At 46.0% G+C, this 57,671-nt stretch carries 49 protein-coding genes, 1 tRNA gene and 1 pseudogene (1 of these 51 running past the window's edge); 31 read left to right on the top strand and 20 right to left on the bottom strand.

Annotation, left to right across the window (positions count from 1 at the left end; all coding sequences use genetic code 11):
* Positions 1–504 carry the 5' portion of a Bax inhibitor-1/YccA family protein gene (locus KJA68_RS06835; RefSeq protein WP_213036197.1) on the bottom strand. 180 nt of this gene lie to the left of the window's left edge, so only the first 504 of its 684 coding nucleotides appear in the window; it begins with the start codon at positions 502–504; the stop codon falls past the left edge of the window.
* 22 nt (positions 505–526) lie between these two features.
* Between KJA68_RS06835 and KJA68_RS06830 the strand changes: the two genes are divergently transcribed.
* The 3 genes from KJA68_RS06830 to KJA68_RS06820 all read left to right on the top strand — a co-directional run bounded on the left by KJA68_RS06830 (position 527) and on the right by KJA68_RS06820 (position 1,894).
* The gene (locus tag KJA68_RS06830; protein ID WP_213036196.1) at positions 527–808 is read left to right on the top strand and encodes a hypothetical protein; all 282 of its coding nucleotides are present in this window, start codon (positions 527–529) and stop codon (positions 806–808) included.
* A gap of 78 nt (positions 809–886) precedes the next feature.
* Positions 887–976, top strand: a tRNA-Ser gene (locus tag KJA68_RS06825).
* A 54-nt stretch (positions 977–1,030) separates the two neighbouring features.
* The gene (locus KJA68_RS06820) at positions 1,031–1,894 is read left to right on the top strand and encodes a hypothetical protein (RefSeq protein WP_213036195.1); all 864 of its coding nucleotides are present in this window, start codon (positions 1,031–1,033) and stop codon (positions 1,892–1,894) included.
* Between the two features lie 113 nt (positions 1,895–2,007).
* Here the strand turns inward: KJA68_RS06820 and KJA68_RS06815 are convergent, their stop codons facing one another.
* From KJA68_RS06815 to KJA68_RS06795, 5 genes are all read right to left on the bottom strand, one after another.
* Positions 2,008–2,172 (bottom strand): hypothetical protein, encoded by a 165-nt coding sequence (locus KJA68_RS06815; protein WP_213036194.1) that lies wholly within the window; start codon positions 2,170–2,172, stop codon positions 2,008–2,010.
* A 37-nt stretch (positions 2,173–2,209) separates the two neighbouring features.
* Positions 2,210–3,907, bottom strand: coding sequence for a single-stranded-DNA-specific exonuclease RecJ (recJ, locus tag KJA68_RS06810; RefSeq protein ID WP_213036193.1), 1,698 nt, complete (start codon positions 3,905–3,907; stop codon positions 2,210–2,212).
* A 147-nt stretch (positions 3,908–4,054) separates the two neighbouring features.
* Positions 4,055–4,831 carry an elongation factor-1 alpha gene (locus tag KJA68_RS06805; protein WP_213036192.1) on the bottom strand — a complete coding sequence of 259 codons (777 nt, stop codon included), beginning with the start codon at positions 4,829–4,831 and terminating at the stop codon, positions 4,055–4,057.
* Positions 4,832–5,227: 396 nt separating this feature from the next.
* Positions 5,228–5,716, bottom strand: a complete 489-nt coding sequence (locus KJA68_RS06800) for a GNAT family N-acetyltransferase (protein WP_213036191.1) — start codon at positions 5,714–5,716, stop codon at positions 5,228–5,230.
* 116 nt (positions 5,717–5,832) lie between these two features.
* Positions 5,833–6,693 carry a LysR family transcriptional regulator gene (locus KJA68_RS06795; RefSeq protein WP_213036190.1) on the bottom strand — a complete coding sequence of 287 codons (861 nt, stop codon included), beginning with the start codon at positions 6,691–6,693 and terminating at the stop codon, positions 5,833–5,835.
* Positions 6,694–6,809: 116 nt separating this feature from the next.
* Here KJA68_RS06795 and KJA68_RS06790 point away from each other — a divergent pair, with 116 nt between their 5' ends.
* The 8 genes from KJA68_RS06790 to KJA68_RS06755 all read left to right on the top strand — a co-directional run bounded on the left by KJA68_RS06790 (position 6,810) and on the right by KJA68_RS06755 (position 19,035).
* Positions 6,810–9,344 (top strand): YbcC family protein, encoded by a 2,535-nt coding sequence (locus tag KJA68_RS06790; RefSeq protein ID WP_213036189.1) that lies wholly within the window; start codon positions 6,810–6,812, stop codon positions 9,342–9,344.
* A gap of 9 nt (positions 9,345–9,353) precedes the next feature.
* Positions 9,354–11,234, top strand: coding sequence for a proton-conducting transporter transmembrane domain-containing protein (locus KJA68_RS06785; RefSeq protein ID WP_213036188.1), 1,881 nt, complete (start codon positions 9,354–9,356; stop codon positions 11,232–11,234).
* Between the two features lie 258 nt (positions 11,235–11,492).
* Positions 11,493–13,655, top strand: coding sequence for a SulP family inorganic anion transporter (locus KJA68_RS06780; protein ID WP_213036187.1), 2,163 nt, complete (start codon positions 11,493–11,495; stop codon positions 13,653–13,655).
* Between the two features lie 718 nt (positions 13,656–14,373).
* The gene (locus KJA68_RS06775) at positions 14,374–14,895 is read left to right on the top strand and encodes a Cache 3/Cache 2 fusion domain-containing protein (protein WP_213036186.1); all 522 of its coding nucleotides are present in this window, start codon (positions 14,374–14,376) and stop codon (positions 14,893–14,895) included.
* Positions 14,896–15,516: 621 nt separating this feature from the next.
* The gene (purE, locus tag KJA68_RS06770) at positions 15,517–16,017 is read left to right on the top strand and encodes a 5-(carboxyamino)imidazole ribonucleotide mutase (RefSeq protein ID WP_213036185.1); all 501 of its coding nucleotides are present in this window, start codon (positions 15,517–15,519) and stop codon (positions 16,015–16,017) included.
* A gap of 9 nt (positions 16,018–16,026) precedes the next feature.
* Positions 16,027–16,911: a phosphoribosylaminoimidazolesuccinocarboxamide synthase gene (locus KJA68_RS06765; RefSeq protein WP_213036184.1), complete on the top strand. Its 885-nt coding sequence runs from the start codon at positions 16,027–16,029 to the stop codon at positions 16,909–16,911.
* 609 nt (positions 16,912–17,520) lie between these two features.
* On the top strand, positions 17,521–17,967 hold the full coding sequence (locus KJA68_RS06760; RefSeq protein ID WP_246487097.1) for a phosphate-starvation-inducible protein PsiE: 447 nt from the start codon (positions 17,521–17,523) through the stop codon (positions 17,965–17,967).
* Between the two features lie 15 nt (positions 17,968–17,982).
* Complete coding sequence (locus tag KJA68_RS06755; protein ID WP_246487096.1) at positions 17,983–19,035, top strand: L-threonylcarbamoyladenylate synthase; 1,053 nt, start codon at positions 17,983–17,985, stop codon at positions 19,033–19,035.
* Between the two features lie 186 nt (positions 19,036–19,221).
* On the opposite strand, the gene KJA68_RS06750 is transcribed toward KJA68_RS06755, so the two are convergent.
* The 3 genes from KJA68_RS06750 to KJA68_RS06740 form a co-directional block, all read right to left on the bottom strand.
* On the bottom strand, positions 19,222–20,862 hold the full coding sequence (locus KJA68_RS06750) for a SulP family inorganic anion transporter (protein WP_213036183.1): 1,641 nt from the start codon (positions 20,860–20,862) through the stop codon (positions 19,222–19,224).
* A gap of 177 nt (positions 20,863–21,039) precedes the next feature.
* Complete coding sequence (locus KJA68_RS06745; protein WP_213036182.1) at positions 21,040–21,669, bottom strand: carbonic anhydrase family protein; 630 nt, start codon at positions 21,667–21,669, stop codon at positions 21,040–21,042.
* Between the two features lie 716 nt (positions 21,670–22,385).
* Positions 22,386–22,835, bottom strand: coding sequence for a universal stress protein (locus KJA68_RS06740; RefSeq protein ID WP_213036181.1), 450 nt, complete (start codon positions 22,833–22,835; stop codon positions 22,386–22,388).
* Between the two features lie 376 nt (positions 22,836–23,211).
* On the opposite strand from KJA68_RS06740, the gene ppsA reads away from it, so the two are divergent.
* Positions 23,212–25,602, top strand: a complete 2,391-nt coding sequence (gene ppsA / locus KJA68_RS06735) for a phosphoenolpyruvate synthase (RefSeq protein ID WP_213036180.1) — start codon at positions 23,212–23,214, stop codon at positions 25,600–25,602.
* A gap of 228 nt (positions 25,603–25,830) precedes the next feature.
* On the opposite strand, the gene KJA68_RS06730 is transcribed toward ppsA, so the two are convergent.
* Positions 25,831–26,586 carry a fused MFS/spermidine synthase gene (locus tag KJA68_RS06730; RefSeq protein ID WP_213036179.1) on the bottom strand — a complete coding sequence of 252 codons (756 nt, stop codon included), beginning with the start codon at positions 26,584–26,586 and terminating at the stop codon, positions 25,831–25,833.
* Positions 26,587–26,649: 63 nt separating this feature from the next.
* Positions 26,650–27,513, bottom strand: a complete 864-nt coding sequence (locus KJA68_RS06725; RefSeq protein ID WP_213036178.1) for an NAD(P)H-hydrate dehydratase — start codon at positions 27,511–27,513, stop codon at positions 26,650–26,652.
* A gap of 80 nt (positions 27,514–27,593) precedes the next feature.
* Here KJA68_RS06725 and purL point away from each other — a divergent pair, with 80 nt between their 5' ends.
* A complete protein-coding gene (gene purL / locus KJA68_RS06720) occupies positions 27,594–31,553 on the top strand; it encodes a phosphoribosylformylglycinamidine synthase (protein WP_213036177.1) in 3,960 nt (1,319 codons plus the stop codon).
* A 102-nt stretch (positions 31,554–31,655) separates the two neighbouring features.
* Here the strand turns inward: purL and KJA68_RS06715 are convergent, their stop codons facing one another.
* From KJA68_RS06715 to KJA68_RS06685, 7 genes are all read right to left on the bottom strand, one after another.
* Entirely contained in the window at positions 31,656–32,468 is an 813-nt protein-coding gene (locus KJA68_RS06715; RefSeq protein WP_213036176.1) for a peptidylprolyl isomerase, read from the bottom strand.
* A gap of 39 nt (positions 32,469–32,507) precedes the next feature.
* Positions 32,508–32,795, bottom strand: a complete 288-nt coding sequence (locus KJA68_RS06710; protein ID WP_213036175.1) for a BolA family protein — start codon at positions 32,793–32,795, stop codon at positions 32,508–32,510.
* Entirely contained in the window at positions 32,792–33,094 is a 303-nt protein-coding gene (locus KJA68_RS06705; protein ID WP_213036174.1) for a YciI family protein, read from the bottom strand. Before KJA68_RS06705 ends, KJA68_RS06710 begins: the two co-directional genes overlap by 4 nt.
* Positions 33,095–33,637, bottom strand: coding sequence for a septation protein A (locus tag KJA68_RS06700; RefSeq protein ID WP_213036173.1), 543 nt, complete (start codon positions 33,635–33,637; stop codon positions 33,095–33,097). It abuts the gene before it with no gap.
* 23 nt (positions 33,638–33,660) lie between these two features.
* Positions 33,661–34,056: a peptide-methionine (R)-S-oxide reductase MsrB gene (gene msrB, locus KJA68_RS06695; RefSeq protein WP_213036172.1), complete on the bottom strand. Its 396-nt coding sequence runs from the start codon at positions 34,054–34,056 to the stop codon at positions 33,661–33,663.
* Between the two features lie 87 nt (positions 34,057–34,143).
* On the bottom strand, positions 34,144–35,559 hold the full coding sequence (locus tag KJA68_RS06690; protein WP_213036171.1) for a PhoH family protein: 1,416 nt from the start codon (positions 35,557–35,559) through the stop codon (positions 34,144–34,146).
* 8 nt (positions 35,560–35,567) lie between these two features.
* On the bottom strand, positions 35,568–36,035 hold the full coding sequence (locus KJA68_RS06685; RefSeq protein WP_213036170.1) for a peroxiredoxin: 468 nt from the start codon (positions 36,033–36,035) through the stop codon (positions 35,568–35,570).
* 608 nt (positions 36,036–36,643) lie between these two features.
* On the opposite strand from KJA68_RS06685, the gene lepA reads away from it, so the two are divergent.
* The 11 genes from lepA to KJA68_RS06630 all read left to right on the top strand — a co-directional run bounded on the left by lepA (position 36,644) and on the right by KJA68_RS06630 (position 47,010).
* A complete protein-coding gene (gene lepA, locus KJA68_RS06680) occupies positions 36,644–38,437 on the top strand; it encodes a translation elongation factor 4 (protein WP_213036169.1) in 1,794 nt (597 codons plus the stop codon).
* 19 nt (positions 38,438–38,456) lie between these two features.
* Positions 38,457–39,260, top strand: coding sequence for a signal peptidase I (gene lepB, locus KJA68_RS06675; protein WP_213036168.1), 804 nt, complete (start codon positions 38,457–38,459; stop codon positions 39,258–39,260).
* Positions 39,261–39,655: 395 nt separating this feature from the next.
* A complete protein-coding gene (gene rnc, locus KJA68_RS06670) occupies positions 39,656–40,330 on the top strand; it encodes a ribonuclease III (RefSeq protein WP_213036167.1) in 675 nt (224 codons plus the stop codon).
* On the top strand, positions 40,327–41,217 hold the full coding sequence (gene era / locus KJA68_RS06665; RefSeq protein ID WP_213036166.1) for a GTPase Era: 891 nt from the start codon (positions 40,327–40,329) through the stop codon (positions 41,215–41,217). Before rnc ends, era begins: the two co-directional genes overlap by 4 nt.
* A gap of 148 nt (positions 41,218–41,365) precedes the next feature.
* Positions 41,366–42,109 carry a DNA repair protein RecO gene (gene recO / locus KJA68_RS06660; RefSeq protein ID WP_213036165.1) on the top strand — a complete coding sequence of 248 codons (744 nt, stop codon included), beginning with the start codon at positions 41,366–41,368 and terminating at the stop codon, positions 42,107–42,109.
* A complete protein-coding gene (pdxJ, locus tag KJA68_RS06655) occupies positions 42,106–42,831 on the top strand; it encodes a pyridoxine 5'-phosphate synthase (protein ID WP_213036164.1) in 726 nt (241 codons plus the stop codon). Before recO ends, pdxJ begins: the two co-directional genes overlap by 4 nt.
* 10 nt (positions 42,832–42,841) lie before the next feature.
* A complete protein-coding gene (acpS, locus tag KJA68_RS06650) occupies positions 42,842–43,231 on the top strand; it encodes a holo-ACP synthase (protein WP_420887630.1) in 390 nt (129 codons plus the stop codon).
* A 209-nt stretch (positions 43,232–43,440) separates the two neighbouring features.
* Positions 43,441–44,490, top strand: a complete 1,050-nt coding sequence (gene nagZ / locus KJA68_RS06645) for a beta-N-acetylhexosaminidase (RefSeq protein ID WP_213036163.1) — start codon at positions 43,441–43,443, stop codon at positions 44,488–44,490.
* A 320-nt stretch (positions 44,491–44,810) separates the two neighbouring features.
* Positions 44,811–45,197 carry a phage holin family protein gene (locus tag KJA68_RS06640; protein ID WP_246487095.1) on the top strand — a complete coding sequence of 129 codons (387 nt, stop codon included), beginning with the start codon at positions 44,811–44,813 and terminating at the stop codon, positions 45,195–45,197.
* A 107-nt stretch (positions 45,198–45,304) separates the two neighbouring features.
* Positions 45,305–46,252: an ABC transporter ATP-binding protein gene (locus KJA68_RS06635; RefSeq protein WP_213036161.1), complete on the top strand. Its 948-nt coding sequence runs from the start codon at positions 45,305–45,307 to the stop codon at positions 46,250–46,252.
* Positions 46,249–47,010, top strand: coding sequence for an ABC transporter permease (locus KJA68_RS06630; protein ID WP_213036160.1), 762 nt, complete (start codon positions 46,249–46,251; stop codon positions 47,008–47,010). The genes KJA68_RS06635 and KJA68_RS06630 overlap by 4 nt, the downstream gene beginning before the upstream one ends.
* Before the next feature lie 319 nt (positions 47,011–47,329).
* Here the strand turns inward: KJA68_RS06630 and KJA68_RS06625 are convergent, their stop codons facing one another.
* Positions 47,330–47,506: a hypothetical protein gene (locus KJA68_RS06625; protein WP_213036159.1), complete on the bottom strand. Its 177-nt coding sequence runs from the start codon at positions 47,504–47,506 to the stop codon at positions 47,330–47,332.
* A 358-nt stretch (positions 47,507–47,864) separates the two neighbouring features.
* Here KJA68_RS06625 and KJA68_RS06620 point away from each other — a divergent pair, with 358 nt between their 5' ends.
* The 3 genes and pseudogenes from KJA68_RS06620 to KJA68_RS06610 all read left to right on the top strand — a co-directional run.
* A complete protein-coding gene (locus tag KJA68_RS06620) occupies positions 47,865–49,352 on the top strand; it encodes an alkaline phosphatase PhoX (protein ID WP_213036158.1) in 1,488 nt (495 codons plus the stop codon).
* 109 nt (positions 49,353–49,461) lie between these two features.
* Positions 49,462–50,151, top strand: a complete 690-nt coding sequence (locus KJA68_RS06615) for a carbonic anhydrase family protein (protein ID WP_213036157.1) — start codon at positions 49,462–49,464, stop codon at positions 50,149–50,151.
* 116 nt (positions 50,152–50,267) lie between these two features.
* Positions 50,268–50,405 (top strand): annotated as a pseudogene (locus KJA68_RS06610) (IS5/IS1182 family transposase); the annotation flags it as partial.
* A gap of 463 nt (positions 50,406–50,868) precedes the next feature.
* Here KJA68_RS06610 and KJA68_RS06605 read toward each other — a convergent pair.
* On the bottom strand, positions 50,869–52,080 hold the full coding sequence (locus KJA68_RS06605) for an MFS transporter (protein ID WP_213036156.1): 1,212 nt from the start codon (positions 52,078–52,080) through the stop codon (positions 50,869–50,871).
* 379 nt (positions 52,081–52,459) lie between these two features.
* Between KJA68_RS06605 and KJA68_RS06600 the strand changes: the two genes are divergently transcribed.
* The 4 genes from KJA68_RS06600 to KJA68_RS06585 all read left to right on the top strand — a co-directional run bounded on the left by KJA68_RS06600 (position 52,460) and on the right by KJA68_RS06585 (position 57,592).
* On the top strand, positions 52,460–53,977 hold the full coding sequence (locus tag KJA68_RS06600; protein WP_213036155.1) for an alkaline phosphatase PhoX: 1,518 nt from the start codon (positions 52,460–52,462) through the stop codon (positions 53,975–53,977).
* 559 nt (positions 53,978–54,536) lie between these two features.
* On the top strand, positions 54,537–56,030 hold the full coding sequence (locus KJA68_RS06595) for an OprO/OprP family phosphate-selective porin (protein WP_213036154.1): 1,494 nt from the start codon (positions 54,537–54,539) through the stop codon (positions 56,028–56,030).
* A 560-nt stretch (positions 56,031–56,590) separates the two neighbouring features.
* A complete protein-coding gene (locus tag KJA68_RS06590; RefSeq protein WP_213036153.1) occupies positions 56,591–56,821 on the top strand; it encodes a hypothetical protein in 231 nt (76 codons plus the stop codon).
* 21 nt (positions 56,822–56,842) lie between these two features.
* Positions 56,843–57,592: a GNAT family N-acetyltransferase gene (locus tag KJA68_RS06585; protein WP_213036152.1), complete on the top strand. Its 750-nt coding sequence runs from the start codon at positions 56,843–56,845 to the stop codon at positions 57,590–57,592.
* The last annotated feature ends 79 nt before the right edge of the window (positions 57,593–57,671 follow it).

Below are 57,671 nucleotides of genomic sequence, written 5' to 3'. Positions count from 1 at the left end.
CAGCGATAAAGCCGGAATCGCAAAAAAGAGGTTCGCCAGCGAAGCCAGGACCAGCAGAATCAGGCCGATGAACAGGAATTTTCCCATGAAGCTGAAATCTTTTTTGGAAACCGTTGCGATGGTTGCCAGGCTGAAGAAAATCGCTCCGGTGCCACCGGCAGCCAGGCCAACCAGCTGGGCGCCATTGCGCAGGTGCAGCGCGTGCTGCAATATCGGTCCCAGAAATACGCCGGCGACAAAGGTAAAACCCAGTAGAATGGCAATGCCCCACGTGCTGTTTCGCAACGCAGAAACCGCAAACAGCATCCCCATCATCACTGCGAACATCAGCAACGGAGCCATGATCGGACTTTGTGCCATGAACGAGAAATTCATGGAAAGACCGACAAAAGCACCCATGATGGTAGGAATCATGGTGAGAGCAAGCATCATGTAGGTGTTGCGCAGCACCCTGTTTTGGGCCAGCCCAAGCGTACCCGGGTGCGAAATGGTTTGGTATTGCATTGGTTTCCTCCAGTGGATCGGGTTGAACAACAACCGTAAGAGTATCGAAGCACGGGAAAAGTTGCAACCTTGTGTGGTATCCGGGATGCATTTCCTGCAAAGCGACTTAAATCCGCGCCGGATTTCGGGTATCATGTATGCCCTTGCAAGATTCGGGTTGCATGCATGGTTCATGCGTAAAAGGATTCCAGTAATGGCCTGGACCAGTAGTCTTGAAGCAGTCAACAGGAAGCGTGGCCGAGCGGTTGAAGGCACCGGTCTTGAAAACTTATATTCAGGCGGCACGATAGCAGTAAAAATATAATCAAAACAACGTGTTAGTATGTTCAACCTGGCGCTGTAGCTTGCGCTATTTAGCGGATTACTAGCACATCACAGAAACGGTGGGTTGGCCGAGCGGTTGAAGGCACTAGTCTTGAAAACTAGCAAGGGGGTAACCTCTTCCAGGGTTCGAATCCCTGACCCACCGCCACATTCTCAGTACATCCGGCTTGTCACGGTTCTGAAAGCAGCTATGGGAGTTCAGTTGGACAAGCAGGCACTCATCGATGCGATAGGCCGGTCAGGCGGTAAGCAGAGCGCGCTGGACGAAGCCGATGCTCTGTGGGCGAAGCTAGATTGCTTGAAAAAAACGGGGCGATATGGATTGCTGTTGAAGCAGCTCTTCAAAGCCAACGACAAGAGCAACTTCCTCGCGCTAGTGCTTGAGGCCAACTTCGCCTATCAATTCGAGGCACAAGGTCTCGAATTGACATACGAGGTCAAGCAGTACGCACAGCACAAAAGTTCTATCGACTTTCTGCGTGAGGTATCGGGCGGTGACAAAGTCTACTTCGAGCTTCGCCTCCTACAGCAAACGCTGTCCATCACAGACTCAATCAAGGCACAGTTGCAGAAGTGTCAGATGTACCGTGTCGTTATGGGGGGACAGGGCGAACAAGATGAGGTCGTCCGCATTCAGAACACGGTGCTGAGCAAGGTTCAAGACAAGCACGGCAACCCGACTAAGTTCTTCTCGACTGCCCTCAATGCGGTAAACGTGGTCGTCGTAGATGCCACGGACAGCATCTTAGGCACAATTGACGTTCATGACTGCATGCTTGCAACCCTCGGTGACCCTAGCGTTGAAGAGGTCTATCGCAGGCAGGTCTTGGGCTTGTTCCAAGCAGACAAGGCAGAGTACCCGCAACGCGTCCACGACCTAGCGACCAAGTATGCGCACATTCGGAATACGCTTCACGGTGTGCTGTTCCTATTCAAAAAGCCTGGCACGGGCATTCTTGCCTACCAGCTTGAGCAGTATCTGATGTGGAATCCGGCGCGCATTGATGAGGCAAGAGCACATCCGATCTGCGTCGATGTCGCGAGCGCAGTACCGACTCGGCAGTAGCTGCGACAGGTTATGTGCAGCGCAGCCTATTACCTACCGTTCCGCTGCCCTGCTCGCAATGGGCTAAAGCGCAGCCAGCAGCACCGGACCTAACCGCATTTGCAGTAAGCCTTTCAGCGGTCATGATCGACTAATTCAGGGTTTGACGTTCCATGCTCGCAGGCATGTGCGCCGCTACAAGCCGTGCATAACGTTTGTCTGTAGTCTAGCAGCAGTGCTGCGGTGACCGCGGCTCTTTGTTCCACGCTGTGCTCGCGCAGTCGCACGAACGAAAACATGCACCGCCATATCAAGCCGAAATTCGTAACAACCGGATTACAGGGCGGCTTGTTGCCAGTGTCGGACAATCAGCTGCAAGCTGGCATTGCCATTGTATTCGTTGACTGCCAGGTTGAAAACCGCCTGTATGCTGGGTGGCATCGGTTCGGCACGGAAAAAGCAGATGGCGCTGTATGTGGCGTCTGAGCTGGCGAGTTGCAGTTTCAGATGTTTTTCGCCGATGATGCGCTGGCTCCTGACGGTAAAGTCTCCTTCAAATAACGGCTGGGGGAAGCCTTGCCCCCATACCTGCTGATCCAGTTTCCGGGCGGTGTTGAGGGAGAATTCCGGCGGTGCGAGTTGACCATCCGTTTCAATGATTTGTGTCAGATCAGCAGGGGAGAGCAGGCTTTGCGTAACCGCTTCGAAAGCGGCCTTGAACTCATCGAAATGTTCTTCACGCAGGCTCAGGCCTGCAGCCATCGCATGGCCACCAAATTTTTGCAGCAGGTGGGGGTGGCGTTTGGAAACCAGATCCAGCGCATCACGCAAATGCAGTGCGTGGATGCTGCGTCCGGAGCCTTTTAGTTCTCCGTCCGGTGACCGGGCAAAAACAATGACGGGACGATGGTAGAGGTCTTTGAGGCGAGAGGCGAGAATCCCGATTACCCCCTGGTGCCAGGATTCATCGAAGAGCGTGAGACTGAAGGCATCGGCTGGCGTGATGTGTTCCAGCGAGGCCAGCGCTGTCTGCTGCATTTCAGTTTCGATGTTTTTTCGCGCGTCGTTCAGCGTATTGAGCCTTGCCGCGATTTCCGCCGCTTCGGAAGCATCATCGGTAATCAGGCAGGTAATCCCCAGGCTCATGTCTTCCATTCTTCCGGCGGCATTGAGCCGTGGTCCTACGATAAACCCCAGTTCAAAAGTAGAGACGCTCGCCGGATGCTTCCCCGCTACCTGCAACAAGGCGTGGATGCCGCAGCAGGTTCGCGCGGCGCGGATGCGCAACAGCCCTTGATGTACTAGAATGCGGTTGTTGTCATCCAGCTTGACTACGTCTGCAACCGTTCCGAGCGCGACCAGGTCGAGCAGGTTGCCCAGATTGGGTTCCGCCTGATCCGTGTATGCGCCGCGAGCCCGTAATTCGGCACGCAGCGCGAGTAATACATAGAAAATGACACCCACCCCGGCCAGGTTCTTGCTTGGAAAACTGCAACCCGGCTGGTTGGGATTAACGATGCAGAGTGCATCCGGCAAAGCGTCTCCGGGCAAATGGTGATCCGTGATCAATACCTGCATGCCAAGCCGGTTGGCCTCGGCCACCCCTTCCACGCTGGAAATGCCGTTATCCACCGTAATCAGAATGTCAGGCGCATGTTGCGCAGCCAAGCGGACAATTTCCGGGGTCAATCCATAGCCGTATTCAAACCGGTTGGGGACGATGAAATCGACTTTTGCCCCCAGCATGCGCAGGCCACGCATGCCTACCGCGCATGCAGTGGCGCCATCCGCATCGTAATCCGCCACAATCAGAATCTTGCGCTGTGCGGCGATGGCATCCGCCAGAATGCTTGCCATCTGCTGCACGTTTTTTAGCTGGGTGAAGGGGAGAAGATGCTGCAGGCCGGATTGTAGCTGTGCTGGACTGTGTATGCCCCGGGCTGCGTATATTCGCGCGAGAAGCGGTTCTATGCCCATTTCTGCAAGTTGTCGCGCAGATTCGGCGGCATAAGGGCGCTGGCTTGTTTTGATCATGCAGTCTGTAATGGTGCCGGAAAAATTAAAAGAAATTCACCCGAATAGGGGTCAGAGCCCGTAGGCGAAGGTGTACCATATCATGAAAGCGTGCCGGATTGGGGACTGGTTCCGCATGCCATGGGTCTGTGCCGGCGCAGGTGGGGGTTACGGTTCCAGGTCTGCCTGCCAGGCATTGCCGTACAGTTTTTTATTGCGTGACAGAATCAGCATCTGATACATGCAAATGATCCACATGATGCCTGCGACAATGCTGTAGCCGATGCCTCCGATCAGGGTGAGCCAAGCAAACCCCGGGCTCCATTTGGTAAGCCACCATGACAGAATATCTGCGATCAGGAAGCAGAATGGGGTAAGGATGGCTGAAATTTTCAACCATCCGGGTACGCCAACGGCAAAACTGAAAATGAACCCCAGAAAAAAGAAAATAAAGCTGATCCCGAATAAATGAATATGCGATGACCGGATAAGCGCCTGGATGCTGGCGCCTTCGTTAGTTTCAGCGAGCCTTTTGACGTTGTCGAACCGGGAAAAATCTCCCATTGCAGATTCAGGACCATGACAATGTGTGCATTCCTGTTGGAAGATCTTGTTCAGTTGTTGATCCCACTCTGTTCTGGAGGATCCGTTGCGCACCCATTGAATGATCTGCATTCTGGATTCTGGCGTGCTCATGGTTTTCATGGATCCGTTAAGCTTGCTTTCCAGTTTGCTCCCGCTCCGGTTTCCGTAGTAACTGTAAATAATGTCATTCAGGGAAAGCCCCGCCTTGCCGTCTGCCTTGCCGTGGGTTTGCATGATCTGCAGGCCGGCCATGCACAGGCCAAGGCCGATGGCAAGAAGATATCCGACAAAAAGCGCTTTGACGGGCGTTGGCAAATTAGGCAGGTTGAACCACGCCTGATCAAAATGGGTTGTGTTCATTTAAAGCCCCTCTTTTGATGCCTGGACAGGGAAAAAATGCTTCCTGAATTCTGGATGGGCAAGCCGGTTTTTCCCGATGGTTGTTTCCTATGGATGACATGCCGGGATATGCTGACTGGCCAAGGGTTTTTCAAAATGATTGTACAACAGCTTTTATTTCCGGGCAGGATTTGTTATGCCCGGAATATTGGAATGCAGGGTGCACCGGGTGAATGCGGAGTGACGGGATTAAAATTGTATTATTTTTTAAAGTATATATGGATCATTCCAATTGATTTGTCGGATTGAATGGATGGCTGTTCGTTCAATGGTGAAGAACCCGGCGTACCCTGAAAACCGTGTGGGTGTGGTCATCAGAAATTGGCAGGGAAGACGTGGTGGGCGATTTGCGGTGAATCAGGATCTGCCAGTGCAGAAACGGGTTCCCGGTTTTAAATGTTCGTAGATCTCATATTGAGTCGGGTTCATTCCAAGCGCGCTGTAGGCATTTTTGGCCAGCAGGTTGTTTTTTTCCACATACAGACGAAAACCGCAAATATCCGGATTGTTACTGGCGGATTCCTGGATGAATTGATAAAGTCGGGTGTAGATGCCTTTGCGGCGTTCGTCCGGAAGCACATAAACGCTTTGAATCCACCAGAACATACGGTTTCTCCAGTCGCTCCACTCCGTGGTGATCATGAGTGATCCGACAATTTGTTTGCTGCATTCGGCAACTACATAAAAACCGAGTTCCGGGCTGGTGAAAAGTCTTTCCACCCCCTTCGAGATCACTTCGGGTAGCAGTTCTTTTTGTTCTGTTTCCAGCGCCATGGCCCGATTGAAATGAATAAGAACAGGCGCATCCTGTTTTTCCGCAAAACGGATGGTTATTTTGGTAGGCATGCTGCGGCAGGTTCCATTTTTAAAATTTCATTCCGGCCAAAAAGTATTTCAGGTACAGGCCGGAATGATGGAGGGATTGTCCTGGAATGCATCTGGATTTGTGGTAAGGATGCAGTTCAATTCTGGGATTTTTGCCGTTCCATTTCAGCCAGGGAACGCAAGCTCTCCAGTACCTGTTTCAGGACGACAGAATCGCTATCGCGCGGGAAAACCATATATGCAGGCAATTTGAACAACGGGCTGTCCGGTACCAGGAATAGTTTTTTTTCCTGGATCATGGGTTCGGCTATGCGCATGGGCAGGAAACATGAACCACCGTTGCTGATAATTAACTGGACTCCCAGCCAGCCGATATTTACGACCTGGGGTGGGCGATCCATTTCAGGAAAATACTTGTTATGCATTTCGTAGAATGAAGGCCCCCAGTCTACATAGATGTAATCCTCATTGGGCCAGGCTTTGTTTTTATCGGTAGTCACCAGCACCAGGGTTTCATCAAACAAATATTCAATCTGCAGGCCGGGGCTTTGCTGCGGGGTGTACATCATGCTTACGTCCATCCTGCCTTCAATCAGCCCCCGGATCAAGTCTTCTTCAAAACCGATTTCGCTACGAATGGAAATATCCGGTACCAGAACGCGCATCGCGCCAACCCAGCGGGGCAACAGCTCTTCCCACAATGCGATTCGGGCGCCAACGGTGATGCTGGCGTGGAACCGGCTGGGCAGCCGGATATCATGGCGCGCCTGTTCAAGCGTTAATAAAAGAGATTTTGCATGGCGGAAAAAACGTTGTCCGGCGAGCGTGAGCGTGGCTCCGGAGCGATTGCGCACAAACAGGGTTACGCCAAAATAGTCTTCCAGCCGCTGAATACGCGTACTGACAGTGGATTGGGTTACATGCAGCCTGTTGGCTGCTTCAAGAAAGCTGCCATTGGCAACCACCCCCAGGAAAGTCCTGATTTGATCAATGTCCATAAAACAAGTATCGGATAAATCGATATTAATGTCCAATAAAAATCGTTTGTCTTTGGTTCAGATAACAATTTATATTCGCAACCACTGTAATTCACTTTTTGTCGGGAAAATGGCTAATGCATTCAAATAATTCAATTTTTAATGAGCAGGAAGTGTTAAAGGAATTGAAACATTATTTACCCAGTCAGGCTCCCCTCAAGGATTTTGTTCACCATAATACATTGCATGCATTTCAGGATCAGAAATTTTACGATGGAATTCGCAGTGCATCCAAGATTTTTGGTTATTTTGTTTCCCTCCAGCTGGAAGATTACAGGGCACTATATATTTCCAAGCGTATCCGGGAAAACATCCTTAAAAGGATTATTGCCGAGAGAAAGGGGGTGGAGCATTTAAATGAGTGGATGAAAAAGGCAATCGGTAAGAAATATGATACTTCCGTATCGCCCAGAATCGGTCTTTTAAGATCTGTCTGGGAAAGAAAATACCATTTGAATCTGGATTCGCTGGTTCATCCTTATCTTTTCAGAATTTTATGCAGTTACCTGGATCAGGGAATTTCGATATGGTCTTTCCCCGTCGGGCATGAGGGATTTCTTGCATCCGTAAAAGAGATTGAAAAAAACAGCTTTACAAGCTTTTTCAAGGGGAAGCGGGCCAGGAACCTGCTGTTGGGTGGAAACTGCAAAGTTGAAGATTTGCTGAAGATCGTGGTTGGAGACGAAGCTCTGTATAAGCAATATTTGTTTGACCAGCAGTTTGCTCACCAGGGTTGGTCAGGCATGGTTTCGACGATTGAGGATCATCCACAGTCTCTGCTGAATCAGAAAAAAATTTCTATTCATGACTTGATTGTTCTGGAACTCTTGCTGGAGATTGACACTCTGGATTCCCAGTTCGGGCAGAAATGGCTGCCCGTTGGAAGTAAATTAAAAGGCAGGCCTGACGGTCTCTTTGACGAGGTTCCGCAAACAGAACTGGATGAGGTCCTCTCTATTTGGCAGGACGCTTTTGAATGGTCCTATTACGATCAAGTGCTGGCAGCGATTCAGTTGCAGGGGGAGATTGACCCCGTTCCCCCATTCCATAAAAGCTTTCAGGTCGTCACCTGTATAGACGATCGTGAACTGTCTTTCCGCCGTTATCTGGAACGAATTGACCCTGAGTGCGAGACGTTTGCCACGCCGGGGTTTTTTGGGGTTGAATTTTTCTTTCAGCCCGAGCACGGGAAATTTTATACAAAATGCTGCCCCGCTCCAGTTACACCCAATTATTTGATCAAAGAGACAGGAAGCAGAAGAAAGCAAAATAAAGAGGCCTATTTTTCAAAGTTGTCGCATTCTCTTTTTCGGGGGTGGTTTATCACCCAGACACTCGGGTTGTTGTCCGGGTTCAAGCTGGCGTTGAACGTATTCAGGCCTTCAGCCATGCCTGCCATGGCCTCGTCCAGTGCGCATATGGACAAAACATCCAGGCTGACCATTGAAAACAAGAATCTCAATCACAGGGAACGCAATCTTCAAATCGGATTTACGATTGAAGAAATGGTTCAACGAGTCGATGCGATATTAAAAAGCATCGGGTTGGTAAAAGATTTTGCATCTATTGTGTATATCGTCGGGCATGGTGCAACCAGTATCAATAACCCTCACTATTGCGCTTATGACTGTGGAGCGTGCGGCGGCCGGCCCGGTTCAGTCAATGCAAAAGTATTCTGTTTCATGGCAAATCATCCTTTGGTCCGGGAGGAGCTGGGCAGGAGAGGACTGGTTATCCCGGAGGAGACGCAGTTTCTTGCCTGCCTTCATGATACGACGCGTGATGAAATCACGTATTTTGATGAAAATTTTCTTTCTCCGGTAAATTCGGCAAATCATCAGAAAAACAAACCAGTATTCATACAGGCACTGGATTTTAATGCAAAAGAGAGATCCAGAAGACTGGTATCGATCGATACGACCTTGAGCGCCGAGAAGATTCATAAGGAAATTCTCAGAAGATCCGTTTCCCTGTTTGAACCCAGGCAGGAGCTGAATCATTCAACCAATGCAATCTGTTTTGTAGGCAGGCGCGATTTATCGAAGAATATTTATCTGGACAGGCGATCGTCCATGAATTCCTACGATTATCAGCTGGATCCGGATGGAAAATATCTGGCGAATGTGATGAAACCGATCGCTCCGGTTATGGGCGGGATCAATCTGGAGTATTTCTTTTCGCGAGTTGATAACTACAGACTCGGAGCAGGTACCAAGCTTCCCCACAATGTGATGGGGCTGATCGGGGTCGCCAATGGGAGCGATGGAGACCTGAGGCCGGGCCTGCCAAGCCAGATGATTGAAGTGCATGATCCGGTGCGTCTTCTGGTCATTGTTGAACAACTTCCTGAAATTGTTCTGGGTGCGATCAGTCAGCAAGCTGCGACTTATGAATTTTATATCCACGAGTGGGTCCGGCTGGTTGCAGTTCATCCCGAGACGCGTGAGTTATCAGTATTCAGGGATGGTCGTTTTACCCTATACCGGCCTTTGACCCGATCCCTGGATTCGATATCGGATGTGGTTAGCCTGATAGAGACTGTGAAAGCCGCAGAATCGATCCAGATCGTGGAAGCCACCAAAGAAAATCTGCCTGTCTACCTGATGCATTAGCATAAAAAAATGATTCCTTACCTTACTTCAATGCTGCAATTCTTTATATTGATTCCTTTGGCAGGGTTTCTGTTAAGTCTGTGTATTCCGGAAAAAATGGAGAATGCCGTTTCACGGACAGTTTTTTGCACGATTGGCAGCCATTTACTGATTGTTCTGGTTTTTTTGGCCATATGGTTGTCCCATGGTCATCCAGTGCTGGAGAAAACCGGCATCGTTCTGTTTAATACAAAAGATTACCAGTTTCTGGTTTCATTTTACTTTGACCGGATCAGCGCGGTATATCTGTTTGTGGGTGCAGTCCTGACATTCCTGATCGCGCAATATTGCCGCTGGTATCTTCACCGTGAAAGTGGTTACAAGCGTTTCTTTAACATCATCCTCTTCTTTTATGTTGGTTATAACATCATTATATTTTCAGGGAACTTTGAAACCCTTTTCGTCGGATGGGAAATACTGGGCCTCTCTTCCTTCCTGCTGATCGGGTTTTACCGGGACAGATATTTACCTGTCAAGAATGCGCTCAAGGTTTTCACGGTATTTCGCATAGCGGACATGAGTTTGCTTATCGTGATGTGGATGAATCATTATCTGTGGCACAAAAATATTACTTTTACAGAGCTGGCGGATAAACAGTTTATTAGTGAGCATCTTCAGAACCATCCGCTTTTTGGAGTGTTGATTTCACTGTTGATACTGCTTGCGGCTGCGGTGAAATCAGGTCAGCTTCCCTTTTCTTCATGGGTGCCGAGAGCAATGGAAGGACCCACGCCATCCAGTGCAATTTTTTATGGCTCACTTTCCGTCCATTTGGGTGTGTTTCTTTTATTAAGGACGTATCCATTCTGGGAAAATATTTCTTCAATGGTAACGACGGTGGTAATCGTAGGGCTGCTTACCAGTATCGTGGCAACAGGGATTGCCCGGGTCCAGTCTTCCATTAAAACGCAAATCGCCTATGCTTCGATTGCGCAAATCGGGATTATTTTCATTGAAATTGCTTTGGGCTACCACGCGCTTGCGCTGATTCATTTTGCTGGAAACGCTTTTTTAAGGACCTATCAGCTGCTGGTTTCCCCTTCTGCTGTCAGTTACATGATCCGAGAACAGTTTTTCAATTTTGTTCCGCTTCACTATGTCGATAAAAAATCGGTATTCAAGAAGCTCGAGTACTCGATCTATTTGTTATGTCTGAAAGAATTTCATCTGGATAATTTCGTCTACCGTTTTTTCTGGAATCCCCTTAAGTGGTGTGGAAGAAAGCTGAATGTATTATCGGGGAAAAGCGTTATTGTCCTGTCAGCCGTGATTTTTTCGGTTGGTCTGATGTGTCTTTTCAATCAGAGCCTGATTCATCCGGAAATATGCAAATATCTGCCCGTATTGTTCGCATTTGCAGGCTTGGCAATGCTGTTGAAATCTTTTTCAGAAAGAAAGGATGTTCTCTTAAGCTGGGTTCTGGTCATTGTGATGCATCTCTATAGAACCCTTGCCATCTCGCTGAACGGGGATATCAATACCAATGAAATTATCCTTTATCTCAGCGGAGTAATCATTTCGGGTGTGCTGGGCTATGCCTGCCTGAATGAACTTAAATCTCGTGAACAGGATATAAGTTTGAGTCGCTTTCAGGGGCATTCCTACGAATATCCGAAATTGGCATTTATTTTCATGCTGGCTTGTCTGGGTCTTATGGCGTTCCCGATGACCCCAACGTTTATTGGGGTGGAATTGATATTGACCCATATTCATAAGGATCAGGCCAGTCTGATTATCTTCACTGCTTTAAGTTATGTCATGTCTGGGATTTCATTGATCAGGATATACGCCAGAATTTTCCTGGGGCCTCATGTGAAGACGTATCACGCAACCCCGAATAAATCTGCCTAATGGGCAATGAACAATCGTTGAAGTGGACGGTTAAGAAATTTCTGTGGATTAAACGTTGTGTAGAAAATTGATTTATATAACAAATTAAGAATTATCGGTAGCTGGGCTTCAGATGCATGGACGGACAACCCGGATTTTCTATCGGCGCTTGATTATCCGGCCGTCTGAGTATGGGTTACCGATGATGATTTTTAATCATGACAACCAGGTTTTTATAAAACAGGAAATTTTCTGTCCATTCGATAGGAGCGTCAAATTATGAGTGTCAGTCAATCATTTATACCCAAAGACGGTATTGCCGGATTAAAAGAAAATTTTCGATCCGATTTTATAGCAGGCTTCCTTGTGTTCCTACTGGCCTTGCCACTCAGTCTGGGTATTGCAAAGGCCAGCGAATTTCCGCCTGCGATGGGGGTGTTAACCGCCATGATTGGCGGGATTTTTGTCAGTTTTTTTGCCGGGTCGCGATTGACCATTAAAGGCCCTGCGGCTGGTCTGATAACAATCTGTGCCGGCTGTGTGACTGAATTGGGTGGGGGAATAGAAGGATGGCACCTGGCTTTGGGTGCAATTGTAGTGGCTTCTTGGATTCAAATTGTTCTGGGGTTTCTGAAAGCAGGCTCGCTGAGTGATTTTATTCCGCACTCAGCCGTGCATGGAATGCTGGCTGCAATCGGGATCATTATTTTCTCCAAGCAAATCCATATTTTGCTGGGTATTGATCCTGCCACACTAAAAGGGCTGGATCCGGTGGGTCTTTTAGGGCGTATTCCGGATTCTGTCATGCAGGCCAACCAGCCGGTTGCACTGATTGGTATGGCTAGTTTGATCATTTTGTTCAGCATGCCAAAAATAAGAAGCGATCTTCTGAAGAAAATTCCGGCGCCAATGCTTGTATTGCTGCTGGCAATTCCGGCGTCACTGATCATGGACTTTAAGACAACTCAACCGGGACATATACTGGTTCATATCGGTGATTTCTGGAGTTCAATAGGATATAACGCAGATTTTTCCGCAATTAACAGCTTTGTTTTCTGGAAGTATGTGTTCATGTTCCTGGTGGTTGGCAGTCTGGAGTCGATACTAACGGTAAAGGCCATAGATGGTTTGGATCCATGGAAACGCCAGTCGGATTTCAATAAGGATTTAACTGCGGTAGGCGCAGGAAATGCAATTTCTGGATTGCTGGGCGGGCTTCCGATGATAGCCGAGGTAGCGCGTAGCACAGCCAATACCCGTTTTGGGGGTCGAACTGCCTGGGCTAATTTCTTTCATGGTTTCTTTTTGCTGCTCGCAATGCTTTTGATTATCCCCGTGATTGAAATGATCCCGAATGCTGCACTGGCTGCCATGTTGATATTTGTCGGTTATGTCCTTGCATCTCCTTCCTTGTTTTATAAAACTTATAAAATCGGTAGTGAGCAACTGGTAATTTTTCTGGTTACGATTGCTGCAACGATCGCTACGGACTTGTTGATCGGAGTGGCTTCAGGCATTCTTGTTAAATTTTTCTTCCATTTAGTAAACGGAGCCTCCCTGCGCGGCATGTTCAAGGCACGGTATGCATTAAAAGAAAATAATGATGGATATAAATTATCTATCCAAGATGCTGCGATTTTTTCCAATCTGATGGGTTTTAAAAAGGCATTTAACCAATTCAAATCCGGGAAAAAAGTGGAACTGGATTTTTCCAGGGCCAGGCTGGTTGATCATTCTTTCATGGAGTTTCTCAAGCATTTTGAAGAGGAGTATGCTCATTCAGGCGGTACAGTGATCATAAATGGCTTTGATAAATTCCAGCCTTTTTCCAATCATCCGCTGGCAGGGCGTAAAATAAGCAAGGAATATAAACCCTTTATAGAGGATTCTGTTTCGGTTGTCCGCGGCCCTTTAATAGTAAATGGTTTCGGACGCGCTCAGTTGATGGTTTTGTTTGGGATGCTGTGTACCTTACCGTTGCTGATCGTCGGGATGAGTAAAGCGGATCAGGAAATTGTTCAGCAGGATTCGGCAATTCCACTTGAACAGGTAGCGCATATTGAAGTGTTATTACTGGAAAACCGCCTTGCCCTTGCTGCAACATTGGTTACTCCAACGCCCGAAATTATCAGCCATAATGTGTCTCAGGTTGAAGAGAATATTATGGAGATAGAGAAAACTTGGAATGCGTATCTCGCAAACCATCTTACGCCTGCTGAAAGAAATCTTGCTGAAAAATTTGCTTATAACCGGAATCGTTTTGTCAACGAGGGTCTGAAGCCAGCATTAGCCGCGTTGCGAATGGAGGATGTTAAAGAGGCGAACAGCATAGTTGTGAAAAAAGTTCGGCCGCTATACCAGCCTGTTGGGGAAGATATTCATGCGCTTGTGAAATTGCAGCAGGCGGATTTCATGAAGCATCATCAAAAAAGCAAATCGTGATCCAGTAGTACATAAATTCAGAAAATTATTAAGTTCTGGGTTTTTCAAAACCCCGGGTTAATCCAAATAAGCATATTGCTTTCAGGCATACTGCAAATTTTGGAAAAATACCCGGAAGTTGTAGATTTCTGCAAACCGATTCTGAATGAAATCATTATGACACTTTGATATTTACAGAAGTGTTGCTTGATGTCGGCATGCTTCAAAATGATTTTCGGGTTATTTTGATTGACAACAAATAGTTGTCTTGCGTGCCGTATTCTTTTAAAGAGTTTCCCGTTTTTGCTTGGGTAGTCTGGTTTGCTGCTTTATATATTCTTTGCCAGGGCTGTTGTTTGATGGATCGAATAGTTATGTGGTGCATGTATTTTAAGGGGTTTACAAGCTATAGGGATGCTGAGGTAAGAAATGTGGTTTTTAAAATTTACTGGATGCAATAAAATTGTTACCGCATTCGATCAGAAATTAGTGTGGTTTTTTGAGGTGTACATCTCGGCATTCTAAAAATTTTTTGTCATGCTTGAATGTATAACCTATTGATATTAATATATAATCATTAAGAAATAGCAATTTCTGGCAAGGTTGAATTGATAGAATAACGTTAAAGTGCAGTCGCTACCCAGGGTACTTTTGTAGAAGAATATTTGTTAATATGCTCTCTAGAGAGACTTGAAATTTGGAATCTGATCAGGATGGATGTTGATAACTGGATATTTGGATGTTTCAAAAAGGACACATATTTATGAATAAAATTATAGTGTTAATTGCATCATTGTTATTTATTGGTACAGCGAGCGCAAATGATTCGGGTAAGAATGATCCCAGGAAAACGGTCGAGGAGCTCAAGCAAAAATTTGTTAAGATGGGGGAGCCCAGGATTCAGGGAGTTGAAAAATCTGGGAATGTGATGGCCCCGGTTATCTATTTCGGGAATCAGAAAATCAATAACAATTTCACGGTCGTAGATGAAATTAAAAGGGTTTCCGGTGCTTATGCGACCGTTTTCGTAAAAGAAAATACTGATTTCATTCGTGTTAGTACTAATGTTCTAACGCCCAAGGGGGTACGTGGGGTTGGAACGAAGCTGGCTCATAATAAAGCCTATGAAGCCGTAATGAATGGTGAGGTTTACTGTGGGGATATCGATATCCTGGGTAAATCTTATTATACGTGCTACGACCCGATTATAGAAAAAGGTGGCAGGGTCATTGGGATCTATCTGATAGGATTTAAAAAATAACACAAATCATCAGGGTGCCTGGGATTGCAGTAATGTTCAGGCTGATCCCCGTAGCATGTTCTGGATCTGGTGCCGCAGAATCCGTGAGGTATATTGGATGTTGCTTACATAAAGCGAATTTTTAATATTTTAAGAGATGGCTGACGTGTGAAACATGGTGATGATTTTCATGCGACATTGAACTAAGTCTTGGTTTAATTCATTGGAAAATATTTTTACTGACAGCATGCCTAACTTATAAGTACCTCGGATATGAGCGCGCATTTTGCTGCACCGGTATATTTGAGGCATTAATTTTATATTTGTTAAGTGGATCCGGAGTGATTTCTGGCAAATATGCGTCATTGCTGTGGTCATGAATCCTCTGTTTTTATCCTGTGATCCCATGTTTAAACCGGTCAACCCCAGAAGCGGTCCACGTCAGGTGCCATGCAAATGGTGAATGCTAGTCAGGCCGGGCGGGTCTATGCTGACTAGAAATTTGAGTGGACGAATTCGTTGGAAATTTTGCGATTTTTGCTGATAAATCGCAGTTCCTGATGTGGAAAATTAATTATTTTTTAGTCACTGCGATTGTACAGGTAGTAAACCGATTAACTGTTTTTTAAAAGAAGGAAACACATGGATAAGCCGCTGGTTGCCATTTTGATGGGCAGTGCAAATGACTGGGAAATCATGCAGCATGCTGCACGTTCCTTGCAGGATTTTGGAATTTCGTATGATGCACGGGTAATTTCTGCACATCGTTCACCAGACCTTCTGGTAAATTACGTTCGGGAAATGTGCGAACAGGGGGTACGGTGTTTCATTGCGGGTGCAGGAGGGGCTGCGCATCTTGCAGGAGTGATTGCCTCCCAAACGACCTTGCCTGTACTGGGTATTCCCATTCCTTCCAAATATCTCAAGGGTATAGATTCATTGCTATCCATTGTGCAAATGCCCAAGGGTATCCCGGTGGCTACGTTTGCAATTGGTGAAGCCGGTGCTGCCAATGCCGGTTTGTTTGCCGTTTCCATGCTTGCAATGAATGATGTGCAACTGGCTGACCGACTGGATGAATTTCGTAAACAACAGGCGGAAGCGATTGCTGCGGCTAAGCTTCCATCATTAAAGTCAGAATAGGAAAATGCCATGTCCGTATTATTTGAATCAAACCTGACCAGTTTGCCATTACTGCACCGAGGCAAGGTTCGTGATATTTACGAAGTGGATGAAGATCGTCTGCTCATAGTGCAAACTGACCGCCTGTCGGCTTTTGATGTTATTTTGCCTACTCCAGTGCCAGGGAAGGGAGAAATACTCACTGCGCTGTCTGATTTTTGGTTTGATAAGCTTGGTCGGGTTCTCCCGAATCATCTTACTGGTATCAGACCGGAATCAGTGGTTGCTTCTGATGAAGAACGGGCACAGATAGCTGGCCGGTCTTTTGTGGTAAGACGATTGAGGCCAGTTCCCATTGAAGCGATTGTTCGTGGATATCTGTCCGGTTCGGCATGGAAGGAGTACCAGAATACAGGCATGGTATGCGGTATTAAACTGCCTGCTGATTTACAGGAAGCACAAAAACTTCCGCAACCGATTTTCACGCCATCAACCAAGGCAGCGGTCGGGGAACATGATGAAAACATTACCTTTGAACAGGCGGTCAAATTGTTAGGTACTCCGCGTGCCAATGCAGTACGTTACGCAGCATTGACTTTGTATACCCAGGCTGCGGAATATGCGGCTACCAAGGGGGTGATTATTGCAGATACCAAATTTGAATTTGGTGTGGATTCATCAGGAAAAATGTATTTGATAGATGAAGTATTGACACCTGATTCTTCGAGATTCTGGCCAGCGGATCAATATAAAGTTGGTAGTAACCCTCCCAGTTTCGACAAGCAGTTTGTACGTGACTGGCTGGAATCTTCTGCCTGGAACAAGAAAATTCCGGCGCCGGATATTCCGGTTGATGTGATTGAAAAAACAGCAGAAAAATATCATGAGGCTGCGAAATTGCTGATGGAAGCGTGATGGTTCGTTTTCTGCACCCTAAGTTGAACTGATTTAAACCGAATTAGATTACTGGAAACAGGATGGAACCAATAAATGCTTTATATGACAAAGCATTTCCTGTAATCCGTGTGCTTCATCGGATGCAATGTTGTTTGACTGGATTATTGAGTCGGGCGGGAATCGGGAATGTTTCCCGTTTTTTGGGCTTGCTTTTCCATTCATGAAGATACGCCTGCCCGATGCGTACAAAAATATATTGTAATTTTGATCAGTTTCTTATCAAGAATCGGGAGATTACTGGGTTGCTCTGCATGCAATGGCAGGGTAGGTCGCACAATTACCGGAAAGAACGGCTTTCCGTCTGTGATGTTGTTTTTTTATTACTGTTTAAAATTAGGTATATAACTTAATCATAAGATAAAGAAGTACGATGATGTGTCAAGAAATCGATGGGATCATGCATGCAAAGAAATGTGGATACCAGGAGACCAGTCCTGTATTTGTTTTGCATAAAGAGGTATACAACGAATTGTATGTAACCAGAATTCCTCCTGCGCTGGATTACTGCATGGGGTTTTAATTGGTAGAATCCATTTTACATAGTGACTTATTCAACATGATAGACCTGTGAGCGATTTTAAAAAACCTACCATTAGAAAATTCAATCAAAGACTCCTTTCACTGGTTGAACATTTAGGACTTCTGGTTATCGCAATAGCCACGGTATTTGCCATGGTAAGCGAGACTATGACTATGGTGAGAGCTGCACAGGTAACATTGACCGATCTTTTGCTGCTTTTCCTTTATCTGGAAGTGCTTGCCATGGTTGGTCTTTATTACCATTCCGGGAAACTGCCCGTTCGCTTTCCTTTGTATATTGGCATGGTTGCACTTGCTCGTTATCTGATTCTGGATATGAAAGCCATGGATAATTGGCGGATGCTTGCGATAACCTTGTCTATTCTGCTGCTGACACTGGCAGTTTTCCTTATTCGTTTCGGGCATGTACGTTACCCGTACTCGGGTGACGAATCTCTGGCAGAGCTGCGACACACTGAGCGGTCGCAGGATTAAATTCAGGCATGGTTCGTGAAATTCAATACTATTCCGGATGATAAAGAAATACGATCTGCTGCTGCTTTGCTCAGATCAGGAGGAACGGTTGCATTTCCAACAGAGACTGTTTATGGATTAGGTGCGGATGCTTCTAATCCATTTGCGGTGCAGAAAATTTTTGCGATCAAGGGTCGCCCATCTTTTCATCCATTGATTGTGCATGTCGCAGCAGGTTCAGAACTAACTCGGTGGGCTAAAAATATTCCAGATGCAGCTTGGCAACTGGCCAAGACATTCTGGCCTGGCCCGCTTACGTTAATTCTGGAACGTTCTGCTCTGGTTCCGGATGCGGTGACCGGAGGTCAAAATACGGTGGGATTACGTGCGCCAGATCATCCTGTTGCAGCTGCACTTTTGCATGAATTTGGTGGGGGAATTGCTGCACCTTCAGCGAATCGCTTCGGGCAGCTCAGCCCAACAACCGCGCAGCATGTGCATGAAAAGCTGGGGGGGCAGGTTGGGATGATACTGGATGGTGGCGCATGTCGTATTGGCGTTGAATCTACGATCGTTAGTTTTGTGCAGGAAACCCCTACATTATTGCGGCCAGGTGGTCTTGCAGTCGAGGCTATAGAAGAGGTTCTTGGTCAAAAGATTTTGCTAGTCCAATCTGGTGTCCAGAAAGTGAGGGCTTCAGGGATGCTGGATTCTCATTATGCCCCGGGAATACCTTTTGAAGCATGTTCGGGAAAGGAACTGATACACCGTGCACGTCAGCTTGCAAGCATGGGTTATAGGGTCGCGGTTCTTAATATGGGTAATGAAGATGCTGAAAATTTAGGTATGGATGGGATTACCTGTTTTTGTATGCCGGATTCTTCTGCCGAATATGCTCGGAAACTTTATGCAACGCTGCATGGCCTTGATTGCGGAATTTTTAACTGGATTTTGGCTGAAGCTCCACCTGCTACCCAAGAGTGGAATGCAATCAATGACAGAATGCGTCGTGCCAGTTGCAGGGCTGTCGCCCATTCCAGTGAAACGTTGATTGAGACGTGTTCTTTAGAAAAAACGCTAAGCAGATAAGTCCCAGGAAAGGCATGGGCAGCATCGGATGAATCCGTGACAATCTGATAGTGGAGACCGGTTATGCAACAATCCGTTTCTCAGGCAACAATAGGCAGCGGTACTGTATTTCTGGATAGCTAGAAAATTTCAGATTGCACTGCTGCCTTAAAAAATTTGCTGGTCTCCACCTATGGGTAGGAATGATTACAACCCAATTATTTTTTTATCGATAATCATTTTTCTGCTGGACTGGCTTTTATCATAATGGTCTTTAAGCACGACAAAATCTTCATGCTTTTTCAGTTTCTCTTTACCGTAAAGATCATAAATCTCAACAGAAATATTATGGTTTGGAGCGGTTACCATGAAATCGTCAATTGTCTCAATAATGTCATGGTCAATAAAATGAGATTTGCTGGCATCGATAGTAAGGGTACTGTTCGGTTGTACATGTGAAAGAAGCTTTCGAAGTAACGCCTTATTCAGGAAGGCTACATCTTTGTTGAATGTCAGTATATAAAATGACTTATCCTGGGTAAGTGTAATAGCAGCGCGGAAGTTCGCCTTGATGACGAAAAACAGTCCTATGGTGATGCCGATGGCCATTCCTATTAAGAGGTCAGTTGCTAAAATTGCAGATATAGTAAGTACAAACGGTAGCAGCTGGCTCAATCCTTTGCGGTAAAATTCCTTGAACAAGGCGGGTTTAGCCAGTTTGAAGCCGGTATGCAGCAATATTCCGGACAAACAGCCAAGTGGAACATAATTTATATAGCGGGCCAAGAACAGTGTACTGATTAAAATACACACGCCATGAACAAAGCAGGATACTGGGGTCTTACCGCCTGCGTTGATATTTCCGGCGCTACGCACGATAACTGCAGTAAGTGGCAATCCCCCGATCAATCCGGAAACTATATTTCCAACCCCTTGGGCTTTCAATTCACGGTTGGTTGGCGATGTACGTTTAAGCGGATCCAGTTTGTCTACCGCTTCCAGACTTAGCAAAGTTTCAAGGCTTCCAATAATCGCGAGTGTTGCTGCGATGATATATAGCTGAGGGTTAGTCCAGTAACTGTAGTCCGGAGAAGAGAAGTTATTAAGGAATTCGCCAATATTATTGGATATCGGGACGTTTGTCAGGTGGATTGAATCGACAGACCAATCTGGGAACCAGCGTTCAGCGGATAAATTGTAGAGTACCCCCCATATCACCGCGACTAATGGCCCGGGTATCAGCTTTAGAAATTTTTGACTTTTAACCCAGGGTTTTTCCCAGATTACCAGTAGTAACAGGGAAACGGCGGAAATTATGATGACTCCGTGCGAAATAGAACTGAATGCATCCATGATCGGGAAGAAAAACTCGTGTACTTCTTCGTGTGAGTAAGCTTCAGGGCCTCCGAAATGTTCGTTGTAACCGGTGGCATGAGGAATCTGTTTGATGATCAGAATGATGCCAATGGCAGCCAACATGCCTTTAATAACTGCCGAAGGGAAAAACGCTCCAATGACCCCGGCCTTCAGGAATCCAGCGATCAGCTGCATGACGCCCGCCAGGACAACGGCAAGCAGAAACCCCTGGAAACTTCCCAGTGTTTCGATGGCGTTAAATACAATTACGGTTAAACCGGCTGCCGGGCCTGATACGCTAAGTTGTGAACCGCTTAGCCAGGATATGACCAGGCCTCCCACCATTCCGGCGATCAACCCGGCAAAAAGTGGTGCGCCGGATGCCAGTGCAATACCGAGACATAGGGGCAAAGCAACCAGGAATACGGCAATTCCTGCCGGAATGTCATCCTTCAGATGCCGTAAGTAGTACTGTAACGGTTGTTGGCTCATGATTTTCGCCTCTAAGTAGTTATCTGGACAGAATTATATTATGGACAATAATGAAAGGTATAAGAATTTTGTGAAAAATTTTTGACCAGATTGATAGGGTGTAACCGGCGGTCTGCTGCTCATTTTCATATCCATGCTGAATGTATGGCAAGGGGAACAGCCCTTAAAACTGTTGCACTAGTTTTCATAGAATTCGATGCTTCCGGTCTGGATATCGTACATCCCGCCTACTACTGTAATTTCATTATGTTCCACCATATCTCGCAGGATTTCGCTCCGGTGCCGGATACTGGCTATGACCTGTCGTACATTAGCTTCGGCAACTTTTTCTGTAAATTCAGGGTTCTTGGAGTTACGGTTGGTTGCAGGATCGCGGATGCTTGCAACGGCAGGCTTGATTTTGGCGATCAGGCTGGTCAGGTTTCCAAGCTTCACATCATCACAAGCGCCTTTTATTGCTCCACAACGGGTATGACCTAGTACGACTATGATTTTTGCCCCTCCAATTTTGCAGGCAAATTCCATGCTGCCAAGAATGTCTTCATTGATGATGTTGCCGGCAACCCGAATGCTGACGAGATCACCAAATCCCTGGTCAAATATCAGCTCGGCCGATGCGCGTGAATCTATGCAGCTCAGAATTACGGCAAATGGAAGTTTTTTTTCCGAAGCCTCATTTAATTGCTGTAACAGGTTGCGGTTAAGTTTAAGGTTGTTGACAAAGCGTTCATTGCCATCCTTGAGTGCCTGCAATGCAGTCTCTGGGGTAAGCAATGTCAGGTCTTCACTAGCATTATTGAAGTTCATCAAAGTTTCTCGCGTTTGGCTGTTGGATTGATCTAAATGTTTATGGGTACATTGATGCAAATATTTTTTGTAGCAGGGCATGCCCGCATTCTGGTCACAAACTATCAGGCAAAAAACAATTCAGGTTGCTGACTATGGTGCATTTTTTAATAGTTTTGAATGCTGTGCTTTGGAAATGTATATGTGTTTTGCGATGGTGCCAATTGCTTTGGGTGCAAAATATTTTTCCGAGTATTTTGGGAAGTCATGCAATTAAATTAACGCCAAGAGGCCATTTTGCATGGATATACAAATTAAGAGGAGATTGGAAGTTTTATTATTTTACCTGATGAATTCTAATAAAAATCTGGTAAAAATCTGGTTTTCGGTTTTTGCATTATCAGCAACTTGCCCGGAAAAATCCTGGGAGAGCCTATCGTTTTTCTGGGGATTGTTGTTTATAACAAAAGCTTGTTCATATTTTCTAAAAACGCATCGGTAAAATTCGGGTTGACAGAATTAATATAGAATCAAGAGCATGGTTATTTTACACAGAACGGTTGAATGTTCTGGTAAATGGGGTAGTCGTGCAACTCTCATGATAAGGGCAATGAGATGTCGTTTCCATTTGTAGTATCCGGACAGATATTGTGCGAAGTTTTTATTGGTCCATGCGTTTGCAAAAGGCCTTAAACAGGACTGAATATCCAGATATCCAGCCGAATTTTTCGGGAATACTAATTTTGCCTTAAAACCAGAACATCACAGGATGATAGTTTTAAGATCCGGTCTGCGAATGAACTCAGGAACAGACCAGAAAATCCATGTTTGTTTCTTGTTGCGATTACAATTAAACCAGCGTTGATTGCTCTTGCGTATTCGGCAATCTGTTCGGCAGGAGACTGTGCAAATATAACTTCAAAGTGTGCTTTTTTAAAAGCCGTTGCCGGCATCATTTCCTTTGCCTTGTTTTTGATAAAGTCCAGCGTTTTGCGTTTCAGGATTTCAACGGTGTTCCTGTCCGGAAGGTCTTCAATCCCCATGTCGCTTACGCGTACATATTTTTCAATGACATGGACGAAATGTACTTCCTTGTGAGTCCAGGAATATTCATGCCCCCATCTTGAAATACTTGGCATGAACGCTTCTTCTGTGGGCATGGCCACTACTATTGTTTGCGGGTTCATCGAGACCTCTATGGATGCATTTTCTTAATTTGAACAATAAGGTACAGTGATCACATTCGTCAAGTCAATTATGAATCAGGGAATCAGAAAAAATTAGCCTAGTTGGGGATTTTTTGTTATTTATTGTTTTTGCAAGGTATTTTATTGGGACTGAGCCATTCAGGAGTGGCGCGATTTCGCTTTTTGCATGAGTGGAGCCATGCTTGGTTGATTCTGGATGGGGATATGGAAGGTATGGGATTATGAATTTTAACCAACGGATTTCTGTCTGGTTTATATAATGGGTTATGTGGGGGATGAAGGGGATTGATGCTGGATTGCAGTTAATGTTGTATTCCAGGGTTTGATTATGCAGCCATTATGGTGGGGTGAAGAAATGTCACAGCAACAAAACGTGGTTTGGCTTGAAGTATTGCGCATGAGTGATGTAGCTACAGTCGGTGGAAAAAATGCATCGCTTGGAGAAATGATCAATCAGCTTGCCCATCTGGGTGTGCGAGTACCGGGTGGCTTTGCAACTACAGCCGCGGCATATCGTGATTTTCTTTCGCAGAATGATTTGGACAAGCGTATCTGGCTGGAGCTGGACAATCTTGCCGTGGATGATGTGACCGCGCTGGCTGCGGCAGGCGCCCGTGTGCGCCAGTGGATAATGGATGCGCCCCTGCCCTGGCGCCTTGAAAGTGATGTGCGCGATATATACGGAAAAATGCAGGCTGATGCCGGGGTAGATATTTCCTGGGCTATTCGTTCTTCTGCTACCGCGGAAGATTTGCCAGATGCCTCCTTTGCGGGACAGCAAGAAACTTTTCTGAATATTTATGGTGTGGAGCAGATTCTTGCAGCCATCAAAATGGTATTCGCTTCATTGTTTAATGACCGAGCTATTGCTTATCGTACCCATCAGGGCTTTAGGCATCAGGATGTAGCCTTGTCTGCCTGTGTTCAGCGCATGGTGCGCAGCGATATGGGTGCAAGTGGCGTAATGTTTACACTGGACACTGAAACCGGTTTTGACCAGGTTGTTCTTATCACGTCTGCCTATGGTCTGGGTGAAACGGTAGTGCAGGGAGCAGTCAATCCGGACGAGTTTTATGTGTACAAGCCGGCATTAAGACAAAATAAAGCTGCAGTGATCAATCGTAATCTTGGCAGCAAAGAAATCAAAATGATATTTGGTGCGACCAGGGAGACAGGATATTCCGTACGTACTGTGGAAGTGCCTCAGGCAGAGAGCCGGTGTTTTTCCATTACCGATGCTGAAGCGGAAGAACTGGCAAGTTATGCTTTGCTCATTGAACAGCATTATGGCCGTGCGATGGATATTGAATGGGGCAAGGATGGCTTGGACGGTAAGTTATATATATTGCAGGCAAGACCAGAAACAGTTCAGGTGCATAAAGCTCAGGGCAGCGTGAGACGTTACAGGTTAAGAGATGTGTCTCAAGTTCTGGTCAGTGGCCGTGCTGTTGGGCAAAGGATAGGTAGCGGTTCAGTTTGTGTGGTTGAGAATGCCAGTCAAATGAACCAGATCCAGAAAGGTGATGTGCTTGTAACGGACATGACAGATCCGGACTGGGAACCCGTAATGAAGCGTGCTGCTGCGATTGTGACCAACCGGGGGGGGCGTACCTGTCATGCGGCTATTGTTGCACGCGAGCTTGGTATTCCGGCTGTGGTTGGATGTGGGGATGCAACTCAGACGCTTAGGCATGGTAATGCAGTAACCGTTTCCTGTGCTGAAGGCGAGATAGGCAAAGTTTATGAGGGTATGCTCGACATTGATGTGTCGGATCTGGCGCTGGATCAAATGCCTGTACCGCCGATTAAACTCAGTTTGAATGTGGCGAGCCCGGAGTTGGCATTTGAATCCTGCCTTCTGCCCAATGCTGGAGTGGGGTTGGCGCGGCTGGAATTCATTATTGCACGGATGATAGGGGTACATCCCAATGCAGTGCTGGATTATCCGAATTTGCCTTTGGAGTTGAAGGAACAGGTGGAAATCAAGGCTGCAGGTTATGCTTCGCCTATCGATTTTTATGTCGAGAAACTGGTTGAAGGCATGGCTATGCTGGGTGCGGCATTTGCTCCCAAACCGGTGATAGTGCGTTTTTCGGATTTTAAATCGAATGAATATTCCCGTTTGCTTGGAGGTTCCAGATATGAACCGGATGAAGAAAACCCGATGATCGGTGTACGGGGAGCATCACGGTATATATGGGACAGTTTTCGTGGCTGCTTTGCACTGGAGTGTCGTGCTATACGCCGTGTGCGTGATGAAATCGGATTGACTAATATTGAGGTCATGATTCCCTTTGTGCGCACACTCGATGAGGCCAGGCTGGTTATCGCAGAATTGGCTGCCAATGGACTGAGACGTGGTGAAAATGGTCTGCGCGTAATCATGATGTGCGAGATTCCTTCCAATGCGTTATTGGCGGATCAATTTCTGGAATATTTCGATGGTTTTTCTATAGGATCAAATGACCTGACCCAGCTTACTCTTGGCATAGACCGTGAATCGGGTTTGGTGGCTGGAGCTTTTGATGAGCGTAATCAGGCTGTAAAAGAATTGTTCCGGATGGCAATCCAGGCTTGTCGCAGGGCCAATAAATATATTGGGGTTTGTGGACAGGGTCCATCCGATTATCCAGATTTGGCCCAGTGGCTGGTTGAGCAGGGGGTTGAAGCGATTTCGCTGAACCCGGATACAATAGTTGAAACATGGTTGTATCTGGCAGAGCGCTCTATACAGAACCGTAGGTAATTCTCGATCAATATCAATAGGTTGCTAAACTGGATTGCAAATACGAGAATTGGCAGGTCCGGAGGGAGCGGGCTGTATTGCCCTGTGGCAATCTGTTCCCTCTTCGTTCTAATGAATGATCGTTCTCAAGGTGTAAAAAACCTTATTTTTAAGTATGGATAGAGGCGGGGTAATGCGTACGCATGGATAATGCCAACCCGTCTTTCGACTGGCAGGATATATTGAATGTTATATCTCAAGTATTCCTCCACTGTAATTTTGGGCATATTCCAGTCGTGCCAGGGTTGCTTTCAGATTGAGGCCGGTTTTTCTTTTCAATGTTTCGGCCTGTTCTTTCAGGTCATCTATCGAGGTGGAAATCGGTTCGCCTGAGACCGCAAATGCAATGGCGTTTCCACTGTCGCAGGCAGGTAAAATTAAAACACGGCCGTCAAAGGCCTGATGAATCCGCTCCACAGTTTTTTTAAAACCACGTTCGCGCCCTAAGAGATTGGCAGCCATAATGCCGTATTTGTTCAGATGTGCGCGTACAACCTGGTAGAACTGCAAGGTTTCGAGTACACCTGCCCGGGCATATGCGTCAAACCCATCGACCAGGATCAGGTCATAGGTCTGTTTGCTTTTAAGGATATATTCTGCACCATCTTCAATCACGATTTTTAATCTTTTCGGGTCTTCCGGCAGTTTGAAAAACTGACGTGCAGCAGCAATGACTGCAGGTTCGATTTCCACTACGGTAAGTTTTGCCAGTGGGTAGTTGCGATATAGAAATTTGGTCAGAGAGGCTGCCCCAAGACCAATCAGCAATACTTTTCTGGGAAAGTGACTTTCCCTCCGCAGTAGTAAACTCGCCATCATTTCTTTGGTGTAATTCAGTTCCAGGCTCCATGGGCGCGCAATGCGCATTGCGCCCTGGATCCATTCAGAGCCAAAGTGCAGGGTGCGGATTCCGGATTGCTCGCGGATATCAATCGGGATGCTCATGTTTTAACCTAATGCGTAATAAATATTCAGAGTAAGTTTTTCCATGTGTAAACACTAACAGGTTCAATATCCGGGTTTAACCCATTGGTTCAGTATCTTACGCGCGCATTCGATAACTTCAGAAGCGGTCATGCCGATTGTTATCCCCTGTTTGGCCAATGTATCTCCTGCTGATCCGTGCAGATGTACCGCAAGCAACAATGCTTGATCTGCATTTAATCCTTGTGCGACAAAGGCAGCGATCATGCCGGTCAGTGCATCGCCCATTCCAGGGCTGCTCATGCCAGGGTTGCCGGTTTTGTTGACATAAGCTGTTCCAGCGTGGGTGACGCACAGGCTTTCTGCTCCTTTTAGTACAACCGCGCTGCGATAGATACTGGCGAGTTCTTTTGCGGATTCCAGGCGTGAAGTTTGCACATCTTCCGTTGAGCAACCAAGCAGACGTGCAGCTTCGCCCGGATGTGGTGTTAACACACAATCCTGATCACGTGAAATTAACATCGTGCGTAAATCAGGGCGAAGAGCGAGAATGTTAAGCCCGTCTGCATCAATTACCAGTACGGAATTAAGATGGAGTACGTCCTGCAAAATTTGCTGGGCAGTTTCGCCATTTCCCATTCCGCATCCTATGGCTAAAACACTCAGCCTGGGCAAGTGCAGTACAGTATGGGCACTATGTATCATTAATTCAGGCTGATTTATATCCACACTCATGGTATTTTCTGCCAGCATACCTATATGTACTGTTCCGGCTCCGAGCTTGAGTGCAGCACGTCCTGCCAGCATTGCCGCGCCGATCATGCCTGGAGCCCCCCCAATAATGGCTGCTGTGCCGAAATTGCCCTTATGGCTGTCGTGAGGTCTTGGTGAGAGATATGCAGAAACCTGTCTGGAGGTAATGCTGGGAGCGTGTTGTGAAGCTGGCATAAAAATATTTCTTTCCGGGTGGGCAGTAAGGCTGCATAGTATAATAATAAGCTGATTTTAAAAGTCCTGAGAGCCTGTATATGTTTCGCATTGTCCCCGGAAAATCTGCGTTATCTGCCTTCCGTCTTGAAAAGTTGCGTGCTTTGGTTGGTACGGCCATACCTGATGTACACATAGAAAATGCATGTCATTGGTACTTCGTTTCTTTGAACAAGGAGTTGTCTGCAGCTGAAATCATGCTGCTGGATAGTCTCCTCGGGCTGGGGGACAACGTGCTGGAGAAGGGGAAGGAAGATCAGATATCACAGATATTAATTGTGCCACGACTGGGCACCATTTCTCCATGGTCATCCAAGGCCACGGATATTATGCATCATTGCGGCATGCATTCAGTTGATCGCATCGAACGTGGCATTGTGTATTCTGTTCGGGTTGAGAATGATAAAAATCTGACTCTAACAGAGTTGAAACTGTTGCAGCCATTGTTGCATGACCGGATGACGGAATCCATGTTGGGGCCTGATGTTTTATTGCAGGCAGGCTTTGATGGGGTGGCTAAAAAGATTTTCTTTCACAGTGAGCCATTGCCACTATCCATAGTCGATATTATGAATGGTGGAAAAGCTGCACTTGATACGGCGAATAGTGATATGGGGCTGGCATTATCCGCCGATGAAATAGACTATTTGCTGGAAAATTTCATCCAGATGGGGCGTAATCCTACCGATGTGGAATTGATGATGTTTGCCCAGGCGAATTCGGAACATTGTCGTCACAAAATTTTTAATGCGGATTGGGTTATAGATGGTGAACCGCAGGAAATTTCGCTCTTCGGCATGATACGCAATACCCATAAGCTGCACCCGGAAGGTACGGTTGTTGCTTATTCCGATAATTCTTCCGTGATAGAGGGGGCATGCATCGAACGATTTTATCCCTGTGCCGGCGGTGAGTATGCTTATTGCGAGGAATTGACGCATACGCTGATGAAGGTGGAAACCCATAATCATCCTACGGCCATTTCTCCCTTTGCGGGGGCTGCTACTGGTGCAGGGGGAGAAATAAGAGATGAAGGTGCGACTGGAGTGGGCTCCAAACCAAAGGCGGGGCTGACCGGTTTTTCAGTGTCTAATCTGAATATTCCAGGATTCGGGCAGTTATGGGAAAGGACTGGAGGAGCTGATTCAGGCATTTCTTTAGATGAAGATGAAAATGTAGCTCCTTCAGTTTACGGAAAGCCTTCCCGCATCGCCTCTGCCTTGCAGATCATGCTGGAAGGACCGATCGGTGGAGCCGCATTCAATAACGAGTTTGGTCGCCCGAATCTGGCTGGCTATTTTCGGACCTATGAAGAAACTGTCAATGGTGAAGTACGTGGCTATCATAAACCTATTATGCTGGCGGGCGGAGTGGGCAGTATTTCGGCATTGCATACCCACAAACAGGCATTGCCTGTAGGCGCGTTGCTGATACAGCTGGGTGGAGCAGGGATGCTGATCGGGCTTGGCGGAGGAGCTGCATCCAGCATGGATACGGGAGCTAATGCAGAAGATCTCGATTTTGCTTCGGTTCAGAGAGGAAATCCAGAAATGCAACGCCGTGCGCAGGAAGTAATTGACCGTTGCTGGCAGTTGGGTGAACATAATCCGATCCTGTCCATACATGATGTTGGCGCAGGAGGGGTTTCCAATGCGTTACCTGAGTTGGTACATGGTGGAGGCCGGGGTGCTTATTTTGAATTGCGTGCTATTCCTTCTGAAGAGAAGGGTATGTCGCCATTGCAGATTTGGAGTAACGAAGCACAGGAACGTTATGTTCTCGCTATAGATTCGAGTCGCTTGGCGGAATTTAAAGCTCTGTGCGAGCGTGAGCGCTGTCCGTTTGCCATTCTGGGAAATGCGATTCCCGAGGATAAGTTGATAGTGCATGATGAGTTATTTGAAAATAATGCAGTGGATATGCCCTTGTCGGTGTTGTTAGGCAAACCTCCTAGAATGACACGTAATGTGAAGCGCCGGCTTGTCGAGCTTCCTGAATTTGATCCTAGAGAAATCGATCTCAAGGATGCAATTGAGCGCATTCTTCGCTTGCCTTCCGTAGCTGACAAAACTTTTCTTGTCAGCATTGGTGACCGCACTGTGGGTGGGATGAGTGCGCGTGACCAGATGGTTGGTCCATGGCAGGTTCCAGTCGCGGATGTGGCGGTTGTTCTGAGGGGTTTTAACACTGTACTTGGTGAAGCGTTTGCTTTGGGTGAGCGTTCACCTCTTGCGGTTTTCAATGCTCCTTCGTCTGGCAGAATGGCAGTTGGGGAGGCGATAACCAATATAGCAGCGGCGCATATTGAAAAAATCGGTGATATTAAATTATCAGCCAACTGGATGGCCGCAGCCGGCCATAATGGCGAAGATGCCGCCCTGTTTGATACTGTGCGTGCAGTTGGCATGGAGCTATGTCCGCAGCTTGGTATCAGTATTCCGGTGGGCAAGGACTCCATGTCCATGCGATCTGCCTGGCAGGAAGGCCTCGATAGAAAGGAAGTAACGGCCCCACTTTCACTCGTTGTGACAGCGTTTGCTCCTTGCGTGGATGTGAGTCGCACTTTAACGCCGCAATTGGTGGTCAATTTAGATACCGTGCTGTTATTGATTGACTTGGGGGAAGGCAAGAACCGTATGGGCGGGTCTGCACTGGCACAGGTGTATAAACAGACCGGGAATGTCGGCCCCGACCTGGACAATGCCAAAAAATTAAAAAACTTTTTTGATGTTATCCAGCGTCTGAATGGTGAAGGTAGGCTGTTCGCCTATCATGACCGTTCCGATGGCGGACTATTTACTACACTTTGTGAAATGGCATTTGCTGCTCATGTTGGTCTGACCATACAAATGGATGGACTGCCTGGTGATGTCCTGAGTAGCCTGTTCAATGAAGAGTTGGGTGCAGTAATTCAGGTAAATCGCAAGGACGTTCTTTATATTCAGGCCATGTGTAAAAACGTTGGTCTTGATGCGGTACATTCCATTGCTACACTGGACACAAGCGGTTTGATTCGTATCCAGAAGCAGGGTACTACGCTGTTCAGTGATACGGGTGTCAATTTGAGACGTATCTGGTCGGAAACGACCTTCCACATGCAGAAATTGCGTGACAATCCGGTTTGTGCCCAGCAGGAATATGACTGTATTCTGGATTCTGCCGATCCTGGCTTGCATGTGCAGCTTACATATGACCTGAATGTGAGTATTGTAGCGCCTGCACTGTTGAAATTGCGCCCAAAGATTGCAATATTGCGTGAGCAGGGAGTGAATGGACATGTTGAAATGGCCGCGGCGTTCGACCGGGCTGGCTTTGCATCGGTGGATGTACACATGAGCGATATTATTTCCGGTCGCGTGAAATTGGCGGAATTTCACGGACTGGCTGCATGCGGTGGCTTTTCCTATGGCGATGTGTTGGGAGCAGGGGAAGGATGGGCAAAATCTATATTGTTTAACCAGCGGGCACGGGATGAGTTTGAGGTTTTTTTCAAGCGTGATAATACGTTTGCCTTGGGCGTGTGCAATGGTTGCCAGATGATGAGTAACTTGCATGAAATTATTCCTGGAGCCGAGCATTGGGCCCATTTTGGACGTAACCTTTCGGAACAGTTTGAATCACGTTTCGTGATGGTGGAAGTACAGCATTCCCCTTCAATATTATTTGATGGGATGGCTGGAAGCCGCATGCCCATAGTGGTGGCACATGGTGAAGGATATGCCCGTTTCCGCAATGGCCAGCACCTGAACGTGGCGCAACCGTTGATTACGCTCCGTTATGTGAATCACTATGGCCAACCAACAGAGATTTATCCCTTGAATCCAAATGGTTCACCACAGGGTATTACCGGATTGACTTCGGTGGATGGGAGATTCAATATTATGATGCCGCACCCGGAACGGTTGTTTCTGGCTTTGCAATATTCCTGGCGTCCAGCTGAATGGACTGTAAACGGCGCATGGCTGCGCATGTTCCAGAATGCGCGTAAGTGGGTTAATTAACTATTTTGGTTGTCTGGGTTTGTCAGCGGCTATCAGGAATAAAATGATTTGGAATAAAAAGCGGCCTCACGGCCGCTTTTTATTCCGGTGGATATACTAGATTTATTCTATCTTTGCACTTGTACGCAAATCATTTAGTGTCTTCTGGACAGATTGCAATTGCAGGCGTTGCATGATATTTCCTTTTACATCCCGATAATCTGGAAATTTAAAGTCGCGTACACCTTCCTGCTTGATCAAATGCCAGCCAGTATCAACATGTACCGGTGCGCTCACCCCACCTTTTTTCAGGCTTGTAAGGGCATCTGCAAATGCTGGCATGAAATTACCTGGTAAAGCCCAACCCAGATCCCCGCCCTTATCACGCGAACCTGGGTCCAGGGAGTGTTTTTTCGCTAGATCTTCGAATTTTGCTCCCTTTTTTAATTGAGCAGCAATCGTCTTTGCTTCATTTTCAGTTTTTACTAAAATGTGCCGGACATTGTATTCTTTGGACCCGGTCGATTTTTTGAAATTCTCATATTCCTGCTTAATTGAATCTTCGCTAACAGGGTGGGTTTTAAGATAATTTTGGTAAAACACACTGACAAGAACATTTTTTTTGGCCAGTTCAAATTGACTAATGGTATCAGGTTGCTTGTCGAGACCTTGTTTTATTGCTTCCTGTGCCATAATTTCGCGGTTGATCAGTTCATCCTTAATAGCAGCGCGTAGCTCGGGAGTGTCTCGTTTCCCCTGCTGAGAGGCATTTTTGACAAGCATGTTTACGTGTGCTTGAGGAATGGCAATGCCATTCACTACGGCAACAGGCTTTTCCGGTTCTGTAGCACCTGCAGTATTTTCTTGCGCATGGACCTGATTAATTGCAAATGCAGAAAATAAGGCAACAGTGGCAAGTTTTTGAAATTTCAGCATTGTTTTGTCCTCGTTGGAAAGATTAAATAATATTAAGAATCACAGTTCTTCTGGCGTACAGGCAGTAATAGTCAATGCATGAATGTCATGTTTCATCATTTCATCTAACGCAGAATATATCATGCGGTGCCGTGTCATTATAGGTTTGTTTTCAAATTGGGGGGAAACAATCAGGAGGTGATAATGTCCACCGCCACTACGTGCTCCGACATGCCCTGCATGTTTGTGACTGTCATCGGTAATATCCATATGTGTCGGCTGAAGGGGGGCAAGGAGAGCCTTTATCTTTTCGATGCGGTTGCCTGAGTTGTTGGAAAACGAGGTCATACGGGAAATACCTTCTTGAATGGTTTAACTATGGTTTGTGCGTACACACCGGCAGTAATATACGGGTCTGTCTGTGCCCAGGATTCGGCATCTTCCAATGTTGCGAATTCTGCCACTATCAGACTCCCGGTAAATCCTGCCGCACCCGGATCAATTGCATCTACGGCCGGGAAGGGGCCGGCAAGAATAAGGCGCCCTTCTTCCTGCAGTGCTTGTAATCGAGCTATGTGTGCAGGGCGTGCTGCCAGACGTTTTGTCAGGCTGTCTGGCACATCCTCTGCAATAATTGCATATATCATTTAGTTGATTTCCTTTTTTTCGTGCATGTATTTTGACAGTACAAGGGATTGAAGCAGGACGAATACCAGCATTATTCCGGTAGCACCAAAAAGTTTGAAATTTACCCATACATCAATAGAAAAATTGAATGCAACGTATAAATTTATAATGCCGAGTAAGACAAAAAACAAGCTCCAGCTCAGATTGAGCTGTCCCCACACCTTGGATGGAAGCGAAATTTTTTCATGCAGCAGGGTACGTATCAGGTTCTTTTTTAAGAAAAGGCTGGAGCCTAGCAATATGGTGGCGAATACCCAGTACAGAATGGTGGGTTTGAATTTAATGAATGTCTCATCGTGAAGTATGAGTGTGGCACCTCCAAATACCGCAATGATGGCAAAGCTAACCCACAGCATGGCATCTACTTTGCCATGTCGCCATTTTACCCAGATAATTTGAGCAATAGTAGCAACAATTGCTGCCGCAGTGGCTACATAAACATTAAATAGTTTAAAGGAAACAAAGAATAATATAACCGGGAATAGATCAAATAGCAGTTTCATGGGTTTAAATTATGCAGGGTAACTCAGCCCCGGTCTAGTGTCAGAGCAGCGGAATTGATGCAGTAGCGTAATCCGGTTGGTTCCGGACCATCTTCGAATACGTGACCGAGGTGTGCATCACATTGGCTGCAAAGCACTTCGACACGCTCCATGCCATGGCTGAAATCTTTGCGCATCGTGATGCTCTCCGGTTGATGTGGCTCCCAAAAACTTGGCCAGCCGCTGCCGGATTCGAATTTTGAAGCAGAATCAAAAAGCTGGTTGCCGCAGCATATACAGCGATATGACCCGGTGTCGTGGCAATCCCAGTATTCCCCGGTAAAAGGGGGTTCCGTACCGCATTGCCGGCAAATATTATATTGCTCCGGGCTTAATTCCTCCTGCCATTCAGAGTCTGGTTTCTGGATTTTTCTATTCATGATATTCATTTATGCTTAGCTAATTTGATCAATATGCAGGCGGCACGTGAATATCAGGTAAAGCCGGGCAGTAGTAATAACAATTATTCACAGTACTTCAGCTGCATGGTCGGCCAGGCGTGATCGTTCACCCCTTTGTAAAGTGACATGTCCGCTATGTTTCCAGCCCTTAAAACGATCCACAACATAAGTCAGTCCGGAGCTGCCTTCGGTAAGATAGGGTGTATCAATTTGTGCGATGTTACCCATGCATACTACCTTAGTGCCAGGGCCAGCTCGTGTAATTAGGGTTTTCATTTGCTTGGGGGTGAGATTTTGAGCTTCGTCTATTATCAGGAATTTATTCAGGAAAGTGCGTCCGCGCATGAAGTTGAGGGATTTAATTTTGATTCGTGAACGGATCAGATCGCGTGTGGCAGCGCGACCCCATTCTCCACTTTCGTCGCTTGGCGTGTTAAGAACATCCAGATTGTCGTCCAGGGCGCCCATCCATGGTGACATTTTTTCTTCCTCAGTACCGGGCAAAAAACCGATGTCTTCACCAACAGGGACAGTAACGCGAGTCATAATGATTTCAGAATATAACTTGTGTTCCAGCATTTGCACTAATCCTGCGGCCAGGGTCAACAGAGTTTTTCCAGTGCCAGCCTGCCCAAGGAGCGTGACAAAATCGATCTCAGGATTCATGAGCAAATTCAGTACGAAGCTCTGTTCACGATTGCGTGCAGTAATGCCCCATACGGTATTTTTACTGTGAGTATAATTCGTTACGGTGCGAAGCGTGGCGATGTCACCATTTTGCTCTGTAACCACAGCATAGAAAGCTTGATTGTTTGAATCCTGATAAACAAACTGATTCAATAGCATATCCCGGCATAATGGTCCCTGGATTGTATAATAAGTGTGCTCGCCTTGTGCTCTGGACTGAATGTTTGAACCGTGCTTTTCCCAAAAGTCCTCCGGTAAAGCCAAAGTTCCAGAATATAGCAGGTCGGTGTCTTCCAGCACCTTGTCATTAAAATAGTCTTGTGCATCCAGCCCCAGTGCACGCGCTTTGATGCGCATGTTAATATCCTTGCTGACCAGAATTACGGAACGGCTGGGATACTGATTATGGAGGAACATTACCACGCCAAGGATTGCGTTGTCGGCTTTCCCGATTGCCATATTGGTCGGGAGCTCGTTGGTGATGAACCGGGTTTGCAGAAACAGGCGACCAGTAGCATCCCTGTTGCCGAGGGATTGTAACGGTACACCGGCATCAATGTTATAACTACTGTCGCTTACCAGTGAATCAATGTACCGGCTGGCTTGCCGGGCATTTCGTGCAACTTCTGTCATTCCCTTTTTATTGTTGTCCAGTTCTTCCAGAACAAAAATCGGCAGGTAAATGTCGTGTTCTTCGAAACGGAAAAGACTGGTTGGGTCATGCATCAGTACATTGGTATCCAGCACGAATAATTTGGTCGCATGAGTTGCAGGCGGTGTATCACGGGAAGGCATGATGCTCCTTAAATCGGTCGGGGTAAAGATTGTATAAATTGCAGTACATCCTGGGCATGACCATCGGCTTTTACGCCGCGCCATTCGCCACGGAGAATTCCCTCCTGGTCAATCACGAAAGTACTGCGTTCAATGCTTCGTACCTGCTTGCCATACAGGGTTTTCAGCTTGATTACGCCAAATTGCTTGCATACTGTTTCTTCTGTGTCAGCCAGAAGAAGAAAAGGCAGATTGAATTTGGCCTTAAAGTTTTCATGTGATTGAATGCTGTCCCGTGAAATACCGACCACTTCGCAATCAGCCTGCCTGAATGCTGTGTACAGGTCACGGAATTGTTGATTTTCAGTGTTACAGCCTGGAGTATTATCTTTGGGGTAGAAGAAAATTACCAGGAGTTTTCCGCGTGCGGAAAAGAGATTAAAAGTTTGTCCGCCAGTAGCAGGAATTGTAAAATCGGCAACAGCTTGGTCTAGCATTTATGATTTTCTCCATGTAAGTACATGACCATTGTTTACAAAATTTATGAACAAGGCAAGCGCCGGACAAGCTTATGCGCTAAGATAAATTGCATGGCAGTGTTTTAATTGAACTTAAATTGCTCCGGGATAATTGCTGTAGTAGCGGGTGGGAAAAAAAGTAATCAGTACCAGTATTGTGTGTCCTGTATAAATGGGACCAGAAGTCCAGATTTATTGCAAACTATAGAGGGTTTTCCTGTATCTTATTAATTTTTCATGTATTTGTTATTTGTTCAATAAGCCTGTTAATTCAATAAGCCTGTTAATTTAGGTATTCATATTTTTGAATTTTCTATTTTCTGTTTTCTGCAATACTGCCCCGGGAAATTTTGGCGTTATACAGGGTATATGCCGCAGGATTTTATATCTTCAAGGTATAATTGTAATTTAGGTGTACTTTATTCTAGCTCTTTAAATTATTGATTCAATTTTTTCAATCCAGTTCTGTTTTGATGTCAAACTCTGATTAACTTATTGAATTTTTATAAACCTATTAAAAATATTTTTATTTTTAATAGGTTATGAGCTGGTAAATTAAATTAGACAATCTTGGAATTCAAAACAGAATGCAACATATTCGTAATTTCTCCATTATCGCTCACATTGATCATGGCAAGTCTACTTTGGCAGATCGGATTATTCAGTTGTGTGGAGGGCTTTCTGACCGGGAGATGGAAGAACAGGTGCTTGATTCCATGGATTTGGAGCGTGAGCGCGGTATTACCATTAAAGCTCAGACCGCAGCTCTGCAATATAAGGCTAATGATGGTCAGACATACAACCTCAATCTGATTGATACCCCTGGTCATGTGGATTTCTCGTATGAAGTCTCACGCTCTCTGTCTGCCTGTGAGGGTGCATTGCTTGTAGTAGATGCATCACAGGGGGTGGAGGCGCAGACGGTAGCGAACTGTTATACCGCCCTTGATTTGGGCGTGGAAGTCGTGCCTGTTCTGAACAAGATTGACTTGCCATCTGCAAATCCAGAAAGCGCTATTGCGGAAATAGAAGAGGTAATTGGTATTGATGCCCATGATGCGACACGATGCTCGGCCAAAACAGGCGAGGGTGTGCGGGATGTGTTGGAAGCTCTAATTGCCAAGGTACCTGCGCCTGAGGGAGACCCGGAAGCGCCGTTGTGTGCCTTGATTATCGATGCCTGGTTCGATAATTATGTTGGGGTGGTCATGCTGGTACGGATTTTCAACGGTTCTTTGAAACCCAAAGACAAAATATTGCTGATGGCTACCGGGGCACAGTACCTGACGGAACATATCGGTGTATTTACACCTAAATCGCAGTCGCGTGAAGTTCTGGTTGCCGGAGAGGTTGGTTTTGTTATTGCAGGCATCAAGGAACTGAAGGCAGCCAAGGTTGGTGACACCATCACTCTTGCAAGCAGGCCTGCCGCGGAGGCTCTGCCTGGGTTTAAAGAAGTGCAGCCCCAGGTGTTTGCAGGACTGTTTCCTGTAGAATCCAATCAGTATGAGGCTTTGCGTGATTCTCTGGAAAAACTCAGGCTGAATGACGCTTCGTTGCAGTATGAACCTGAAGTTTCGCAGGCTTTAGGTTTCGGTTTTCGCTGCGGATTCCTGGGTTTGCTGCATATGGAAATTGTGCAGGAGCGATTGGAACGAGAATTTAATATGGATCTGATCACAACTGCGCCAACCGTTATTTATGAGGTGGTTCAGCGAGATGGGACGGTAATTGAGGTGGATAATCCATCCAGGATGCCCGACCCATCCAGGATTGAGGAAATTCGTGAGCCTATTGTGACGGTTAATTTATATATGCCGCAAGAATATGTTGGCGCGGTGATTACTCTGTGTACGCAGAAGCGTGGGGTTCAGCTGGATATGAGCTATCACGGTAAACAGGTAAAGCTGGTGTATGAAATACCTATGGCCGAAATCGTACTTGATTTTTTTGACAGACTGAAATCGATTTCGCGTGGCTATGCGTCGATGGATTATGAATTTAAGGAATACAGGCCGGCAGATGTGGTCAAGGTGGATATGTTAATCAATGGCGAGAAGGTAGATGCGCTGGCTGTTATTTTGCATCGTGGCAACAGCCAGTATCGCGGTCGAGAATTGGCAGCAAAAATGCGCGAATTAATTCCGCGGCAGATGTTTGATGTAGCTATTCAGGCTGCCATCGGCTCGAACATCATTTCGCGAGAGAATATCAAGGCCCTGCGAAAAAATGTATTGGCCAAATGTTATGGCGGTGATATTTCACGTAAGCGCAAGTTGCTGGAAAAGCAGAAAGCAGGCAAGAAACGAATGAAGCAGGTAGGTAACGTGGAAATCCCGCAGGAAGCATTTTTGGCCATTTTGCAGGTTAGCGAAAAATAACGTAACGACGGGAATCAGGATGGACTTTGCTTTAATTATGTTTGTTTTGCTGCTGATTACTGGTGGCTTATGGTTACTGGATCGCATTCTGTTGCAGAGAAGGCGTAATGAGTCTGCAAAAGAACCCTGGTGGGTGGAGTATTCCAAGAGTTTTTTTCCAGTAATTCTGGTGGTATTCCTCTTGCGCTCATTTTTGGTTGAGCCGTTCAAGATACCGTCCGGTTCGATGATACCCACATTGCAGGTTGGGGATTTTATTCTGGTAAATAAATTTGCATATGGAATTCGCCTGCCGATCATAGGCAAGAAACTGATCCAGGTCAATTCCCCCAGCCGGGGTGATGTTATGGTATTCCATTACCCTGAAAACCCATCGCTTGATTATATAAAAAGGGTGGTCGGGCTGCCCGGGGATCATATCCGTTACCGCAACAAGAAATTGTTTGTGAATGATGTGGTGCAGGAACAGAGGCCGGAGGGGGACTATAATTATGTAGAAACAGCGTTAAATTTTGTGCATACGGAGCGCTTCAGGGAAATGTTAACCGTTCAAGGTCATGCAATACTTGTCAACCCGGATGCGCCGAATATACATCTCGGTGCGGTGGCGGAATTTCCACACCGCGAAAATTGTACTTACAGTGAAGAGGAAGTAAGTTGCAAGGTTCCCGCAGGTCACTATTTCATGCTGGGTGATAATCGTGATAATAGTCGGGATAGTCGTTACTGGGGATTTGTTCCAGATAACATGATCGTTGGCAAGGCGTTTATGATCTGGATGAATTTTGGCGATTTGAAACGCATTGGCTTATCCATTGATTAAATCGGTAGTAAATACTATAGATATAGGTGATGCTAATATTTAAGGTAATAAGTACAGAATGGTATGGTTTTACGCTGGATTAATACGGCTAGAGTTACTTAGAAGCTCAATATGATAATTCCGGCACTCGCTCATGTGTGCCAGTGCAAATTGTTCATTCATGTCAAGGTGGAATGTGTCTGGAATCAGCCTTGTCTTCAATTTGATAAGTTCTTTCAGAGTCTTTTCCAAGGCGAACAATAAAAAAATTGTTGTTGAAGTCGTTTCCAAGAAATCGGGTAACGACTGTTGACTATCATTGCGTATCAAGTATCAAGTAAAATACCCGCTGGCCAGTAATTTTGGCGTTTGCCTGCCAATTGAATGCAGTTCAAAAGATATTCAGAAAATAATTGATGAACCGAGATGTGTTGTGCGATCAGATTGGCCATGTATTTGCACAGTCGCAACTATTGCAGCGTGCACTGACGCATCGCAGCTACAGCTCAGCACACAATGAGCGTTTGGAGTTTCTGGGTGACAGCGTACTGAATTGTGTCGTTGCCAAGCATTTATATGAAATTTATCCCGGTTTGGCAGAGGGGGATTTGTCCCGGTTACGTTCAAATCTGGTAAATCAGCAAACTTTGTCCAAATTAGCCCAGCAGTTGCGTTTGGGTGAATTATTACTACTGGGCGAGGGGGAACGTAAAAGTGCCGGATTTCGTCGGCCGTCCATTCTTGCCGATACGATGGAGGCACTGTTCGGTGCAGTTTTCCTGGATGCCGGTTTTGCTGCTGCAGAACAGGTTATCCTCAAGCTGTATGTGCCTTTTATTGCTAGTGCAGATGCGCAGACTTTGGGTAAAGATTACAAAACCCTGTTACAGGAATATCTGCAAGGAAAACGTTTGGCATTGCCAAGGTATATTTTGGTCGCCACTCAAGGAGAGGCTCATGCACAATTGTTTCAGGTCGAGTGCCAAATCGAGCAATTGAAGTTGTTTACCAGCGGTGAAGGCAGTAGCCGCCGTACTGCTGAGCAGGTAGCGGCAGAAGCTGCTTACCGCAAAATTGAGGGTTTACCATGAACGTAAGCCAGTTTCGAAGTGGCTTCATTGCCATTGTTGGTCGTCCGAACGTAGGTAAATCCACTCTACTCAATCATCTGATCGGTCAGAAAATAAGTATCACCTCCCGCAAGGCTCAAACTACCCGTCATCGTATTACTGGAATATTGACCGAGGATCATGCGCAGTTTGTATTCGTGGATACCCCAGGTTTCCAGACCAAGTATCTAAATACTCTGAATCGTAGCTTGAATCGGGCAGTGACGAATAGCTTGCGTAGCGTGAATGCGGTGTTATTCGTAATTGAGGCTGGACATTTCGATGAGCGGGATCGGCAGGTATTAAACCTGTTACCCCAAAATATACCCGTGTTTCTTGTGATCAATAAAATAGATCACGTTGAAAATAAAACGGAATTGTTGCCCTTCATACAGGTGATGGCCAAGGAACGAGAATTTACCGCCATCGTTCCGGTAAGTGCAAAACAAAACAGGCAACTTGATGTCCTGTTAGATGCGATACGCCCATGCCTGCATGAGGGCGAGAAAATTTATCCAGAGGATGAAATCACCGATCGTAATGAACGTTTTCTTGCAGCAGAATTGGTGCGTGAAAAAATTTTTCGCTTTACCGGCGAAGAGCTTCCATATTCTGTAAGTGTAGTCATTGAACAGTTCAAAATGGAAGGGAAGCTGCGCCGCATTCATGCTGCAATATTAGTGGATAAAGATGCACATAAGGCGATGCTGATTGGCAAGAATGGTGAAAAATTGAAAGAAATCGCAACACAAGCACGCCTGGACATGGAAGAACTTTTTGACGGGAAAGTTTATCTTGAAGTGTGGATTAAAGTACGGAGTGGATGGGCCGATAATGCCCGAGTTTTAAAGAGCTTGGGATATGAATAAGTGTATCTGTAAATTTCATTTTTAGCGCGCTGGTACTGGGTTTATCATTGAAATCCTGACATTTCGTTTAATGTATAAGATAAATCAAGTAGTTAGGTTCTGCATGTTTTTTGTTCTGTCATGACAGGGGACGACCAGGAAGAGTAAATTGCAGCTGCATAAACATAGACAGGAAGATGAACTGGCTTTTGTTTTACATAGTTATCCCTATCGTGAAACCAGCTTGATTCTGGAGGTGTTTAGCCGGCAGCATGGGCGCGTGGCGCTGATTGCACGTGGTGCACGTCGTGCAAGGTCACCGCTACGTGGATTATTGATGAGTTTTCAGCCACTTGTGCTAAGCTGGTTTGGCAAACATGAATTACGAACCTTGCATCGTGCCGAATGGCAGGGAGGGCAGCCCCAATTGCAGGGAAAAGCATTGTTGTGCGGTTTGTATGTAAATGAGTTGTTGCTCAATTTGATGGTGCGTGATGATCCTCATGAGCAGTTGTTTGACCATTATCGGGACACCCTGCATCGATTGGTTCATGAAGATGACCATGCCGCAACGTTGCGAAGTTTTGAAAAAAAATTGTTGCAGGAGTTAGGGTACGCACTGCAATTGGTACAGGAAGCAGATAGTGGAGAGCCAATCAACCCTGCAGCAGGTTATCGTTATGTGATTGAGCTTGGTGCAGTACCTGTTGCATCACATAGTCTGGCCAGACTGGATGAGCCAGAGGGTTTGTTTATGCTGGGCAAATCCTTGCAGGACATGGCTGCGGATAATTACTGCGATGCAGTCAGTGCGCAACAAAGCAAACAGCTTATGCGAATGTTATTGAATTATTATCTTGCGGGTAAGGTTTTGCATACGCGTGAATTGATAAAGGATTTACAAAGAATATGATCAAGCTTGGACTGAACATAGACCATGTTGCTACGTTGCGTCAGGTGCGGGGAACACGTTATCCCAATGTAATTCAGGCAGCATTAATTGGAGAGGCTGCTGGCGCAGACATTATCACTCTGCATTTACGCGAAGATCGTCGTCATATTCAGGATAAGGATGTGGAAATACTGCGCGATATGCTGCAAACCCGCATGAATCTTGAAAGCGCCATAACCGAAGAAATGCTGGCCATTGCCCTGCGGATCAGGCCGCATGATGTATGTTTTGTGCCAGAGCGGCGTGAAGAATTGACTACCGAGGGCGGACTGGATGTGGCAGGACATTTTGATAGTGTAAAACATGCATGCGAATGTTGTGCTGCATCTGGAATACGGGTTTCATTATTTGTGGATGCAGAAGAGAAACAAATGGATGCGGCCAAGGCTGCAGGAGCTCCGGTCGTAGAAATTCATACGGGAAGGTATGCAGATGCCCCTAGCGTGCTGCATCAGGCACAGGAATTGGAGCGGATTCAGCGCACGGTGGCTTATGCACATGCTCTGGGGTTGCAGGTGAATGCAGGGCATGGTTTAAATTATCATAATGTACAGTCGATCGTAGCGATTCCGAATATTAGTGAACTCAATATCGGTCACGCCATTATCGCCGAGGCATTGTTCATTGGTTTGGAGCAGGCCGTGAAAAAAATGAAATCATTGCTTGCAGGTACTCATACATAAACCATGGAGCTTGAGTATTTTGATTTTGGGCATTGGTACGGACATTGTAGCCTATACACGCATTGATGCGGTGCACCGTAAATATGGTGAGCGTTTTGCAAAACGGGTTTTGAGCCAGGAAGAGTGGGTAGAATATTGTGCTCATCTCCATCCTGTGCGATTTCTTATGAAGCGTTTTGCTGCTAAGGAAGCTTTGGCGAAGGCGGCTGGCACTGGCTTGCGTTATCCGGTGACCTTGCAGAAAATTAGCGTGACACATGATGGTGCAGGTAAACCAGCTTTTGAATTTGATCAAGAACTGGCCACCCATCTTATGCAGCTGGGGGTTACAAAACATCATCTGAGTATTAGCGATGATCATGGTATAGCGGTTGCGTTTGTGGTTCTGGAAAAAAATTGATACAAGATGAAATGATGCAATAGGATTTTTTGTGAAATATTTGCGGCAATGGTGCAAACTTTCCATCTTGCTGTTTTGTTCCAGAAACAATCCTAGGGAATATAAAGTGTATCCAGTTGAAATAGTTATGATGTGGCGTGTGTATTGGTGACCTCATTCCTGAGGGAAACCATTCTGAAAAGCGAAAAATAATCTTTAGGAGAAGTTGGATGGGACTTGGCCCATGCATGCTGGATATTGCTGGACTCGCACTTACTGCGGAAGAGGAAGTGCGTTTGCGGAATGAGCTGGTTGGTGGGGTGATTTTGTTTGCGCGGAACTATGAATCTCCGGGACAGCTTGCCGAACTTACAGCCAGCATCCATGGCTTGCGTACACCCTCCCTTTTAATTTCTGTGGATCATGAGGGAGGGCGTGTGCAACGCTTTACCGAAGGTTTCACGCGTATACCTGCGATGCGAGAGCTGGGAAGGATATGGGATGATCATCCGTCTCGTGCCAGGAATCTGGCGAGACAGGTGGGTTATGTATTGGCTGCGGAATTGCGTGCATGTGGCGTGGATTTTAGCTTTACCCCGGTACTGGACATAGATTTTGGTTGCAGCAGCGTCATTGGCGACCGAGCCTTTCATTCGGAGCCCCAGGCTATTTCAGAACTGGCGCATAGCCTGCTGCTGGGACTTAAACAGGGGGGGATGCCTACCGTAGGCAAGCATTTCCCCGGGCATGGCTATGTACATGCTGATTCACACCTGGAAGTTCCGGTAGATGAGCGCAGCTATACCGAGATTGAGTTGTGTGACCTGATTCCATTTCGTCAACTGGTGAATTTCGGTTTGACTGCGGTAATGCCTGCACATGTGATTTATCCCAAAGTGGATCAACATCCAGCGGGTTTTTCAAAAATATGGTTAAAAGATATCCTGCGCCGCGAATTGGGTTTCGAGGGGTGCATTTTCAGTGATGACCTTAGTATGGAGGGGGCCACCGTAGCCGGGGATATCGTGCAACGCGCGGAGGCGGCGCTGGATGCTGGTTGCGATATGGTTCTGGTGTGCAATCAACCGGCTCTGGCGGACGAGTTGCTAGCCCGGTTAAAGTGGGAAATGCCGGCAGCCAGTAAAGCACGACTCCTTCAGATGCGCGGCCGCCCTCACCCAGACTCTATGGTGCATTTGCACGAACAACCAGAATTTGTAAAAGCAGTACATGAAATTGCCACGATAGGCCCGGGAACTGCAGATTTACCTTTTGCCTAGATAGTGCTGTCGCAAGATAACAGTTCAAGGGACGGTGCATCGAGTTTGCACGGTGACCGGAATAAAAGAAGTATTTTTAGCATCACGGGCCACAATGTCTCCCCACTGTTTAAGGTGCAAGAAGCACTCCCCAGCAGCTGCGTGAAATGGCGTTCAATCATTACCGCTTTGAGTATTCATTTTCAGCAAACTGAAAATATCATGTTGAAATTAAATATATCAATATGAATTTATACTGGAAAATTATGGCGGCGGATTAACATGGTAATGTTAAAAAATAATGCAGTGGGGTGGACACCCGGATTATGATGAACAACCTAATGGAATTCCTAGTTCACTGGAGCATCACTGCACTTTCCTTATGGGTTGCGAGTTTCCTGTTTCACGGGATTTCTTTTTCCAGCAAGCAATCCATATTGGTATCGGCGTTGTTGCTGGGTTTCGCCAATGCTATTGTCAGACCCATCGTGATTGTGCTGACCATTCCACTTACGTTGATTACTTTCGGTTTTTTTCTGCTGGTGATTAATGCGCTGATGATCTTGCTGGTATCATCCATTGTCCCAGGATTCAAGGTATCCGGCTTTTGGACTGCATTTTTCGCGAGTATTTTTATGGCCGTTCTCAGTTTTTTTGTTGGATTGTTCATATTTCAGGCGGGGGACAATCCGGTGACCTTTCCAGTGCATGACAGGGTGTACCTGTAAAATAGGGTTGAGTCGTTATTGTTTGTAAAAAATCATGATATGAAAGCTCAGCGGATATTTGCAATCATGCCCAGTCATTTTCTGATCCTTCTGATGTAACTATGGTTGTGGATCAGAATAGCCCCATCATTTTTGCGCATGGTGTCAACAAAACCTATGCGGGTGGTTTTCTTGCGTTAAAAAATATTCATCTGGAGATAGCGCGTGGCGAGATATTTGCCCTGCTCGGGCCAAATGGTGCAGGCAAGACGACTCTTATCAGCATCATTTGCGGTATTGTCAATGCCAGTTCCGGAACCATCACTGTCGACGGGCAGGATATCGTAAAAGATTTTCGTGCTGCGCGGGCTGCCATTGGCCTGGTACCCCAGGAACTGCATACCGACGCGTTCGAGACAGTCTGGGCTACTGTCAATTTTAGCCGGGGCCTGTTTGGTAAGGCGCCCAATGCACCTTATCTGGAAAAAGTGCTGCGCGATTTAACGCTATGGGACAAACGGGACGCAAAAGTCATGACGCTATCGGGCGGAATGAAACGCCGGGTGCTGATCGCCAAGGCTCTTGCGCATGAACCATTGATCCTGTTTCTTGATGAGCCGAGTGCCGGCGTGGATGTTGAATTGCGGCATGACATGTGGCGTATGGTGCGCGAACTTCGAGCACAGGGTACCACCATCATTCTGACTACGCATTACATTGAAGAAGCCGAAGACATGGCAGACCGCATCGGTGTTATTAACAAGGGAGAGCTGATTGTGGTGGAAGACAAGGAAGTGCTGATGCGCAAGCTTGGCAAAAAACAGCTTACACTGACCTTGCGACATCCCATCAACAGCCTTCCTGCCGGTCTGGAAAGCTGGTCGTTAATACTTGCCGAAGGCGGGCATACTGTGGATTATCGTTACAATACTCAGGAAGATGAGACGGGTATTCCAGAGCTGTTGCGCACGCTGGGAGAACACGGCATTGACTTCAAGGATCTTCGCTCAAGTGAAAGTTCGCTGGAGGACATTTTCGTCAGTTTGATTCAACAATCCAGGGGGGAAGCGGCATGAATCTTTATGGCATTCGCGCCATTTACCGTTTTGAAATGGCGCGCACATTTCGCACGCTGTCGCAAAGTATCATCGCGCCGGTATTGACCACTTCGCTATATTTTATCGTTTTTGGCAAGGCCATCGGTTCGCGTATGGGACAAATTGACAACATCAGTTACGGCGCTTTCATCATTCCCGGCCTGATCATGCTCAATTTGCTGAATGAAAGCATTTCGAACGCCTCGTTCGGCATTTACATGCCCAAGTGGGCTGGGACAATTTACGAACTGCTCTCGGCGCCGGTTTCGTGGATTGAAGTGCTGATCGGTTATGTGGGGGCTGCAGCGACCAAGTCTGTGATGCTAGGTCTGCTCATTATGGGTACCGCCCGTATTTTCGTGCCCTATGAGATCGTTCATCCTGGATGGATGATTGCTTTTTTGCTGCTCACAGCAGTGACTTTCAGTCTGTTTGGCTTCATTATCGGCCTGTGGGCCGATAGCTTCCAGAAGCTGCAAGTCGTGCCGATGTTGATCGCTACTCCGTTGACTTTTCTGGGGGGCGCATTCTATTCGATTCATATGCTGCCTCCTTTGTGGCAGGAGATTACCTTGTTCAACCCAGTAGTGTATCTGATCAGTGGCTTTCGCTGGAGTTTTTATGGTATGGCCGAAGTGGATGTTGCCTTGAGCCTCGGTATGACCTCTGGTTTTCTTGTGCTCTGCCTGACGTTTGTCTGGTGGGTATTCAAGACCGGGTATAAGATTAGAAATTAGGCCAATAGTATAGTATGGGCATGGCGGTTTGCGCTTCGATGCCTGTATTCGGGCTGACGATTTTCCGGTAGGGAAGGTTTTCTGCCGTGTATCGGGTAATTGCAACTCTTTCCTAATTCAGCTGACCTCAGACCTTACCGGAGTCCGGAATCGTGCACCTGCATTCAGCCTGCCATCCGGGGATATCGATTTGGTTTTTTCATTGGTTCATCCTCGCAAGAAATGGAGCCTCCGTTCAACCCGGGGCGACTCAGCACAGGCCAGTTGAGTTCTGGAATGTTCAACTGGCCCAATTCATGCAGAATGGCATTTCCAATGCCTATTTAATAGGTGATGGAACCTTGGCTTGCTTGGTAGCCAGTGGAATAAATTTCACGGAACCATATGGCGCCAATAAAGGCAAATGAACTTTTCCATTTCCTACCTTTGTTGCCAGGCTGATGAGTTTCATGGATCCGTATGGTGCTAATACCGATGTATTTTTTGCAGTTAACATATGCACTCCATTTATCAATAATACGATTATATTCCTGGATCCGGGATATCCGGAGAATCAAATCAATGGATATCGATGGACATCAACGAACAAGGGAAACCTGTCCAGGTTTTGTCTCCTTCTGCATTTCATAGAATGCTACTGCTTGTTGCAATGAGGCAAGTTCCCTATTTCATTATAAATGAAATTTCGCATTTTTTCTAAAACCTTCAAAATTAATCGTACTGTCATATTTTATTAATTTTGCTGTCATATTCGCTGATTACACTGGCCCTGCAGTTTGACTTCAGAAAGTTTCATGGATGTTGAGGTTGGACAGCTAACCGATTTATTAAATATTTTGCCAGGAGTCATTCAAATGAACTATACGCCTTCACGAACCGCACTTGCTCTTGCCCTTGCATCTGCTTTCTTTACTACATCATTTCTGGTTGCAGAAGCAGGGGAAAATCCAGGTAAAAAGAAGGATTTTGGTGTCACGGTAGAACAATTGCTGAATGCACAATCTGAAACGCTTTTCGGCTTTAATCAGCCGCTCATCCAGTCTGCGCCGGAAACAACAGGGGCCTACCGTTCTCCAGCTCAGCAGGCAATCGACCAGGTTTTGGTTGCCGATGGTCTTAATGCAACGTACCTGACACGCAATGCCGCAGATAAAACAGACATGATGGCGTTTTACCCGTTGGACAATCCTACGCACTTGATTACCTGCGTCGAGGGGGGACGTCAGGATTTGGGCGGAGGAAAATTCAACCCATCCATCCAGAGCATCCATCTCACATCAGGAGAAGTGAAAACGATCTTGCGTGGCCTGGATAGTTGCGACGGTATTCGCACTACTCCCTGGAATACCATTCTGGCTACCGAAGAAGACGATCAGGGCGGAGCGTACGAAATCATTGACCCGCTGAATGTTGTAAATCAAACGGTCCTGGATCGTGGTGCAGGAACAACGACCGACCCAGCGCATATTGCCAAGCGCACTGCACTTCCTACCATGGCTTGGGAAGGGCTGGAAATTCTTTCGTCCGGGGTGGTAATTGCTGGCGATGAATTGCGCCCGGGTACTCCTACAGGTACGGGCAATGATGCGGATGGCGGTGCAATTTTCAAGTTTGTTCCGCAGACGGTGCGCATAGGAAACCAGCCAATCAACGACCTGGCCAGTTCTCCACTTACTGCGGGTACGGTTTATGCCTTGCAGGTTTCATGCGTGAACAATAAGCAGCAGTTCGGCCAGGGATGTGAAATTGGCAATGCAGACTGGATACCGATCATTGATCCAGGCCAGGCCAGGGCGGAAGCGAATGCAAATGGCGCGACCGGCTATTATCGCCCGGAAGATCTGCATCAGGATTTATCCTATGCAGACCCCATCAATCCGGAGTCTGTCCGGTTCTGTTGGGCCAATACTGGCAATGAAGGAGCGTTTAATTTTGGTGAGGTGATTTGTGGGGTGGATGACAATCCTGCAGAAGATGAAGCAAAGCCAGCCCGCCAGATCGATGTAAACCGGTTTGTTGAGGGAGATGCAGATTTCAATTCCTTTGATAATCTTGAATTCCAGCCAAAAACCGGCAATCTGTATGTGATTGAGGATCATGAAAATGGCGATATTTTTGCCTGCCTGCCAGATGGTAAGGATCGTGACATCAAGACTGACGGGTGCGTGAAGATGCTTTCCGTGAAAGATTCCAGTGCGGAACCAACAGGTTTTATTTTCACAGGGGATGGTACTACTGCATATGTTTCAATCCAGCATTCGAATGATGGAAACATGACCAAGGTGGATGATTATCACACCGATGACGTTATCAGGATCACGGGGTTCAAGATTAAAAAATAAATCGATATGCCCTGTTCAGAAGACCGCAGTTTGCGGTCTTTTGTTTCTGCACAAATTGCCCATAACTGACCGGATGTGTGGATTGAAAAAATGAATCAGAGGAAACCAAATGAAAGCGCATACCAAGGAAACCCAAGCTTCTCTTACCCCGGAAATGGCATTTCAGATTTTAAAGGAAGGAAATATTCGCTTTGCGAATAACCTTAAAGTCAACCGCAATCTGCTACAACAGCTGAATGAAACCTCGGAAGAACAATATCCGTTTGCCGTGGTGTTAAGTTGCGTAGACTCCAGGACGTCTGCGGAATTGATCTTTGACCAGGGCCTGGGTGACCTTTTCAGTATCCGGATAGCAGGGAATATCGTAAATGACGATATTTTGGGCAGCATGGAATTTGCCTGCAAAATCAGCGGAGCAAAAATAATCGTTGTGCTGGGCCATAGCCGCTGCGGCGCGATCAAGGGGGCATGCGATAACATTACATTGGGCAATCTTACCGGCTTGATTGGCAAACTCAAACCTGCCGTGGCGCGGGTTCGTGAGCCCGCCACCAATCGCAATTCCAAGAATTCAGAATTTGTAGAAAATGTTGCAAGGGCCAATGTATTTCAGACGATTGCCAACATCAAACATCGGAGCGCAGTCCTGCGGGAGATGCTGGAAAATTACCAGATTGCGATTGTGGGCGGCATGTACGAAATCCAGACGGGGATGATCGAGTTTTATCAGCGCCCTGAGATTCTGGATTGTTCCAGGAATGAGCCAGGCGGGTTAGTGGGCGTGGTAAATTATATGTGACAGTCTTAACTGGTCGTTTCTTAGAGCAGAGCGTTAAGTATGCGTGATGTCCCACTATGCTGATCTGCATAGTGGGACATTATTTTGAATATTGAAAGTTCACGCCGCAAAAGCCAATTAGGCAGAGTGCCACCGTTGATGCGATGCTAATTGCAGCTCCGCTTTTTAGCAGGAACCGGAAGGGAAAACGTGATCCGGAGATGATACAGATCAATATAGGCAACCAATGGTACTTCGGCATGAAGGCGCACATTGAGTGGGTCATTAGAGCAGTTTGCCGCGTATCGTCGTTGGTATCCCCGTTAAGGAATCTGGCATGTCAAAATTTGTCGAATTGATGTCTGGAGAAGTTGAACGAGCGCGTGCTTTTAATGAGCAAATTTAATCAGCTGTCTGATGTCTGGACTTATGGATTTAATCATTGTGATAAGGCAATTTCACACAATGCGTGAGTATCCGCATCAGGATGTTGAAGCGTCAGTTTGGCTGTATCAGGGTGCGCTGTAGTGGCATGGAAAAGAATGCTGCGCACTGGTTCATGTTGTTTGCGCTGGGAAATTTTTGCTTGGTCAGGAAAGCGTTACTGTCATCATGGGTGTGATTCTCCCGAAAGGGTAGGGAGTCTCCGGAAAATCCGCATTTTAGAAAAATTCAGAACGCTTAATTGATGCTTATTCAGGACATATTTAATCACACAGGTCAATAAGGGCATTATAGTCATTTTACTTCAATTTTCTTATGATCCGGTCTAAGGTATAAAAATGCTAATAATGCAAAAAAGGCCAGAAATGCACCAAAAAGAAATGAATTATCCGGGTGTATTAACCACAATGCACCTGCGATTATGGATGCAGGAAGACGGATAATCCCAGTTATGAAATTGAACAGTCCAATCGCTGTGCCACGTCTATCCAGCTCAAGATCGACAACAAATGCCTTGCTTTGCGCTTCGTCAATTCCATAAAAAATACCAAAAAATACAAACAGAACTATTATTTGCCATTGCGTAGTTGCGAAGGCAAATCCAAGGCAAATAAATAGATATATCAGGTAGCCAAGTAATATCATATACGCACGACCCAATCGATCGCCCAATTTGCCGATCAGTGGCGATGCGATGACACAGGAAATATTAAATAGGACATAAAGCAATACAATATCCTTGATTGAGAAACCTATGTTATAGGCACGTAATAATAAAAAACTAAAGCTGAAGTAGGCGAAAGAAAATATCGAAGCGACAATGAGATAACGTTTAAATTCCAGGCTGATAAAACTCCATGTTTGAGTTATTTTTTCTTGGGGTATTGGGACACCGGGTTTGTCCTTTACCAGGCTAAGAATTACAACACCAAGAAAAGCAGGTACAAGAGCAATCATGAAAAGAATCTCATATGTTGATTCCTTTTCGCCCAGCCATGAAAATAGGCTGTACGCTATCAATGGTCCGAGTATGGCACCGGTTTTATCCATTGCTTTGTGAACGCCGAACGAATAGCCTCTTGTGCCCATATTGGCTACAGAAGAAAGCCACGCGTCTCGTGGTGGCCCACGGAAGCTTTTACCAAGACGTTCGATAATGCGAAAAATGCTGAGACCTATAATTGAACTGGTAAACAGCAGAATAATCTTAGCTAAGGCAGAAATTCCATGTCCGGCAATGGCGAAAACTTTTCGTTTCCCACTCCTGTCGGATAACCAGCCAGCAAAATAATTCAACGAGGAAGCCAACAAGTCTGCAAATCCCTCAATTGCCCACAGCAAAGTAGCAGAGGCACCCGCAATCATTGTGAAGTAAACTGCAAATACAGAAAAAATCATCTCGGAACCTAAATCAGTCAAGAAACTTGCGAGACCAAGTTTCAGGACGTCAGGGTGAATTTTAGATCCCTTATTTAAATTTTCATCTGGTAAATTCGCGTCATGCATATAGGTCCTGTTTAAATTCTTGCTTGCTATTTTTCATATTGTAGGTATTTCTATTGATTGATTTTTCGTTAACACAAAAAATGCAACGAAACCATTATGCATAAACATGATTTCATATTTTCCAACATTAATCGGTAGCTGAATGTTAAGTTTTTGTTAAAGGCAAACGTCGATTTCAAGAATTAAGTACCTGTTAAGGAAAAATAGATCTTGAAGTTTAAATCCGGAATTTTCTTAGGATTCACCTGATTATTCGTTCCAGGGTATGAGTTTAATATTTCTGTAACAAACTGTGATTAAAATGGATCAGTGGTAGCAATTTAAATAAATTGCATTCACATTTTTTAATGGTCAGTTTAAGGAATATTAGAATTTCACCATGAGTCATATACCTTCGTTTTCCACATTTGCAATTGCCCTGACTTCAGTGTTTTTTGCTAACTCTATATTGATTGCAGTAGCTGCAGATAATCCTGATAATTTGGCCAAAGAGAAGGATTTTGGTGCAACGGTAGAGCAAATGCTGAAAATGCAGTCTGAAATATTGTTCGGCTTTGGTCAGCCACTAAATCAGTCCGCACCGGAATTATCGAAGGACGAAGCCTATCGTAGTCCAGCACAGCAAGCCATGGACCAGGTTCTGGCAGCGGACGGTCTGCAGGTGCAATACTTGACCCGTAATGCCGCAGAAAGGACGGACATGATGGCCTTCTTTCCGTTAGAAAATCCCACGCATTTGATTGCCTGCGTGCAAGGAAATAGGCAGGAACTAAGCGGAGGAAAACTCAATCCGTCCATACAGCGTATTAACCTGGTATCCGGAGAAGTTTCGACAATCTTGCGTGGCATGGATGGCTGTGGCGGTATCCGTACGACCCCATGGAATACCATTCTTGCTGTGGAAGAAAGAATCGACGGGGGAGCATATGAAATCATGGATCCCTTGAATGTCCTTAATCAATCGGTCACGAACCGAGCGGCAGGGGTTACGACTGATCCAGTTCACATCGCCAAACGCACTGCACTGCCGACCATGGCTTGGGAAGGATTGGCAGTTCTGCCATCCGGTGTGGTAATCGCTGGAGAAGAACTGCGTCCGGGCACTGCCCAGCCAGGTGCCGTTGAAAGTGAAGGGGCAGATGAAGATGGCGGAACCATATTTAAATTTGTGCCACAAAAAGCCCGTGTTGGAAATCTGCCAGTCAGCGACTTGGGCAGTTCCCCGTTAGCTTCGGGAACCGTTTATGCGCTGCAGGTTTCATGCGCGAGCGACAAGCAACAATATGGCCAGGGATGTGAAATTGGCAATGCAGCCTGGATGCCAATTGTTAATCCAGCTAACGCGAGAGCCGAAGCGCATGCAAATGGTGCGACTGGCTATTATCGTCCAGAAGATTTGCATCAGGATTTGACCTACGTTGATTCTCTCAATCCCAATGCAATCCGTTTTTGCTGGGCTAACACTGGCAACGAAATTGCATTTAACTTTGCTGAAGTAATGTGCGCTGTGGACGATAATCCACTAGATACAAAAATAAATAATCGCATTGTTGATGTAAGCAGATTTATAGAGGGAGATGACGATTTCAACTCCTTTGACAACCTTGAATTTCAACCAAAGACGGGCAATTTGTACGTGATTGAAGACCATAAAAATGGCGATATATTTGCCTGCCTGCCAGATGGAACGGATCGCGATATTAAGTCAGACGGATGCGTCAAGATGCTTTCTGTAAAAGACCCAACAGCGGAACTAACGGGTTTCATATTCTCTGCGGATGGGACTACAGCCTATGTTTCGCTCCAGCATTCCCGTGATGACAATATGCCCGAGGTGGATGACTATCACACCGATGACATCATCAAAATTACCGGATTTAAAATTAATGGCGGATAAATAAGTTTTTTCCATCTCAAATTGATGCAGCTTGCGGTTCTTTATCCGGGAGCATGTTTTCAATGCATTGATCAGAAATTTAGATTGAAAATTAACCCTACCATCTTTGGGCTAATTGCTTAAGTGCGTATGTCGAAAAGCCCAAAATACGGTAGTTGATTATTTATATCAAATAAGCTTCAGATTTGAAGCAAGATGCACGGGTATATCTACAAGAACACGTTCATACCATGAACCTGGAGAAAGCCCGATCTTTCCTGATTGAAACAGGAATCATTCCCTTTTTTTATTTGCTAACTCTATAGGGCATGTCTATCCAACGATAAAGGGAGACTGTGTCCAATCAAATTAATTTCCATAATCCTGATCATTTTAATATTCCTGTAATACTCGGCATGGATAATCCTGGGCATGCTCATAATGAATGAGTAAAAGCAGGGGCTTGCCGCGGTGTCGTTAGTTCGGTCTCCGTTAGTTCAGCGGATTCGCTCAAATCTCACCGAAGGCAAGCTTCATTTACGATGTTTAATTATTTAGCTTAGAGCCGATGAAAAATACCATGAAAAAAAACCTACCGAATGCCGATGTTTTCACGAAGAAGCTAATTGCGGTGGCCGTTCCATTGTTGTGTACGTTACCTGCCCATGCTTTCGCTACAGAAAATACACAAAATCTCGAGATTTATGTTGATCAGAACACTAAGCAGATATTCTCAGAGCCAGGCCAGAATCGAGTAAAAATGGGGGTATTTCAACCAGTTACAGCACAAAAATCTTCTGCAGCAGGGTCTGATAATGCAAGGGTACAGTCTTCTATTGTAAAACAGGCTTCTGCAGCTGACGCTGATAATGCAAAGGTCAAATTGGGTCAAAATGGAGTCGGTTTTGAATCGGAAGATGGCCAGTTTAAGTTTAATATTGGCGGTCGCCTGCATGCAGATGCTACCTGGCATGACAATGATAAATTTCAGAAAAGCGGCGAACCTTTAGAAGCTCACGATGGCACGGAAATTCGCCGTGCACGTATTGATTTTAGAGGCAAGCTGTGGAATGACTTCAATTTTCAGACAGAAGCTGACTTTGCCGATAATGAAGTAGGAATGAAAGATCTATTTCTGAATTACACTGGCTGGAAATTTGGTGAAATTACGGTTGGTCACCAGAAGCAGAGTATCAGCATGGAATTGCAGGAGAGTTCCAATGACATTATGTTTACTGAGCGCTCGCTCGTCAATTCCTTGACGGGTCCCCTGTTTGACCGTGCTATCGGCTTGCACTTCAAGACATCAGATAAAGACTGGTCCGGGCAATTAGGGTTTTATGGCGATTCGATGAAATCCAACAGGAGCAATAGTAATAAAGGTTCCGGTAAAGCTGACGAAGGCTTTGGCGCTACCACACGCTGGACTATTGCGCCAATCAATACCAAGGATGATGTGATTCATCTTGGCGGGTTTGCCGGTTACCGTTCAACAAATGGAAAAGGGGAACTAAACGACAACAGTCCAAGTTTCGGTTATGAAACCACCCACATGTCCAACCTGAAATTAACCGATACAGGCAATATTTCAGATATCCATAATGCCAACATGTTTGGATTGGAACTGGCGGCTATGCATGGTCCCTTCTCATTACAAGGTGAATATGTAAAAACAACTATCAAGCGTGATTATGGCCTGCCTTCACTGGATTTTGACGCTTTTTATGTACAGGCAGGATGGACCTTGACAGGTGAGTCCCGTACTTATAAAGGTTCGGATGGAGAATTTAAGCGTCTGAAACCTGGAACCAGATTTCAGCTGGGAAAATCTGGTTGGGGTGCTTGGGAACTGGCATTTCGGTATGACCAGAACGATTTGAGTGACCGGAATATTCATGGGGGCAGTCAGAAAAGAGCGACATTGGCTTTAAACTGGTATTTGAATCAAAACGTGCGGCTGATGGCAGATTACAGCAGAAACTTTGATATTGTAGGTTCTCCTGTGAAAGCATTAAATGGCGGTCAGCCAGGCGATGTGGATGTGATTACTCTCCGTACGCAATGGGCATATTAAATATAACAATTTAGAATGAAAATATACTCAGTTAATTGATATGCAGTGGCATGCAGCATGGTTTAAGTTTACCTGACAGTCACCCGATATTAAGTTATGTGGGGGATGACATATAACACTCAGATTATTAATTAATTTTTTCTGAATCAAGGTTTCCATTAACTTTCTGTTCAGACAATTTTGAAATATATTCAATGCTGGATGTTGTACTGGGATATTTAAGGCAATGTCGAAAATATGCGGTCAAGGGCATTGCGAAAAATAGCCGCATGTAAAAATTTTAGCGGCAACGTTTATCGTTGCCGTTTTTTGTTTTGCTCGAAATAAATTCTTGGCGATAACCTTTTTGCTGTAGTAGGTAAGTAGTGGGTAATGGATAGTCTGTGCTTTGTGCCTCTTGGCAAAAATTCAAGGCTAGCCCCAGGTAATCTTCAAGAGAATCTGTTTTCCACATTTCCCGATACAACTGATGGTCAAATTTAATAAATAATTAATTTTCTGGTAATTTTCCTGAAACATTCTGCCGTTATTCTGGCAGCGTGTTTTTACAGGAGAGGATCATGTTGGACTTGAACCGGCAATCTGTATCATCAACTAGTTTACAGGCTTTATCAGCGGCTATTAATGCTGAAGTGAAGAAGCCATCCCATCGGATCAGATATCAGATGGTTGCATTCGATATGGTCACCAGCTTGGGGCATACCCGGGAAGACATAGACCGCGACATGCTAAACCGCTTTTATGAACGACTGTTACCTGTCACGCTTCGTGACTGGATGAGACCACTGTAGCGCTACCGGGAGAGAGTTATCATGCTGAATTTGAACCTGCAAGCACAGAAATCCCAGCAAACCCAGCTCAAATTTACCGTCAGCCTGGCCAGAACCGGAACAGAACTGGAAGAGGTGCAGCGCTTGCGGTACCAGGTATTCTGCGAAGAAATGGGCGCAAGCTGGCATGGTGCGCACGACATATTGGACTATGATCAGTTTGACTACTATTGCGAGCATTTGTTGGTCCGCAATAATAACGATAACAAGATGGTCAGCACCTGTCGTATTTTACCGCCCGAACAGGCACAAGCCCGGGGCAGCTATTTCACAGAGACAGATTTTGATTTGTCCCGGCTGGCTTTGATACGCACACGTATGGCGGAGGTAAGCCTTTTCTGCTCCCATTATCGCTATCGGGATCGGGCAACCATTACTGAATTATGGAATGGCTTGAATCATTATATGACTGGCCATAGCCATCAATATCTGATTGGGTGTGTCAATCTCAGCATGGGGGATGGAGGACATTATGCCGCCAGCGTATATTGCAAGATACGCCAGCAATATGCCGCACCTCCTGAGTATCGGGTATTTCCACATTTTCCGCTGCCGTTGGGCTCATTGAACCGACTGGGTTCTTCGAAGCATTTGACGGATGTCAGCATCCCACCATTAATAAAGTATTTCCTGCGTCAGGGGGCATTTGTTTGCGGCGCACCGGCATGGAACTCTCATTTTAATACGGCTGACCTGTTTATGTTGCTGCCTTTACCTCATCGAGGTGGATGAGGTAAAGGCGAAATAGTTGCATTTTTTAATTTCAATTTTAATTTCGGAGATCGTTATGAACCTTCCCACCCGGCTGTTC

Source organism: Candidatus Nitrotoga fabula (assembly GCF_905221025.1).
Lineage (GTDB): Bacteria > Pseudomonadota > Gammaproteobacteria > Burkholderiales > Gallionellaceae > Nitrotoga > Nitrotoga fabula.
The sequence above is the reverse complement of the archived record's forward strand: the minus strand, read 5'-3'. Positions and strand labels throughout refer to the sequence as shown.

Bases quoted from the DNA above. Each gene is read 5' to 3' on its own strand.
- KJA68_RS06815 (WP_213036194.1), bottom strand. From the start codon at position 2,172: ATGTTTTCGTTCGTGCGACTGCGCGAGCACAGCGTGGAACAAAGAGCC.
- recJ (WP_213036193.1), bottom strand. From the start codon at position 3,907: ATGATCAAAACAAGCCAGCGCCCTTATGCCGCCGAATCTGCGCGACAA.
- KJA68_RS06805 (WP_213036192.1), bottom strand. From the start codon at position 4,831: ATGAACACAACCCATTTTGATCAGGCGTGGTTCAACCTGCCTAATTTG.
- KJA68_RS06800 (WP_213036191.1), bottom strand. From the start codon at position 5,716: ATGCCTACCAAAATAACCATCCGTTTTGCGGAAAAACAGGATGCGCCT.
- KJA68_RS06795 (WP_213036190.1), bottom strand. From the start codon at position 6,693: ATGGACATTGATCAAATCAGGACTTTCCTGGGGGTGGTTGCCAATGGC.
- KJA68_RS06790 (WP_213036189.1), top strand. From the start codon at position 6,810: ATGCATTCAAATAATTCAATTTTTAATGAGCAGGAAGTGTTAAAGGAA.
- KJA68_RS06785 (WP_213036188.1), top strand. From the start codon at position 9,354: ATGATTCCTTACCTTACTTCAATGCTGCAATTCTTTATATTGATTCCT.
- KJA68_RS06780 (WP_213036187.1), top strand. From the start codon at position 11,493: ATGAGTGTCAGTCAATCATTTATACCCAAAGACGGTATTGCCGGATTA.
- KJA68_RS06775 (WP_213036186.1), top strand. From the start codon at position 14,374: ATGTTTCAAAAAGGACACATATTTATGAATAAAATTATAGTGTTAATT.
- purE (WP_213036185.1), top strand. From the start codon at position 15,517: ATGGATAAGCCGCTGGTTGCCATTTTGATGGGCAGTGCAAATGACTGG.
- KJA68_RS06765 (WP_213036184.1), top strand. From the start codon at position 16,027: ATGTCCGTATTATTTGAATCAAACCTGACCAGTTTGCCATTACTGCAC.
- KJA68_RS06750 (WP_213036183.1), bottom strand. From the start codon at position 20,862: ATGAGCCAACAACCGTTACAGTACTACTTACGGCATCTGAAGGATGAC.
- KJA68_RS06745 (WP_213036182.1), bottom strand. From the start codon at position 21,669: ATGAACTTCAATAATGCTAGTGAAGACCTGACATTGCTTACCCCAGAG.
- KJA68_RS06740 (WP_213036181.1), bottom strand. From the start codon at position 22,835: ATGAACCCGCAAACAATAGTAGTGGCCATGCCCACAGAAGAAGCGTTC.
- ppsA (WP_213036180.1), top strand. From the start codon at position 23,212: ATGTCACAGCAACAAAACGTGGTTTGGCTTGAAGTATTGCGCATGAGT.
- KJA68_RS06730 (WP_213036179.1), bottom strand. From the start codon at position 26,586: ATGAGCATCCCGATTGATATCCGCGAGCAATCCGGAATCCGCACCCTG.
- KJA68_RS06725 (WP_213036178.1), bottom strand. From the start codon at position 27,513: ATGCCAGCTTCACAACACGCTCCCAGCATTACCTCCAGACAGGTTTCT.
- purL (WP_213036177.1), top strand. From the start codon at position 27,594: ATGTTTCGCATTGTCCCCGGAAAATCTGCGTTATCTGCCTTCCGTCTT.
- KJA68_RS06715 (WP_213036176.1), bottom strand. From the start codon at position 32,468: ATGCTGAAATTTCAAAAACTTGCCACTGTTGCCTTATTTTCTGCATTT.
- KJA68_RS06710 (WP_213036175.1), bottom strand. From the start codon at position 32,795: ATGACCTCGTTTTCCAACAACTCAGGCAACCGCATCGAAAAGATAAAG.
- KJA68_RS06705 (WP_213036174.1), bottom strand. From the start codon at position 33,094: ATGATATATGCAATTATTGCAGAGGATGTGCCAGACAGCCTGACAAAA.
- KJA68_RS06700 (WP_213036173.1), bottom strand. From the start codon at position 33,637: ATGAAACTGCTATTTGATCTATTCCCGGTTATATTATTCTTTGTTTCC.
- msrB (WP_213036172.1), bottom strand. From the start codon at position 34,056: ATGAATAGAAAAATCCAGAAACCAGACTCTGAATGGCAGGAGGAATTA.
- KJA68_RS06690 (WP_213036171.1), bottom strand. From the start codon at position 35,559: ATGCCTTCCCGTGATACACCGCCTGCAACTCATGCGACCAAATTATTC.
- KJA68_RS06685 (WP_213036170.1), bottom strand. From the start codon at position 36,035: ATGCTAGACCAAGCTGTTGCCGATTTTACAATTCCTGCTACTGGCGGA.
- lepA (WP_213036169.1), top strand. From the start codon at position 36,644: ATGCAACATATTCGTAATTTCTCCATTATCGCTCACATTGATCATGGC.
- lepB (WP_213036168.1), top strand. From the start codon at position 38,457: ATGGACTTTGCTTTAATTATGTTTGTTTTGCTGCTGATTACTGGTGGC.
- rnc (WP_213036167.1), top strand. From the start codon at position 39,656: ATGAACCGAGATGTGTTGTGCGATCAGATTGGCCATGTATTTGCACAG.
- era (WP_213036166.1), top strand. From the start codon at position 40,327: ATGAACGTAAGCCAGTTTCGAAGTGGCTTCATTGCCATTGTTGGTCGT.
- pdxJ (WP_213036164.1), top strand. From the start codon at position 42,106: ATGATCAAGCTTGGACTGAACATAGACCATGTTGCTACGTTGCGTCAG.
- nagZ (WP_213036163.1), top strand. From the start codon at position 43,441: ATGGGACTTGGCCCATGCATGCTGGATATTGCTGGACTCGCACTTACT.
- KJA68_RS06640 (WP_246487095.1), top strand. From the start codon at position 44,811: ATGGAATTCCTAGTTCACTGGAGCATCACTGCACTTTCCTTATGGGTT.
- KJA68_RS06630 (WP_213036160.1), top strand. From the start codon at position 46,249: ATGAATCTTTATGGCATTCGCGCCATTTACCGTTTTGAAATGGCGCGC.
- KJA68_RS06625 (WP_213036159.1), bottom strand. From the start codon at position 47,506: ATGTTAACTGCAAAAAATACATCGGTATTAGCACCATACGGATCCATG.
- KJA68_RS06620 (WP_213036158.1), top strand. From the start codon at position 47,865: ATGAACTATACGCCTTCACGAACCGCACTTGCTCTTGCCCTTGCATCT.
- KJA68_RS06615 (WP_213036157.1), top strand. From the start codon at position 49,462: ATGAAAGCGCATACCAAGGAAACCCAAGCTTCTCTTACCCCGGAAATG.
- KJA68_RS06605 (WP_213036156.1), bottom strand. From the start codon at position 52,080: ATGCATGACGCGAATTTACCAGATGAAAATTTAAATAAGGGATCTAAA.
- KJA68_RS06600 (WP_213036155.1), top strand. From the start codon at position 52,460: ATGAGTCATATACCTTCGTTTTCCACATTTGCAATTGCCCTGACTTCA.
- KJA68_RS06595 (WP_213036154.1), top strand. From the start codon at position 54,537: ATGAAAAAAAACCTACCGAATGCCGATGTTTTCACGAAGAAGCTAATT.
- KJA68_RS06590 (WP_213036153.1), top strand. From the start codon at position 56,591: ATGTTGGACTTGAACCGGCAATCTGTATCATCAACTAGTTTACAGGCT.
- KJA68_RS06585 (WP_213036152.1), top strand. From the start codon at position 56,843: ATGCTGAATTTGAACCTGCAAGCACAGAAATCCCAGCAAACCCAGCTC.